Here is a 57,671-nt window from a genome sequence, read left to right as displayed (position 1 = left end):
AGGTGATAACCGGTTTATCCAGTAGTAGAAACTCGTAAACGGTGGAAGAGGTATCGCTGATCATCACGTCGGACATGATCTGGTATTTCGTGATATTGTGATCTTCTACCCAAAGCATATTGTCGTGTTGCGCGGCAAGCTCTTTGTACTCCTGCATCCACTCGGCTTTTGTCAAGGGGTGGAATTTCAAGATTAATAGCACGTCTTTCTCTTTTGCCAATTTTACTAACCCTTCTTTGATGAAAGGCAGCGAGGTCAGTGACGGTGAAAAAGTCGGGGCATACAGCACGAGTTTGTTTTTACCGTGTTTTTCCAGCAACGCTTTTTTCTCGGCATCGAAAGTATGAAGATTTTCGTAAATCCAATCTTGACGAGGCCAGCCTGTTTCCACGACTTCGAAATCCTTGTATTTCTTGGCAAGAGCGGTGAAGCCTTTCGTGAATAAGGGACCTTGGGTAAAATACGTGTCGAAATAGCGGCGTATGACCCAATGGTCTTTCTTTTCAGTCGCGTAACCGTGGAATATTTGTATTTTCACTCCCGGCAGGTAATAAGGCACGATATTGCAGGGGACAAAGATAGCTTCGGGGGAGAAATCATAAATCTCTTGGATGCTGTTTGTCCATTTTACTTCGTCCTTTAACGGAAATTCGGGGATGTTTTTTTCTTGAACAAACCACAAAATGGAGTGTCCCCCTTCTCTGTTTGCCTCTGCCTCGATTGGTTGCAGAATATTGATGGCGTATTTTTGCTCACAGAATAATACGATGCGCATTACTGTAGATATTTAGGTATTCGATTGATAGCGTCTTGAAAATCTTCCACGGTGTCGAGTTCCATGGAGAAATAGTTACTCGTGTCCACGGGATAAAAATAGTGTCCTCGTGTAATCAGACGTTCGAAAGCAAGTTCGTAGAATACATTATCCAGTCCCTCGTTCACGATCATTTGTTCCAATTCCGTGTAGAGAGCTGAAAGATAAGCGTTCGATATTTTTTCGATACCGATAGATTCGCCGATAGCTTTCTCGATGGAACAGGTTTTGCTGATTTCCGTGATTTGATTTTCCTCATTCACGATGACTTTGATTTCTTCCTCGCCCAGCTTGTGGCTGTCTAATGCCAGACAGTCATTATACGGTGCGTCCTGTAAAACTTTGATCATACGCGGGTCGTACAGAATATCACTGTCCAGCAGGATGATTTCTTCTTCTTGCAGAACTTCCGGTTTTGCCAACCATAACGAGTATATATTGTTGGTTGACGCGTAGACTTCATTGTAAATGAATCTCACGGGGAGATTCGGATAGGTCGTTTGCACGAAATTTTCGATCATTTCTTTTAAATAGCCCGTGACAATCACAATTTCATCGATACCGTTGACTAACAGACCGTCGATAGCTCTTTGCAGTAGGGGGCGATTGCCGATTTTTAGCAAACATTTCGGGCGGTCGTTCGTGAGAGGGCGTAATCGGGAAGCAATTCCCGCGGCGAGGATAACAGCTTTCATACGTTTCTTTAAAAAGCAGAACCACATAACCGGTCTGGTATGTGGTTCTGTATATGGAATTATTTAGAATTTAGCATAACTTCTTTGATCGTATCTATGACCAAGCGATTCTGCTTTTGAGTTCCCAAGGTGATACGCATATGGGTATTGATGTCTTCCTCGTTCATGAATTTGACAATCAATCCTTTGGCTTTTAAGGCTTCTTGAAGTTTAGCTTTCATGGCAATAGGATATTTCACAAGAATAAAGTTGGCTTCTGATTTATACACTTTGAAGCCGTCGAGCACGCTTAATTCTTTCATGTATAATTCTCGGTCTTCTGCCATCAAGTCTGCTATATGTTGATAGTAGTCGCTTGCCTTGAACACGGCAACTCCAATTTCTTCCGTGATTCGGTTGTAGCCGAGGTATTTCGTACTATAGTTCAAGAACACGGATAAGTCTGCGCCCATGAAAGCGAATCCAAGACGTAAACCCGGCAGTCCGTAAAATTTGGATAGCGTGCGGATTATCAAAAGATTCGGGAATTCTTCAATCAACGGTTTGATATAGCTGGTATCCTTGTTCGCGAAAGAAGCGTAAGCTTCGTCAATCACGATCATCGTTTCACGGGGGATGAAAGAAAGTATCTCATGTAATTCTTCCTTTGTCAAAGAGTTGCCCGTCGGGTTATTGGGGGATGCCATAAGTACCATTTCCGGCTTTTCTTTTTCTACCGATTTGCGAATACTTTGAATATCGTACTTGAAAGTGTTGCCTTCCTCGAACAACGGGTAAAAAATGGTTCTTCCGTTTACTTCGTCGGCGATGGATTTGTAGTACCACCACGAGAACTTAGGAATAAGCAACGTTTTTTGTTTCGTACCGCCAGCCAAGAAACAGTGTACCACTTGTTTCAGAATGTCTTCACCCCCGTATCCTAGGATTACTTGTTTTTCCGGAATCCCGTACAATTCAGAGATGTAATCGGATAGAATGCTTTTTTTACCCTCGTCGTAAATGCGGGTGTAGAAGCATAATTTATTCGGATCAAAGTTTTTCAGCACTTCGCCGATTTCGGGTGCAGGTCCGTAATTGTATTCATTACGGTCGAGGTAAGTTATTTCTTTCTTCATCAATACAATAAATATATCTTAGACTTTTTTATTCGTCCGGTTTGTTTATAAATAGATATCAATAAACGATCCTTTAATGATAGCCAAAAGTAACTAATTTTTGGAGTATCTCCTACAAACCATTTTTATTTTTTTGTGCTAGTAATCAGTTACTATCATAATATCATGGAATTGTGGCTGTATGCCTTGGTGGAAAATTAAATAACGATCATTTTTTTAAACTAAAATATGGTGTTGAAAATGCAGGTTTCTATTATTGTTTCTACTTCTAATCAGCCGGAATGGTTCGAAAAAGTATTATGGGGATATAATATACAAAGTTTTAAAGAATTTGAGTTGATTGTCGCGGATGATGGATCCGGTAAAGCTACGCGGGAAGTACTGGAACGGCTGACACCCCGACTATCTTACCCGCTAAAGCACGTGTGGCATGAGGATAGAGGTTTCCGGAAATGTGAAATATTGAATAAAGCTATTTTGGCGGCGAGTACGGATTATTTGGTTTTTACTGATGGAGATTGTATCCCGAGGAATGATTTTATTGAGAAGCACATGAAATTCAGGAAGAAAGGATACTTCCTTTCAGGTGGGTGTCGCAGGTTGTCAATGGATACTTCCCGTGAGATTCATTTGCGGGATATCGAGTCACAGGCTTGTTTTAATATCTGTTGGCTAAAACAGCATGGGATGAGAAATTCTTTCCGTAATAATAAATTGACTCGTTCTTCTTTTAAAGCCTTTCTCTTGAATTTCTTGACAACAACGAAGGCAACATGGAACGGGGGCAACGCTTCCGGCTGGCGAGAGGATATTATCCGGGTGAATGGTTTTGACGAAAGAATGGAGTACGGGGGAGAGGATCGGGAGTTCGGGGAAAGATTGGTAAATGCCGGAATCCGGGGATTACAAATACGTTATTCGGCTATTTGCTTGCATCTGGATCATGCACGGGGCTATGTGAACGAGAGTGCCTTGCGAAAAAATAAAAAGATTCGGAAGGATACCGTGTGTTTAAAACATATCCGGACAAATTTTGGAATCGTAAAATCCGAAGATTCGAATTGTTAAATATCTAATCGTGTGTTTTATTGTTCAAAATTGGAATACTTTTTGCTATATTTGTAAATGTAATGAACCATAAAGAGAGGGACATGGTATTTGCAGAATTATGTTATCAAATTTTTGAGAGGGCAACCTTGTGTTATCATGTGGCTGATAGCACGGATGCCGACATCAAGAATCCATACAAGTTAGAATCTATAGAGTATTATCTGTTCCAAAAGAATTGGGTTGATGCTATTCAATGGCACTTGGAGGATATCATACGCGATCCGGATATTGAGCCTGAATTTGCATTGCAAATCAAGCGTCGAATTGACGAGTCGAATCAAAAACGTACGGATTTGGTGGAGTTGCTGGATGAATACTTTTGGAAGAAGTATGAAAATGTGATCTTGTTGCCTCATGCCACGATAAACACGGAAAGTCCGGCTTGGGCTTTAGACCGTTTATCTATTTTGTGTTTGAAGATATATCACATGGAACAGGAAACGCAACGGGTAGACGTGAGTCAAGGGCACGTGCGTAGATGTGAGGATAAAATGCATATATTATTGGAACAGAAACGTGATTTGATTGTTGCAATCGATCTGTTACTGGAGGATATTGAAGCCGGGAGAAAATACATGAAAGTTTACAAGCAGATGAAAATGTATAACGATCCGGAATTGAATCCTGTATTATATGGAAAAGAGATTTCACGATGCGTGTAAGAAAAGTTTTGGTGATTCGCTTCCGGCGGATAGGCGATGCCGTGTTATCTGTTGTGATATGCAGCACGATAAGGAAGAGTTTTCCTGAGGCGGAGATCCATTATGTCGTGAATGATTATCTGGAACCTTTATTTCAAGATCACCCGGATGTTGACCGGGTAATCACGTTTTCCAGTCGTGAAAACGATCATTTTTTCACGTACGTGAAGAAAGTCTTCCGGTTGATGCGCGAAGAACATTATGACGTGATCGTAGATACTCGCTCCACGTTGAAAACATTATGGTTTAGTATTCTCTCTCCGGGAACAAAATATCGTATCGGTACGCGGAAATATTATAATCTTTTCTTTCATAATTACCGGATAAGGAATCATCAAGATGAAAGTTTGGACGAAGTATCCCGTAATTTGTTGTTGGTTAGGCCGCTGGAGAAAGAAGCACCTTTGGTGTATGATGCGGATTTTCGTTTGCAAGTAACGGAAGGAGAAAAGGAAGAATTTAAAAGATACATGATCGAGCAAGGGATTGATTTTTCCCGTTTGGTTATATTATGTACCCCTTTTACCCGCGTGGTGGATAAAAAGTGGGATATCCGGAAGATGAAGGAAGTGTTGTCCCGTTTGGTCTGGAAATACGATGCTCAATTGATTTTTAATTACTCGAAAGAAGAGAAAGCGGATGCTTTAAGTTTATTTGATGAAATGGGACAGGACAAGCATATCTTCGTGAACGTGGAAGCTGATACATTGCGGAAGTTGGTAGCCATGATCTCGTTATCTGATTTCTTTTTCGGGAATGAAGGCGGTCCTCGTCATATGGCGCAGGCTTGCGGAGTTTCCGGTCTGGCTATATACCCGCCTTGGGTGAACATGCAAAAGTGGCTGCCTTCCCGTGACGAACGCTATCAAGGGGTGAGTCCTTTGGATTTTATGCCTGAATCGGAAAGGGGTATGCTTTCGGATAAAGAGATATTCGATCGTCTTACCGAAGATCAGGTGTGGGGGCGGTTGGATTCCATGTTAAGAAAAATGATGAAGGATATTTAGATACCGTATTATTCATTATCTTTGGTGCCGTAATTGTGGTAAGTAAAATGAATAATATGAAGAATGTATACGTGATAGGGGTTTTCGACCTGTTTCATTTCGGTCATGTCGAGTTGCTAAGACGCGCGAGGGCGTTAGGTGATCGTTTGATCGTGGCTATTAATGGAGATGATATGGTTGCTTCTTACAAACGCAGGCCTTTTTTGTCCGAGCATGATCGACTGGAAGTCGTGAAAGCGTGTCGTTACGTGGACGAGGCTTTTATCATTCGGGAATACGATAATAAAGAATATATCAAGAAATACGGGATTAATGTTATCGTGCATGGTGATGATTGGGATGGAGAGGGGTATCTGAAACAGATTCGGGTGACACCGGAATTTCTGGAAGAGCATCATGTGGAGATGGTGTATTTACCTTACACGAAAGGAATAAGCACGTCGGAATTGGTTGAAAAGATAAGAAGCACGAAATAATGTATTCTAAAATTATAAATGTACCCATAGTTCTTGAGATCGGGGAGAATATTTTCATTCATATGGATGAGATATTGCAGCGTAATCATATTTTTTTCAAGGAGAAAATTTTAGTGACCTCCCCGGAGTTGAAAGAACTTTACAAACAGCAGATAGAGCAATTATCGTTTGATGAGATCATGCTTATTCAAGGCGGTTCTTATGAAGAAGCCCGCGAGGTGATGGGAAATATCACGAATAAGGATGCACTTTTGGTTGCTTTCGGGGGCGGAAGTGTTATTGATGCCGTGAAAATGATTTCGAACGACTTGAATCTAAGTTATATTACAGCACCTTCCACGTTGTCAAACGATGCCATTTATTCACCAATCGCTCGGCTTGTTCAAAACGGGAAAAAGCAAAGTTTCGGGGTAAAGGCTCCGTTAGGTATTATAGCGGATATTGAGATTATAAGGAGATCGCCTAGAAAATTGTTATTGGCAGGGGTGGGGGATTTGGTGTCTAATGCTAGTGCCGTGAAGGATTGGAGATTGGCGAACGCGGAAAAAGGCGAATATATTAATAATTTCGCTTTGACTTTGGCAACTCTCAGTGGTAATTCCGTGATGTCTTACACGATAGACGATATCGGAACGAATCGGTTTATCGGGGATCTGGCGAATGGACTGGTGATTTCGGGATTGGCGATGGTATTGGCGAATAGTTCACGTCCGGCGAGTGGTGGGGAGCATCTGGTCAGTCATGCGATTGATGATCTTTACCCGATGCGAACGACTTTACACGGGTTGCAAGTGGCTTGGGGGCATTTGTTGTTAGAACGGGATTATCGCCAAGATGATGATGATTTCGAGAAATTGCGGTTGTTCTTTGATAGGATGAAGATCACTGATGAATTGGAGCATGACCTTCACTTTTCGAGTGATGAGATCGCTCGGATTATTGCCCGGGCAAAAACTATCCGGGACAGATACACGATTTTATCTAAATTTTAGCCAGTTCTAAAAGTTTGTCCGCTATTCTTTCGGAAACTTTTCCGTCAACTTCTCCGACGACATAACGGGATAATTCTTCTCGCTTGGTTTTATTTTTGTCCGGATTTGCTAAGTTTTCACGGACATATTGTACCATTTCCTTGTAGTTTTTCGGGGTATCCCCGACTTCCCACAAGTAGAATTTCGAGATATCCAGTCGTTTGCGCACCTTGTGTGGGAATAATCTGTCTATCGGGCGATAGTGTAGAAACATATTGATGATAGCAGGTTTACCTACCCCCGAAAATTCAAATACCGCACTTGACATATCGGAAATCAATAAGTCTGCGGCATGAAGAAACGGAAGAATATTGGTTTCGTTGAAATTTGCCAGATACACGTTGGGTGAGGTTGCCCATGTTTGTAACAGGTGTAAATCTTTCCGGTATTTTTTACGTAGGAAAAGATGTGAATGCGGTTTTAAAATAATGTTGTATTCGGCAAAGTCCTCGGGGAATTTCTTTCCCATTTTCAACACGGAAGAGGGATAGAATGTCGGGGCGTAAAGTATTGTTTTTTTGTTGATATCCAAGTGGCGTTCTTGAAAAAATTTTTTCCGGTCATCGTCTGTCAACTTGAAATAGTTGTCCAGTTTGGAATAACCGGAAACATAAAAGATTGATTTTTTCTCGGGATAGAGTTCGAGCAAGTATTCTTCCAAGAATTTGCCATCAAGGAAACGTACATCGACTTCATTAAGTCCCGGTTCGATATTCATAGTCTTACCGCCCCATACTCCATGATTAATAAAAGCGGATTTATTGAATTGTGTATGTATATGGTGAGGAGTATTCCCAAACACGAGCGTGTTACAGAAACAATCTTCTTCTTCAAGTATATAAGTGAAGTTATTTTGCTTGCAATAATTGATAGATTCTTCCCTTTGGTTTATCTCATCACGATCTCTTGTCTTTGGAATAATCACGACATAGGGAACTTCACGTTTGATAAGTTCTCTGATAACGGGTTCAAATTGCGGAGAGTAGTATAATTTTTCGAGATAGAAGCCAATCACGTAGGTTTTCATACACTTTTGCTGTTAATAAACGATCGTTTAATAGGATACAAATATACAGCATTTTTGTATCCTATCCTCGTTTTGGTTGATATTTTTTATGCGCTAGTAATTAAGTGTTTACACTTTTACAAGAATAATAGCGAACGATATATCTGTTAATATCATTAAACGATCCTTTATTGATTGTTTAAAATTAGCTGTAAACTAATAGAAACATTAATTTTATTTATCAATGTTACGAACATCTCTTATTGTATCCACTTATAATAGACCATGTGCTCTTGCGTTGTGTTTGGAAAGTGTTAGAAGGCAGAAACAACTCCCTGATGAAGTTATTGTTGGTGATGATGGCTCGAGAGATGATACAAGAATTTTGATCGAGAGCTTCCAGAAAGATTTTCCTGTACCGTTGTTACATATATGGCAAGAGGATAAAGGATTTCGTTTAGCACAATGTCGTAATAAGTGTATCGCGAAAGCCAAATATGAATATATTATTCAGATCGATGGGGATATTATTTTGAACCCTTATTTTGTTGCAGATCATATTGCATGTGCTGAGGAAGGATGTTATATAAAAGGTGGACGGGTGAATATTATGGAATCTAGAACGGAGCAATTATGCAAGGACAGAACGTACACTTCTTTGGGATTCTTTTCTCGTGGATTGACGAGAAGAGAGAATTCGATTCGTTGCTTGTCACTAGCTAAATATCTTGCTCCTCGTCGAAAGACGCGTCCCGGGTTGGGGTGTAATATGTCCTTCTGGAAGAAGGATTTAATTCAGGTGAATGGGTATGATGAATATTATGTAGGTTGGGGTGGTGAAGATTATGATTTGAGTATACGTTTACAGAATATTGGTCGTCAAAAATTAGCGTTAAAATTTGCGGCTATTGGATTTCATTTGTGGCATGAAGATAAATACATGGATAATAAAGAAAAGAATTTTAATTACTATTTTGACAAAGTGGCAGAGAAGGCAACTTGGTGTGAATGTGGAGTAAGCCAATATTTGAAAGAAGATACACAAGAAGAAGCGTGATGAAAAGTTTTTTATATTATTTGGAACATCGTTTCCGACTTGTGAAGTATCAACTACGTTTTCGGAAGAAACAAAAGGCATTGGGTTTTATTCTTGATATAAAATCAACGGATGAAACCTTGGATAAAATATTGCGGGACCATTGTTCTGTCAGTCGGTATGGTGACGGGGAATTAAATCTTATACGTGAAAAAGGGAATGGATTTTGTCGTTATAATTCTTCTTTGGCGGAAAGATTGCAAGAAATATTAATTACCGAAATTCCCAATCATATTACTTGTTTGCCTTACGCTCTGGTGTCACGGGAGAATTTGAATCTACGCACGAAAGTTTTTTGGTTAGGCTATTTTATCAAGGCACATGATGTTTTTGCCCGTAATCTGAAACCTGAAAAAGTGTATTATGATGCTTCATTTACACGTTTTTATTTCGCGTATAAAGACAAAAGCGTGTGTAAAGGATATCTGGAAAAAATCAAACAGATTTGGTCGAATCAGGATGTGCTTCTGGTTGAGGGAGAATATAGTCGTTTAGGTGTAAATAATGATCTTTTTGAAGGTGTACGTTCGTTACAGCGTATTTTGTGTCCCGCAAAAGATGCGTATGAAAAATACGATGATATTTTGAATATGACGGTCAAGCATGGAGATAAAAAATTAATTCTTGTTGCATTGGGACAAACGGCAACAGTATTGAGCTATGATCTGGCGAAATTGGGGTATTGGGCGATTGATATCGGGCATGTGGACGTCGAGTATGAATGGTTTTTGCGTGGGGCGAAAGATAAAATTCATATTAATGGGAAATATGTCAATGAAGCTAAAAATAATACTTTTTACAGGGAGAGAATCTGTAATGATGGTTATGAAGCAACGATTATAGAACGAGTATCGGAATCACCACTTTGAAGTTATATAATATGAAGAAAGTGCAGGAGATATTTTTTCTGGCAATGGGAGGCTTATTAGGGAGCGTGGGTATATTGTATGGGATGACATTTCATTATTTTCTTCTTTTTATAGTTATCTTCTTCGCATTCTCGAACTGGAATTCTTGTATCGAAAAAGTGAGGAGCGGGAAGGATTATATTTTGGTATTTATTGTATACTTGTTGTATATCTCTTTGCAAACCATATTTTTGAATGCCGGGGTAAATGATAAGGCTTATTTCGGAATATTTGAAACTATATCACTCAATTTTATTTTAGTACCTGTTTATGTGGTAACATTGAGAGAGATAATGACTCCTCGATTATTGAAACAGTTCCTTTTTTTATTTTGTGCCGGGTGTGTGTTGTTGAATTTGTATATCGTGTTCTATCTTGTGGGAAAAGAAGCGTTTACGGATATGCAATCAACTATCGAGTTTTTGTATACAAGTCGTTTCGGTGATAATAAAATGTCGCTTTTAGGAGGAAGTTTATTATTGGAACCACAGGCGTTTACTATTGCTTTGACTGCATTAATTTCATATATAATGATTTTTATTGAACGTCGGTGGGAAATGAAAATTTTGTGCGGGATGATGTTGTTGTTATTATTTTTTTTTCTGTCATTTACTGTAACGAAAGCCGGGTTGTTAGCATTTGCGGCTGGTTTTGTACTCGTAAATATTTATATCCTAAAAAAAAGAACATGGCGAATGCGTTTGACGCTATTAGCTTGTGTTTTTTTGTTTGTTTCCGGCGTATTCGTGTTTGATGGCTTTAGGGAAAAGTATAAAGAAAGGACAGGTGAAATTATTGTAGAACTGGGGAATATCAAACATGGCATATACTCGGGCGGGACAATAGCGCCTCGGGTCGGTTTTATTCGAGAGGCGTATATACATGTTGATGAATTCGCTTTTGGGGGATTGGGTGTGTATGCTAAAAATAGAGTGAAAGAATGGTTTAAAAATTCCGATGCAGGGCTTGGTGAGTTTAGGAATGTGCATAATACATTTTTACATTATTGGATACAGGGAGGAGTGTTTGGTTTGGCAATCATGATATTTCTTTTTGGATCTCCATTTTACATGATGATAAGAAATAGAAGGTTCTCATATTTGATTGCTTCAATGATGGTTGTCATTATTATAACAAATGGTTCAACTATCCTGTTGGATCTGAATAATTCACGGTTTATAATTGTGTTATTACTTTCTATGTTTTATTACTATGGAGATACTTTTCGGCAAATAGAAAAGGCTATTACCCGGTAAATTCATTTAGGAAGCAATTTTTTATCGTCCCGATATTATAAAGAGAATATATCTTGTATATTTGTATGCCGAATGTATAATATGAGTTGGATGGTGAAGTTTCAGAAATATTTTTTTCTTTCTGTTGCTTTCCTGTTGGGAAGTATTATACCCTTGTATGGTAATGTTTTCAACTTCCTATTGTTGATATTGGTTATATTCATGTTATGGAAGCGGAAAAGCAAAGTGTGGGAGAGTTTACTGGCGGAACGATTGTATATCGGGGTGAATGTTGTATTTTTGCTTTATTTTATAGTACACACCGTGGCTGTATTATTGAAAGGAAATCTGATAGCGGAGCCTAGTTATGGGACGTTTGAGGCTTTAATACTTAATTTTGTGTTAATTCCGGTGTGGGTTGCGACGTGGCGAGAATGGATTACTCCCGGCTTGATTAAAAAATTCCTTTTGTATTTCTGTTCGGGGTGCTTGTTGCTAAATATATATATATTATTTCTTGTGGTTGGAAACAAACTATTTACATCTCCGGGTGAGGCCTTGGAATATTTGTATAACAATCGTTTCGGAGAAAATAGATATGTATTAGGAAGTAAATATTGGTTAGAAGTTCAAGCGATGCTTTTAGCTGTTTCTGCATTGGTTGTTTATTTCTTACTAATAATAGAAAAAGCGTGGAAAAAGAGAGGACTTTTGTTGTGTATGTTTGGGGTGCTTGTGGTGTTTTTGTCCTTTACCGTCACTAAATCTGCTATATTGGGTTTCTTGTTAGGTTTTATCGTGATGAATTTTTATTTGTTTCGAAAACTTTCTTTCAAGCGACAATTTTTGTTTGTTGGCGGTGCTTTGGTTTTCGTGTTGAGCTTAACTTTATTGATGGATTTAAATAAATATGAAGAACGGATACATGAAGTGGGAATTGAGGTGCAAAATGTACGTGAAGGGAAGTTTGTAGGTGGAACAGTTGCTCCGCGGCTTGCGTTTATAAAGGAGAGTTTCAGGCACTGGGATGAGTTTGCCTTGTGGGGGTTAGGTGTAACTACAAAACATCGAATAAAGGCATGGTATGAAGCTTCGGATTTGAATATTGCGGTTTTTAATAATGTGAATAATACTTTCCTTCAATATTGGATTACGGCAGGATTGGTAGGTTTAGCTGTCATGAGCTTTTTGTTTTTTGCACCACTTTATCGAATGATTAAAAGAAAGAGGTTTTCATTCTTAATCCTGTCTGTATTATTGGTCTTTCTTGTTGTCAGTAATTCGTGTGTCACTTTATCGTGGGCAAATTCACGGGCATTGATGTTGATATTTCTTGCCATGTTTTATTTCTACGGGGATATGTTCTCCCAATTGGAAAACGATATTCCCCAAGAAGAAAAGCCTTCTATTTGATTAGCTTTCCTTTGCGGCTGAGTTTAATCGTGAAGCCGAAATTGTCTTTGAAAAGTTTGCCCAAGTCGCTGTATAAGCCTGTTTCTATTGTAAACGGTAATTTGCGGAAAGGAAGAGTCACTTCCAATGCACCGGAGAACTGATCTTTATTGAATTTGTTTCCGTATGTTCCGTAGTTTTTTGAATACGAGAGTAATAATTTGTAAGGAGTTGTTTGCCATGCCATACCTTTTATCCCGATGTGGTGTCCAATGATACGGTTATTGATGATTCTAGTAAGGTTATCGCTTAAACCGGGTGTCATGAACGGGCTGCCGATAACTTGTCCGTATAGAGTCCATCCGTTGGCGTATTCACCGTTATTAAAATAGTTATCACATCCCCCGAGTACTTTCCTCCCGTAGAAATGACTGTTCGGGTCTTGTTTCGCTATTTCTTCCGGTGTTGCAGGTCTGTCATGGCGAGAGCCGGATTGATATTTGGTATAATAGAATTCATATATGACATCGGATATCCATTGTTGCGGATTTTTTGAACCGTAATAGAAACAATAAGTTCCGTCCGGGAAGGAGCGAAAATCTGTCCCCGAGCCATCTTCGAAAGGGATATCGTGGTAAAATGATAATATGTAATTATCTGCTAAGTGATTAATTCTTAGATATTCTCGTCCCAAATGATTCCCCAAGGCATTGATAGAATCGCTGGTTGTGGCTCCCGCACCGCCGCCATCGGCAAAAATGATGCGGCCGTAATCACTGAAAGAGCCGGGTTGTTTTCCTAGAGTGGGATGTTTGCCTGCCCATTGTGCCCAATGTTCCAATCCGGCAATGATTTCCCAACGGCGATGAGGGGTGATTTTCACGTAAAGAGATTTGTTGTGCAAGCGAATGTCTTTCACGTAACTATTGTCAGTCATCATATAATCAGCCCAATTAAATTGGAAAGCGATGATTCCTTTTGTGCCGGGAATATCTATAAAATCACTTCTAAGGTTATAACCCGGGAAAAATCGGGAATTTCCGGAACGGACAAAATCCCCGTTGGTAGAAGAAACACCGTTATATTCTTCTTCCGGGTGAATCATGCCCAGATCGAGCCGAAGTTTACGCCAGCGGGCACTTACAAAAAGTTGGTCTAAAATAATTTTATTTCCCGGACTGGAGAGATATCCCCCCGCGGATACGCCATAGGCGAATTGAATCTTGTGTTTGTTCGTGAAATCGGAATAGAGTCCCAGTTCCAATAAGGTTCCGTTCCCGTTAGGCATAAGTCCATGCCGATTGCTGACAGCCCAAAAGGGTAATGTCTTCTGTGTGGAAGCGAATCCCGATAAAGATGCGTTATAAACTACATCTCGTTTTTGTCCTTGGCCTGAAAAAGAAAACAGGACTACAAGGATACATACCCAAAAAATCCTCATGTCGCCGATTTATGCACGTCTATTATTAATCTTCAGCGACAAATGTATCTCTTTCTAGCCTAAAAGGCGTCGTTCGATCAAAGAAATATCTTCTTTATAGGTTAATTTAACATTAGAAGGCGAGCCTTGGATAATTTTGATAGGAATCTCCGGTAAATAGCGTTTTACGACACCACAATCGTCCGTGCTGAAAAAACAGGGATCTGTAAGTGCTTTATTATAAGCTCCTCGCAACGTGTTTGCTAGGAAGCCTTGTGGCGTTTGTACTTGAAATAGGGTAGAACGATCGGGGATGGCGTTCACGAATTGTTTCGTGGCATCACTTTGCAAAATGGTATCAGTGGCAGGAATGGCTGTCGTGCAGGCTTCACAATTGTCGAGAGCCTCAATCGTGTCACTGATCATTTGTTGGGTGACTAATAATCGCACGGCATCGTGAATGATGAATTTGCAATTCGTGTCTTGATAGGCGTTTAAGGCGGCTAAAGTGGAATGGTAACGTTCTTTGCCACCCGGGATAATCATTCTTACTTTGCCAAATCTTTCCTTGGTAACAATCTCTTGAGTTTCATTCAAGTAATCTTTATGGACAACAATAATGATTTCGTCAATAAGTTCGTTTTGCTCGAATACTCCGAGTGTATGAGCCAATACTGTTTTCCCTGCAATGGTGATAAATTGCTTCGGGAGTTCGCTGCCTAATCGTCGACCGGAACCACCGGCCAGAATTACTCCAATGCTCTTCATTATAATTGAAAATTGAAAATGTGAGTTTCTCAATCTTTAAGAGGTTTGACAAAGGTAGATTTAATCGGCAATTATAGAATCCGTTAATTCGAATTCCAGTTCGCCGCCGTTTATGATTTCATCATGCGTAATCCATGTGCGATCCAAAGGGTCTCCGTTCAATAAAACTCTTTTCACGTAAATGTATTGATCGTTTTCCCTATTGGCTTTTATCACGAAACGGCGATCTTGCCCGAGTTTGATAATTACTTTCTTGAATAAGGGCGTCCCTAACTGGTATTTGGTGTCACAAGGATTGACCGGATAGAATCCTAGGGCAGAGAATACATACCACGCGGACATTTGACCACAATCCTCGTTACCGCACAGACCGTCGGGACGATCCGTGTAAAGTTCCCGGCGAATTTTGTCTATATAGTATTGAGTCTTGTATGGTTTGTCCGTGTAATTGAACAAATAAGCCACGTGGTGAGAAGGTTCATTTCCTTGGGCGTATTGTCCGATTAATCCGCTGATGTCGGGAGAAGCGTTGCTGCCCTCGATGACGGAAGGCAGGGTGAACAAGCTGTCTAATTTTCGGGCGAAAGCTTCTTTGCCGCCGTGTAAAGAGATAAAGCCGTCGATATCATGGGGAACAAACCACGAGTATTGCCAAGCATTTCCTTCCGTGTAATCGTCGTTGCGATGCGTGGACGAGAAAGGGGAGAAAGGAGTTCTCCAACTGCCGTCTGCTAATTTGCCCCGCATCAATCCGGTTGAAGGATCGAAGAGGTTCTTGTAATTTTTAGATGATTCCATGAAAAAGAGATAATCGTTTTCTTTTCCCAAGGCTTTTGCCATTTGCGCGATACACCAGTCGTCATAAGCAAATTCAAGGGTTTTGGATACCGATTCTTTTTCCAGATCACACGGGATATAATTGTATTCCCGGAAAAGTCCCAATCCGTATCCTTTGGAAAGGGATGTTTCTTTCATTGCCTCGTATGCTTTTTCCACGTCATACCCCCGGATTCCTTTTAAATAGGCTTCCGTGATAACCGGAATGGCGTGATTGCCTATCATGCAGTGGCTCTCGTTACCCATTAGTTCCCAGTTCGGTAACAACCCGTGAATCTCGTAATGCCGGATGAAAGAGTTGATCATATCATTCACTCGATCTTTTTGAGTAATGGTAAAGAGAGGGTGTGATGCCCGGAATGTATCCCATAAGGAGAACACCGTGTATTGATTTTCTTTCCCCACGCTATGAATTTCTCCGTCCGGTCCTTTATAATTCCCGTGTGCATCAGAGAACAAATAAGGGGCAAGGTACGCGTGATAGAGAGCCGTGTAGAATGTGCGTGTTTCCTCTTTTGTGCCGCCCTCGACTTTGATACGCGATAAAGCCCGTTTCCATTGTTGTTTGGCTTCTCTGCGCACTTTATCAAAGCTCCAGTGCGGGAGTTCTTGATCAAGGTTTGCCGCGGCTCCCTCGCAGTTTGCAGATGAAATGCTGACTTTGACCAATATTTTGTTGGTTACCGTACCGAAATCAATCCATGCATATCCTTTATCGGAAACGATTTTTTGTCCGTTTCTCAATAATTGCAACGTGTCAACACCCGCCCAGACGTCAACATCCTGCGAGAATTCCATGAAAAAATAGACATTGTGTTCCCGTGCCCAACCGGTGGATTTTCGATAGCCTTGTATCGTGCGGTTATTGATTTTCTTGATAGAGGTCATTACCGTGCGATCCCAATTTCTTGCCGTGGTTAAATCCAGTGTCAGCCCGTGGACAGCATTAGACGGGTATTGATAGGCGTGCATTCCACAACGGTTGGTGACCGATAATTCGGTTTTTATACCGTTGTCGAAAGTTACGCTATAATATCCGGGTTCGGCTGTCTCGTTGGCATGAGAGTATTTGGCGTACCCGGAAGTGATGAAGTCGATGGCTTTTTCTCCCGGTTGCGGGCGTCTTGTGACGGGTAGAAGTCGGATATCCTGCAAATCGCCGATTCCGGTTCCGCTTAAATGTGAATGTGAGAACGAGGATATGATACTATCACTGTAATGATAGCCGGAACACCACTCCCAACCGCTGTGCGGATTATCCGGGCTCAGTTGAATCCCCCCGAAAGGTACTGCCGCACCGGGGAAGCAATGTCCTTGTTCGGCAGTTCCGATAAATGGATCAACGTAGTCCGTTACTCGTGTTTCTTTTTCTTTTCGACAGGATGTAAAGATCCCGGTAAAACAAAGCAGGAGTAGAAGGAGTCGTGTTTTCATGATATTCGTTTCTAGGCGTTTAATTCATTCCATACAAGTGCGGATGCCCCGTAAATGGCGGCATTCGTGGGTAGTGACGATCGAAGTATTTTTACTTTTTGCTTGAATACATACAACATATTGGCTTCCATTTGTTCCTGCGTGGTCTTGAACAACCATTCACCGGCGTTTGCCACGCCGCCTTGCAGGAATATGGCTTCCGGGCTGATTATGGCAACCAGATTTGCCAATGCTTTGCCCAATTGTTCTCCGGTGATTTTGAACGCTTCAAGAGCGATGGGATCTCCTTTTTGAGCGGCATCGTATACTTTCTTTGCCGTGATTTCCGTGTAAGGAATGTCCCGGAGTGTGCTGGGGGTATTTTCAAGAGCGAGCAACTCGCAAGCCGTGCGTTTGATTCCGGTAGCGGATGCGTAGGTTTCCAAACATCCCCGACGACCGCAATTACAGTACCTGTCACCGCCGCACACGAGCGTATGTCCTACTTCACCGGCCAGACCGTCGTGCCCGTAAACGAGTTTTCCGTTCACCACGATTCCACTACCCAGTCCGGTTCCCAGCGTGATAATCACGAAATCTTTCATGCCTTTCGCCCCGCCGTACACCATTTCCCCGATAGCTGCGGCTTTCGCGTCATTCGTGATAAAGGAGGGTACATTGAATTGTCTTACAAGCAATTCAACCATGGGAATCGTGCCTTTCCATGATAGATTGGCCGCGTTCTCGATCGTACCGTTGAAATAATTACCATTCGGGGCACCGACACCGATGCCGACCAGTTTAACGTCCAGTTTGGAGAGTTCTTTTTTTACCGCTTTATGTAAGTCCAGAACGAAATCTTGTGGAGTATTGTATGCCGTGGTGGATAAAGATCCGTCTGCCAGACAATTCCCATTTTTATCAATGATTCCGAAAGCGATGTTGGTACCGCCAATGTCAATACCTAAAGAGACAGTAGTTTGCATAAATAATATATAAATTTGACAACAACATGATTTGCATTTTTAACGCGGTTAAAGGTAATAAAAAAATAAGAGACCGATGGGGCGATCTCTTATTTAATTACTAACTACTAACCTAAACATACAAACTTATGAAAAAAAACTGTGTCTTCTATCTGTTTTCTACATTACAAAGATAGGGGGTATTCTATGATTTAATAGTTAATAGTTCGTTAATCTTTTGTGTATATAGATTTAAATCTGATAAACGAAATGCAATAAAAACACGATCAAATTTAGAGTTTCAAATAGAAATCTTTTGTTAATCGAGCGTAACTCTCGTGATAAACGTGACGTTCAGTTTCTAGTGTAATTGTTTCATTTACAATATCTTTTTGTCGCTTGGAAATTTCCATGAGCTTACGCTTCGGGGGCTTGTTCGGGGTTGGGCAAATTGTTGTAAATTTGTTAATAAACCATTTGTGCGATTGCGCTAGTGTTATAAAATGCTCCGCTTCGGGAATCGGTAAGATGATACAAATTTTTCCTTCCGGGGATAGTAGTTTTTCGGAAACATTTAATATGTCCTCGTGCGAGAGGGTCGAGCAATGGCGTGCCATTGTTTTACTTCGTTCCGGGCTTTGGGTGGAGTTGATAAAGAATGGCGGGTTGCACGTGATGATATCATACAGGTAATCCTGTTTGAAATCTTGTACCCGTCCTTGGAAAACTTGAATTTTCTCTTTCCACGGGCAATCTTGCACGTTTTCTTTTGCTTGCTTGCAGGCGGCAGGATTGATTTCTATGGCGTCTATTTGTAATTCCGGGTTTCGTTGAGCTGCCATGATAGCTATAAGTCCTGTCCCGGTCCCGATGTCCAGCAAACGGTGTGTGTCGGTTAAGTCTGCCCACGCTCCTAAAAGAACACCGTCTGTGCCGACTTTCATCGCGCATCTGTCTTGACGGATCGTGAACTGTTTAAATTGGAAGTAATCGTTTGCCATAATTAGTTGCCTTTGCAAGGCTTAAAGTTTATAAGGTTCATAAACTTTATGAACCTTATAAACTTTATAAACTATTTTTCTTCTTCTTTCTTCTCCTCTTCTTCTTCGAGGTTTAGCATGTTTTTATCCAATAGTAAGTTGTACCATTGAATCATTTTGCGCATGTCTGACACGTAAACCCGGTCTGCATCATATTCCGGAACGACGGATTCAATGTAATTCGTGATAACATTGGAGGCTTCCTTGTGATTGATTGTCGGCTTGCCTTCTTCTTTTTTGTAGATTCGTTTGAATACTTCTTTTAAAGGCATGTCTTCATCTTCCGTGTATATGGAAATATCTTCAAGAGAAATAATTTTCGCGTTAGAATAAGCAGGAAAGCGTTTTCCGTCAAGTAATGATTCTACGATTAAAGCATTCGATGTATTGCTAATTAATTTGTATAATCCCGGTTTTCCTGAGATGGATAAAATTTCTTTCAACATATTGCTTTCTTTTTGTGTTTAAATGAGGGACAAAAATACGAATCAATGTTTAAAACTAAAAACAATGAATTGTTTATTTTTTCGCACTCTCGTGCAACGTTTGGATAAAAAAGTGCATCTTGCTTGTGAAAAAGGATAATAAACGTGACTAATGGACGAAGCGTGGGTGATAGAGGAATGCCGGAAAGGTAATCCGAAAGCACAAAAGTCTCTGTATGAATATTTCGCTCCCAGAATGATGGGCGTGTGTATCCGTTATGCCGGGAATCGGGATGCGGCAGGAGATTTATTGCAGGATGGCTTCGTGAAGGTTTTCACGCGATTGAATGAATATATGGCGGTTGGTAGTTTCGAGGGGTGGATGCGGAAAATATTTATCAATTGCGCATTGGAGAGGATTCGTAAGGAGAGGATTTTTTCCAGAGTAGTAGAAGGGGAGATTGATGTGGAGGATACGATACCTTCGGTATTAGAGACGTTGACGGAAATGGAGATGTTGCAAATGATCCGGTTATTGCCCGAGGGCTATCGTACGGTGTTTAATTTATTTGCAATCGAAGGATTCTCGCATAAGGAAATCGGGGAGATGCTTCATATCACGGAAGGTACTTCCCGGTCACAATATGCCAGAGCCCGACAGTGTTTACAGGAAATGATCAGAAAGATGTATTGATTATGGATAAAAGAGAGCGATTTGACGATATTTTCCGGGAGCGGTTATACGATTTGAAGTATAACCCGACGGAAGCCGCTTGGGAAGGGATTGCCGCCCGTCTTCCACGTCGTCGTTTTGTCCATAAGCGGGTGTACCGGGTGGTTGCCGTGGCGGCGGTTTTATTGCTTGTGGTTAGCGGGAGCATTTTATATTTGTGGCACGAGGGTGAAGATAATTTTTCTCCCGTTACCGTGTTACAAAACGAGAAAATGAGTCCCGTACCATTAATCACGAGCGAGAAGAAGATTGTATTAGTCGCGGAGGCTGCTGGAATAGGGGAATTGAAGCCGGTGTCTTGCAAGGAAAGTGTATCGCGGGAATTTGTACAAGCATGTAGTCGGATAAATAGAAACTTGGTGGCTTTGCAACACGAGGGAGAATCCGCGATGATATTAGCCGATTGTGATGTTACTCCTTCGATAAAGAAGAAGGCACGTAAATGGCGAATTGGAGTGGGAAGCGGCAATTTAGGATTGGCAGGCGTTTCTTTGAATAATGTAGATAATATAGCTCCGTCGCAAGATTTGGGAAACAATACGGATCCAGAAGATAACGATAGACAGCCATTGTCTAGGGCAACATCAACACCCCGCTATGAACCGGAAAAGTCGACTCGGGTAAAACATTTAATGCCTGTATCCATAGGTCTTTCTGTGTCTTATCCGTTAAATGAACGTTGGAGTTTTCAAACTGGATTGACATACACGTATTTACGTTCAAAATGGAAACATGAATCAAGTAGTCGGGTTGTTCAAAAACAATCGCTGCATTTTATCGGGATACCTGTTTCGGTAAATTATAGACTCACGAATTGGTTACGTCCATATTGTTATTTCAATGCCGGAGTATTGGCAGAGGTAAATGTCGCAGGGCGACTTAAAAACTCGTATGGACATGAAGATATACGTGTGCCGGGAATATTGTGGACAACATATACACGCGTGGGAATTGCTTATCCGCTGATCCGTTTTGTTTCGATCTACGCAGAGGGTGGAATGTGTTATTATTTTAATTACAGGGGAACAATTGAAACCGTTCGTTCCGAGAATGCATTCAATTTTACGGGACAACTGGGGTTGCGGTTAAACTTTTAAACACGAGAATATGAAACGATTAAAAAGTTATATGACAGGTGCTTGGAAATGGTTGCTTTCCTCTTTGTGGGTTGTATTTGGATTTACGGCTTGTGAAGAAGAATATGAAGCATCTATGTATGGTTCTCCTCATGCCACTTTTGTTATTAAGGGAAAAGTTGAAAATAGTGCTAAACAGGGCTTGCCTAGAGTTCAAATTGTTATACCTTTGTATGAGGTTCGTGATACAGTGGAAGGTGTGCCCGTGAAAAAGGAGTATGGCGATACGTTATATACAGACCAAAGAGGACAATTTTTTTGGGAACGTGTAGATTACCCGGGAGGGAAGGATTTTGAATTACGATTTTACGATATATACCCGCGGGAAGGTTGTGATGCGTGTCAAGCAGATACTTTAAAGGTTAGTTTCTCTCGGGATGAACTGATAAAGGGTGAAGATGATGACAATTCATGGTATTTCGGACGTGCCGATAAAAATATAACCGTTGTGCTGGAAGAAAAACGGGATGAATGATAATATTAAAAGTAAGGAAAATGAAACGCTTAAAAAGTTATTTAGATAAAAGTTGGAGTGGGCTGCTCTCTTCTTTATTGGCAGTATTAGGATTTTCCGGTTGTGGAGGTTCTGCCGATTCACCGGAGGATATACCTCTTATGTATGGAACCCCGACAGCTTCCTTCTCTATTAAAGGTAAAGTACAGAATTCTGCCGGGCATGCATTGCCGGGTGTCCGGGTTGTTATTCCTAAGGTGGAATTCTATCAGGTTGCCACGGAGAGTTTTATCCCGGACTACCCGATAATCACGGAAGAAAGACGTGATACCTTGTATACCGACGAGGAAGGGCGTTTCGGGCGTAGGTTTTATGATTTCCCGACGGATACAGTGCGGTATGAATTACAATTTTACGATGTGAACCCGCTGGCGGGAGTGCCTGCCTGCGAGCCGGATACGTTAAAAGTAACTTTTACACGTGACGAGTTACAGCGGGATAAGAATGATAACGAGTGGAACCGGGGAAATGTAGTGAAAGAGATTACCGTAACCTTGAAAGAGAAGGCAGATGAGTAATAAACCGGGTTTACGGCAACGTTTAGGATTAGAGGCTTTTAGGGCTAAGCGGCAACAGCAGAAGGAATCGCACGAGCTGCGTACTTTATTTTGGGAATGTACGTTGCGTTGTAATGTTGCCTGTCGGCATTGCGGGAGTGATTGCCGTGCATGCGTCGAACAGGCGGATATGCCGAAAGAAGATTTTTTACGGGTGATAGATTCTATTACTCCACACGTGGATACGCACCGTGTGTTTATTATATTCACGGGCGGGGAACCTTTGATGCGAAAAGATCTGGAGATTTGCGGACGTGAATTGTATCGGCGGGAGTATCCTTGGGGAATTGTGACGAATGGTTTGCATCTTTCCCGTCAGCGTCTGGATTCTTTATTGCAAGCCGGAATGCATTCAATCACCGTCAGTCTTGATGGATTTGAAGATGCTCACAACTGGCTCCGTTGTCACCCGCTAAGTTTTCAACGGGCGACCGAGGCGATTCGGATGCTTACCGGGGAGGAGGAGATTATTTGGGATGTCGTGACTTGCGTGAATCAAAATAATATAGAGCAGTTGCCTGCTTTTCGTGATTTTCTTATCGGGATAGGGGTGAGGCGTTGGCGTATATTCACGATATTTCCGGTTGGACGAGCCGCAGAAGTTCCTGAATTACAATTATCCGACAAGCAATTTACCGGGTTGCTGGATTTTATTGTATCTACCCGTCAAGAAGGCAAAATACAACTGAATTTCGCTTGTGAAGGTTTTCTGGGAAGATATGAAATGAAAGCCCGCGACTATTTCTATCATTGCAACGCGGGTATCTCCGTTGCTTCTGTCCGAGTGGACGGTTCTATTTCCGGATGTCCCAGCATCCGGGCAAATTATAATCAAGGTAATATTTATCGAGATGATTTCATGCAAGTATGGAATGAACGCTTTGTTCCTTTCCGTGACAGGGAATGGGCTCGTCAAGGAGAATGTGCCGATTGTTCCATGTTCCGCTATTGCGAGGGAAACGGGATGCACCTGCACGACGAGGCAGGCAGGCTTCTCGTGTGCCATTACAGGAGAATTGAATAAAATTCATTTTCAACTTTCAATTCTCCATTTTCAATTGTTTTACATTCCCCGTTGTTTCTTGATTTTCTCGTATGCCTCGTTGATGGCCATAAATTTTTTCTCGGCTGCTTTGCGGATGTCTTCTCCCATGTACCCGACTTTATCCGGGTGGTTCTCTCTTGCCATTTGCCGATAGGCTTTTTTCACCTCTTCATCCGTGGCGGAAGGTGTTATGCCCAGCACTTGATAAGCCGAATCCGAATCATCGTAATACATGGCTTTGATAGACTGATACGTGGTCGTGTCTATGCCCAGAAGATCGGATATCCTATCCAGTAAGGCTATTTCGCGGTTGCATACATTACCGTCTGCTTTTGCCAGCCCGAACAGGAAATACAGTAATTGTGTACGCGAGTAGATATTCATGTTCGCGCGTATTTGCATGGCGACTTGATCTACAGCGATCTCCTTGTTTAATAAATCCTTGATGATTGACACGGCTTCCCGTTCGCCTTCCGCGCCGAAGTTATCACGGAAGAATCGTTTGACGTATTCCAGTTCGCCTTTTGTCACTTTCCCGTCCGCTTTCATGAGGCCTGTTGCCAGCACGACGAGGCTGAAAAGAAAATCACCTCTGCCCGTCGGACCGGACGCGGGGTTTTGTGATTGCTGTTGATTCGTGATCACGGTTGCGGTATCAAATGTCGATCCAATGAAGAAACCGAACAACGCTCCTATGGGGCCTCCCATTGCGAATCCTAATCCCGCTCCTATCCATTTTCCGTATTTTGCCATAATATATTATTGTTTTTTATTCGGGTTGTTTAGTTGTTGAATGATATCGTGTATTTGTTTTACGATCCGATCGTCGTCATTGTTGTAAATGACAAAATCCGATTTTGGCAATTTCTCGCTGTCGGGCATTTGGTTGTTGATACGTTCCATCACTTTCTCCCGGCTGGTAGAGTCCCTTGCGACAACTCGCCGGATGCGGGTTTCCATATCCGTTGAGATCAAAATAATGTAATCGAAAAGAGATTCAAGCTTGGATTCGAAGAGGATTGCCGATTCGAAAAATACCAGTTTGCTCTTTTGTACCGAGCACCAGTCGCGGAAATCTTGGGTTACAACCGGATGAACAACGCGGTTCACTTCCGTGATGGCACGCTTGTCGTTGAAGATGATAGAAGCAAGTTGTTGTTTATTCAATCCGCCCTCGGGCAAATAGATATTCTCCCCGAAACGTTGTATCAAGGCTTGCCGGATATCTTGATTCCGGTTCATGAGCGAAGAGGCTCTCCGGTCGCTGATGTACACGGGATATCCCAAGATTTCGATTATCTTTGCGATAGTGGATTTGCCGCTACCGATACCCCCTGTCAATCCGATTTTAAGCATGGTTTTATTTTTTCTTTTCGATTAAATATTCAACCGATTCGGGCATGAGCACGAGAGATTTGATATGCGCGGGTTGCTTGTCCACGCTGATTTTAAGGGCTGCCGGGTTGCTTGCAATCTGGTCGTAATCCACCGAGAACGAGAAACTGGTATCCGATACTGATTCGTAACGGCTGAGCCCGATATCAAACGTGAAATCTATATTCTGGGGAAACAGGCGAATCAATAGCGAATCCGGTAAATTTTTCACTTTTATCGTTGCCTTTTTCTTGGCTTCAGTGAAACGCTCCACTTCTACTTTCACTTTTGCGCCGCTCTCCGAGATTTGTGTTCCGGGAATTTCTTCGAAGGAAACACTTTTAGTCACCTCTTTGGATAAGTCCTTTAGTTTTAATGGCGTGGTGTACACTCCTTTCAAGGTATCAAGAATCGTGGCAGGTCCGCTGATATCCACGTGATCGGGTGTCACGGAAATGTCGTTTTTCAACATGTACTGTCTTTTGAGCGTGTAATCGACTCGCGGGATGACAGGGACTTTCTTGCTTCCGAATTGCGAGAACTGGAACGTGATGGTTTCCGGTTTTATATTAATTAATTTGATATCGGAATTGAGTTGTGCGCTGATTCGCTCTTTAATATCAACCGTGCTGATCGTGTATTCCAGCATATCTTTGCGCTCAAGGAGCGAACTCACGTTGATTGCGATGGGTAAAAAAGAGGTACCGATGCTGTAACGCAACAGCGTGAAACCGTGCGCCCTGATTTCTAATGTCATGTTCTTGGGAGGCTCCGAAACGAGTAGTTTACCCTTGGGGAGATCCGTGTATCTTATCGGGTAAGTGAGTTCCGTGGTGTACTCTTTATTCAGCGTGTTGAGAAACCATAGAACCGTGGCAATAATAAGGCAAACCCCATAAGTGATCACGTTGCGTTTTATATGCAGATCGTGATGGGATTTAAAGAAATTGACAATCTTGTCTATGATGCCGCTCATCTGGAATATCGTTTATAAAATTGACAAGTTCATAAAGTTCATAATCTCGTTACTTTAGAGACTTTATGAACCTTATGAACTTTATAAACTATTTAGCCGCGGGAACGTCTGTCATGTCTTTCACGACAGCTTCCTTGCTTACTTTTAATCTGGCTTGACTTTCAACCTCAATGATCACAGTGAAATCGTTGATCTCCACGATTTTCCCGAAGATGCCCCCGGTCGTCATGATTTTGTCGCCTTTCTTTAGTTCATCCCGGTATTTTTTCAATTCCTTTTGTCTTTTCATCTGGGGTCTGATCATGAAGAACCAGAAAACAACCACGATAAGAATAAGGAAAATGAATTGCATGCTTGCGCCACCGCCCTGAGTAGCTGTCTCTTGTAATGTCAGCATAAAAATTGTGTTCATAAATCTACTTTTTTATTGAGTTTTTATATTTGCAATTATTTTTAGTTCCACTACTTTTTCCGGAACGTTTGCAAAGATATTAATTACTTTGTATTGTTTACCATATCTGCCCGAAGAGTTGAATTCAACTTCAATTTTTCCTTCTCCGCCGGGGGGGATTGGTTTTTTGTCGTACTTCGGAATCGTGCAACCGCAACTGCTTTCCACGTTCAGGATCACGAGACTTTTTTTACCCGTGTTTTTGAAATGAAACGTGTGTGTCACGATCTCACCTTCCGCCATATCCCCGAAATTGAAAGATTTATCTTTTATTTCAAATTTTGCCGTGGCGGTAGAGTCGTTTACCGCGGTTCGTGTGCTTGCCGGACTCTCGTTTTGTTGTTTGTCTTTTACTTTCCCCTCGCAGGAGCAGAGCAAGAGCGCGATGCCCGAAAACACATAAAATATTCTTTTCAGCATATTTTTCATTTTGCCAACGAAAGTACGATATAATTTTAAAAAATGAGGTGCTTCATCGAATAATTTTTATCCCGGATATTTTTCATCGTTTCGATACCTATATCGAGATGCTCCCGGACAAAGTTTTGCGTGACCGCCTTGTCCGACTCCGTGGTTTTTATGCCGTCCGAAATCATGGGACTGTCCGAAATCAGCAGTAATGCTCCCGTCGGGATGCGATTGGCAAATCCCACTGTAAAGATCGTGGCTGTTTCCATGTCTATCCCTAGAGCTCTGGTTCCCACGAGATACTCTTTGAAGTGCTCGTCAAATTCCCATACCCGTCGGTTCGTGGTGTAAATAACTCCCGTGTAATATTGCTTGCCGTGCCTCGTGATCGCTTTCGAGCAGGCTTTCTGGATGCTGAAGGCGGGAAGTGACGGTATTTCCCGCGGCAGATAATCATCCGAGGTACCTTCGCCCTTGATCGCCGCGATGGGGAGAACGTAATCTCCCACGTGGTGTTTGGTTTTTAATCCCCCGCATTTCCCGAGGAATAGAACGGCTTCCGGTTCGATAGCCGTGAGCAGGTCTAACACGGTGGCGGCGTTAGGACTCCCCATGCCGAAATTGATCATGGTAATCCCGTCGCACGATACGTTGGGCATATTTTTGTCTTCACCCAAGATCGGGGCGTTGTATTTTTCCGCGAACAGTTCAAGGTAATAATCGAAATTCGTGAGCAGAATGTGCTTCGAGAAGTCCTTTAACGGACGTCCCGTGTAACGTGGTAACCAATCGTCTACAATATCTTTCTTTGTTTTCATCAAACTTTTAGTTTTTGCCTTTTAGTTTTTACCTTTTATCTTTACTTTTGTTGCCTTAAAAGTAAGATTTTATTACCGAATGACAAAGAAAATACCGGCTGAAAATTCTCGGGCAGGCATAGAGGATTTGAAAGAAATTCGAATTGAAGATTATACTTATGATCTTCCGGAGGGGCGTATCGCCAAGTTTCCCTTGGAGCGACGCGAGGCTTCGAAATTGTTGATATACGAGGACGGGGAGATTGGCGAAAGGCATTTTTATGATGTACCCGCGATGCTGGAACCGGACATGATGCTGGTATTCAATAACACGAAAGTGATTTATGCCCGTGTGCTTTTTCAAAAAACGACGGGTGCCGTCATCGAGGTTTTTTGCCTCGAACCCCATTCGCCTGCCGATTACGTGCAGAGTTTCGCTTCTTACGGGCGATGCGAGTGGAAATGCATGGTCGGGAATCTGAAAAAATGGAAAGAGGGGACGATATATTGCCATTATCAAGTGAACGGGGTTGATTGCCGGTTGGCTGCCACGCTAAAATCACGGGAAGAGAATGACGTGATTGTCGAGTTCACGTGGGATGCTTCGCTTAGTTTTAGCGAGGTGCTGGAGTGTTGCGGGCGTATACCTATTCCCCCTTATTTGAACCGGGACTCTGGGGAGGATGATAAAATCCGTTACCAGACGGTTTATTCCAAGAACGAGGGGTCGGTTGCTGCCCCGACAGCCGGGTTGCATTTTAGTGTCCCAGTATTGGATGCTTTGCGGGAGAAAGGAGTCGCGATAGAAGAGTTGACACTGCACGTGGGAGCCGGGACTTTCCGCCCGGTGAAAAGCGAAACTATCGGCGGGCATGATATGCACACGGAACATATATCCGTGCGCCGGGAAGTCATATTGCGTTTGTACCATCACCCGGAAAAGATTGTCGCGGTGGGAACAACTTCCGTGCGGACACTGGAAAGCCTTTACTGGATGGGGGTAAAGCGGTTGACGGGAGTCGATGATTTCAATTCTTTGGAACAATGGGAAGCCTATTCTTTGCCGGCATCTTATAGTGTACGGGAAGCCATGGGAGCGTTGTTGACGTGGTTTGACGAGCACGACACGGAATTATTGAAAGCGAAGACCACGATTATTATCGTGCCCGGTTATACTTATCGGGTGATCTCGGCGATGTTTACTAATTTCCACCAACCGCAAAGTACCCTGTTGTTGCTCGTTGCGGCGGCTATCGGTGAGGATTGGCGGAAAGTGTACGACTACGCGTTAGCGCGTGATTTCCGTTTCTTGAGTTACGGGGACAGCAGTTTTTTGAAAGTACGGACAACTAAAAGCGTGGAATAAAATGAAAAGTTTGAACCTTCCTTCTTTTGATTACAAGGTGAAGAAGCAGAACGGACAGATTTGGATATTCGATATTATCCGAAAGCGTTACGTTGTGCTGACCCCGGAGGAATGGGTAAGACAACATTTTATTCATTTTCTGGTAGCGTGTAAGCATTACCCCGCTCAATTGATCGCCGTGGAGAAGGAAATACAAGTATGCGGGATGAAGCGCCGCTTTGACGTGGTGTGTTACGATCGTCAAGCCAATCCCTATCTTATCGTGGAGTGCAAAGCTCCTTCCGTGGCATTATCACAGGTCGTTTTCGATCAAGTTTTTCAATATAATTTATCTATTGCAGCCCGTTTCGTCGCTATAACAAACGGTTGTGAGCATTTCTGCGGTGAGGTTGCCCGGGAAAACGGCTTTCGGATCGTTCCGGAGATTCCTGATTTCGGGGTGTAGACAATTATTGTTTTGACAGAACATGCCCACGGCATTATAAATGAAATGCCGTGAGTATGTAACATGTCCTTTTTTGTACGAAATTGCAACCAACTTGGAGGCGAACTCTACTGTTTTTCAATAGAAAGGCTGCATGCCATCCCCATGTCATTAAACCAACGATTAATGACAGTCAAATATAGATAATTTTTGCGAGAATCCTACAAAACAGCCTATTATTATTTTATATTGGTAATCAAATACTCGCGTACTTACAACATTATTATTATCTTTTAGCAACAAGCGACAAATTGATAATTATTAATCGTTCGTTTAAAGCGATTTTTGAACTATTCTTACACTGTTATTAGTGTGTTCCCCACGTGTTCAGTTATTTTGTAATAATTATTAATGATACTACAAGTGTTTGGGTTGATATCAAATCTTTTGTAATTCTCGTGGAAGTATCATGATTTTTCAGTTGCAATAGGAGTTTCATGGAAGTATGATAGGAGTATGATAGAAGTATCTCCCAGTGAACTATAAAAGAAACGATTCGAATATAGCTGCGATGCAACTGATTATCTTATATATATGGTAGGATTATAAACTCCCCTCCCCTCTTCGTGGGAGGGGAGGGGGAAAGGGAAAATGTTTTTTATATCCTACTTTAATTCTTTCGTGTCGTTTTTGAAATAATTGTCCAGTAATCGGAAGGCAGCGGCGAAAGAACTTTCTTCATTGCTTAATACTTTTTCTTCAGCCAGTTTGATTTGTTCTTTTTGGCTTTGGTAGAAACGGTTTCTTAATTGCTCGTCTATGGTTTCGTACATCCAATATTTGGCTTGTTCGCTGCGTCGCGTGTCGAAATACTTGTTTTGTTGGGTAGCGCTACAGTATTGAAGTATGTTTTCCCATATTTCCTTGATTCCGGTTTTCTCGTAAGCGGAACAGGTCATCACCTTGGGTTCCACTCCCGATTCGTGGGGAGGGAACAGGTGTAGGGCGTTTTGTAATTGCACTTTTGCCAACTCGGCACGGGTGATGTTGTTACCGTCTGCCTTATTGATAATGATGCTGTCCGCCATTTCCATGATACCTCTTTTGATGCCTTGCAATTCATCTCCGGCCCCGGCGATTTGTACCAGCAGAAAGAAATCGACCATGGAATGAACGGCTGTTTCGCTCTGACCGACTCCCACGGTTTCAATCAGTATAATATCGAATCCGGCAGCCTCGCACAGAAGCATGGCTTCTCGGGTTTTGCGGGCAACCCCGCCTAATGACCCTGCTGAGGGGGAAGGGCGGATATAAGCACGAGGGTCGCATGCCAATTCTTCCATGCGGGTTTTGTCACCTAGTATACTTCCTTTCGAACGTTCGCTGCTGGGGTCGATGGCAAGTACTGCGATTTTGTGTCCTTCGTTGGTGAGGAATTTACCGAAAGCCTCGATAAAGGTACTTTTCCCCGCACCGGGAACCCCCGTGATGCCGATACGCACGGATTTGCCCGTGTTCGGGAGGCAGCGGTTAATGACATCTTGTGCCATTGCCTGATGATCTACGCGGGCACTTTCCACGAGGGTGATCGCTTGGCTTAATATGTTGATATCCCCTTTTTGGATACCGGAAAGGTAATCATCCACGGATAAGACTTTTTTCTTTAGATGTTTCAATCTTTCCGCGATTGCTGGGTTCACCGGGTCCGGTTGTTCTATTCCCTTGTTGACGGCTAATCCTTCATAGCACGCTTCATTTTCAGGATGTTCTATATCTTGTTGCATATCGTTTTTGATTTTATCCTTGACAAAGATAGAGTTAATGTTGAGAAGTTACAAGCAAAAATGTGGATATGGTTTGATGTTTTCGTGAGAGATGATATTTTATTTTTGCACGGGGGAAAAACACGAGATGCTGAAGTATGAAAATGACATATTGTGACGGAGTAATAGTTTTTTCTTATATTTGTGATATTATTAATTGGTGTGTACTATGCACGAGAAGAATTATTTGCAGGAATTGAATCAGCGGGAAGATAAGGGCTGGAGGGCTTTTTATTCCGATTATTATGTGGCGTTATGTTCTTATGCCAATAGATTTTTGCGTATCCCTTCCGATGCCGAGGATGTAGTTCAAGAAACATGTGTCAAAATTTGGGAATCTGACAATAAATTCGCGACCATGAAAGAATTTACATGGTACGTGTATAAGTCCGTGTACACGAATGCAATGTGTCATTTGCGGACAAAGAACCTTCACCGGAAGTTGCTGCAAAATTTGGAGCAGGAAGAGGTTGTTATGCCTGAGGCGGATTTTATATTGACTATTCGGGAAGAGTTGATTCGGCAATTGCACGTGTATATAGAGGAGTTACCTAAAGAGGCGCAGAAGATTCTGAAGCTAAGTTTGGAAGGTATGTCCGGTAACGAGATTGCGGAAAAATTGAATATTAGCGTGCACACGGTGAAATCGCAGAAGAATAGAAGTTTTAAATATTTGCGGGAAAGATTGTCGCAATCTTATTATATATCATTGCTTTACGCTATTTTGTTCGAATCTTATTTTTAGAATAATCAAAAAATGTCACTTTTTTTTGCGTACCAAATTCGTTTCCATGCATTATATAGACAAAATGTGAAATACAGGTATGTATGGAAAATGAATTTAGTTATATTATTGAACTGTTTAGGAAATCGTATGGCGGGATTTTAACCCCGGGGGAACGGGAGGAGTTGGAACGGTTGTTGGAAAACGAGCAATTGCGACATGTTTGGGAAGAACTCGAACGGGGTGATTTGGCACGGGAAAGTGTGAGGAACGGGGATTTGTTTTCTTGTCAACGGGGATTTTCGGAGTTCAAACGTCTTCGAAAAGTACGCAAATACAGGAAATTACGACAATATGTAGCTATAGGAGTCTCGGCGGCAGCCATTCTTCTCGCGGTAAATATGGTGTTCACGTGGTTGCCTTCTTTGAAGAAGAATGTAAAACAGAATTTGTTCGCCACGGTTCCGGATATATTTCCCGAGAGGAATAAGGCTTATTTGCTTTTGGGTTCCGGGGATACGGTGCGTGTGACGGGTGATAAAAAAGTATTTCAAGATAAGAACGGGGCACAGATCAAGTATGATAACGGTGCTTTGGCTTATTCTGCCGGGGAGGAGCCGGAAGAGGCCGTGTACAATACGCTGATGGTTCCCGTGGGAGGGGAGAGTATGGTGACGCTTGCGGATGGTTCTAAAGTGTGGTTGAATGCAGATACAAGGTTGAGATACCCGACTCATTTCACGGGGGACGAGCGGAGAGTGGAGCTGGAGGGAGAGGCCTATTTTGAGGTGAAACCGGGGAGCAGTCCTTTTATCGTTCACACGAGCGAGGGGGATGTCCGGGTGTTGGGGACTTCTTTCGGTGTTCGTTTTTTTGAAAAAGAAGGTATGTTGACCACGCTGGTATCCGGTAAGGTGTTTTACCGGGGACGGGACAGTGTTGTACTGGAACCGGGAGAACAGGTTGTTGTCACGGTAACGGGGGAGGTTCGAAAACGGGAAGTGGATGTGGACGAGTACGTGGGGTGGAAGAACGGGACGTACGTGTTTGACCGTCGTTCTTTGGAGGAGATCATGCGTGATCTGGAGCGTTGGTACGGGGTTAAGGTCGTGTTCGTGCAACCGGAATTGGGTGCGTTACCTTTCACGGGGTATATAAAACGATATGATAAGATCAATACTTTCTTGAAATTGCTGGAAAGTACGGGAGAGTTGAGTTATAAAATAGAAGGTAAGAATATAATGTTGTATAAAAAATAAAACGGAAAGGGGAGATTTCGTTTTCCTAGGACTGATCTCCTTGCTTTCCGCAATTTTATTACTAATTAAATAATTCGCAATTTATGGAAAAAAAACGTATCGAACAAACAATTCGAAAACCATTGCTATGTCGGCATCGAAAAATTTTGAATGTTATGAAGTGGAAGATTTTGTTTATATTCTTTTTCAGTGTAAAATTGTCCGCGAGTAGTTTCTCGCAAGATGTGAAAGTTACGCTGGAACTGGAGCAGGTGAGCGTAAAGGAGTTCCTGAAAACTGTTCAGCAGCAGACGGGAATAAATTTTCTTTATAATGCCAATCTGATAGAGAGTATTGACCGGGTAAACGTGTACGCGAGGGATAAGGAGTTACGGCTTGTTTTGCAGGAAACTTTGAGTCCGATGGGATTAGTGTTTGTTTTCCAAGAGGGAACGGTTATTATCAAGAAAGCGGAGGAAAAGAAGCAACCCAAGCAGAAGTTTGTGGTCGGGGTGGTTCGGGATGAAGTAAAGAATCCTCTGCCGGGTGTGACCGTGCAACTGAAAGGGTTGAACGTGGGTACAGCCACGGATGCCCGTGGGTTTTACAGGATATATTTGCTCGACACGACGCGCAGTGCGGCATTGGTGTTTTCTTTCGTGGGTATGGAAACCAAGGTGGTGCAATATAACGGGAGGGATACGATTGATGTTGTCTTGAAGGAGGATGCCAAGAATATAGATGAGGTTGTTGTCACGGGGTACCAAACGTTGAAGAAGCGTTCACAAGCGGGCTCGATCAGTACGGTGAAAGCGGAAGATTTGTTGTTGAACGGTTCGCAGACGTTGGAACAGGCGTTGCAAGGGAAGGTGCCGGGTATGATGGTGATGAATAGAAGCGGTTTGACGGGAACCCGGCAACGGGTGAGAGTGAGGGGTACTTCCACTTTGCTGGGGAATGCCGAGCCGGTATGGGTGGTGGACGGTATTATTCAGGAAGATCCCCTGCCATTTAAGTCGAATGATTTTAATAATCTGAATCAAGATAACATGGATATGATCAGGAACTTCGTGGGAGGTGCGATTTCTTGGTTGAACCCGAATGATATTGAAACGGTCACGGTGCTGAAAGATGCCGTGTCAACGGCTATTTACGGCGTGAAGGCGGCGAACGGCGTGATCGTGATTTCCACGAAGAAGGGAAAAGCGGGGCGGATGTCTGTAAGTTATACCGGTAATATGTCGGTTACTCCCCGGATGACTTATAACAGGTTGGAGTTGATGAATTCCCAAGAGCGAGTGGCGGTGTCAAGAGAGGCTTACGAGAAAGGATTGGTTTTGGCGGATGGAGGAAATTATGATATTGGCTATACCGCTTTGGCTCTCGCTTACAAGAAACAACAGATTTCGTTGGATGAGTTTACAAAGGGAGCCAAGGAATTGGAAAAGAATAACACGGATTATTTTGATATTTTGTTCCGTAATGCTTTTAGCCATAATCATACGGTGAGTATATCCGGAGGTTCGGATAAGTCAACTTATCACGCTTCTATCGGGATTAGTGATGTGAATAACACGGCGAAAGGAAATGACCAGCTTCAGTATATGGCAAATATTTCGGCTGGAACAATTATGTGGGATTGTTTGTCTGTTAATTTTGCATTAGGCGCCAGTTATGCAGAAACAAATGCTTTCGTGGGGGAAGACCCGTATTCTTATGCTAGCAAGACGAATCGGGCGATTAAATGTTATAACGAGGATGGAAGTCTTTTTTATTATAAGCATGAAGGGGATAGATTTTTATATAATATTGTGAATGAATTGGAGCAGAGTGGAAATAAGAATGCTTTGTCTACGTTTAATTCTAGTTTAGCTTTGCGATGGGCTATTATCGATGGTTTGAGTTATAATTTTTCGTTAGGTTACAGTGTTTCTAACTCTACGGGGAATTCGTGGTACACGGAGCAATCACATTATATTTCCAAATTGAGGGGTTATAATTTCGAGGAGTATGCGGAAGGTACGGATAAGTACAAGCAATCGGGATTGCCTCATGGGGGTGAGTTGAATTCGACGCAAAATAAGAATGTGAATTGGACGATGAGAAACCAGATTGATTTCACGAAAGTGTTTAACAAGGTGCATTCGGTGAGTGTTGCTGCGGGACAAGAGATGAGAAGCGTGAAACAAGATGGATTCGAAAAGAAGGAGTACGGTTATTTGCATAGCCGGGGAAAGTTGTTCGTGAATATCCCGATAACGATAAATGGGACAGCTAATAGTTTGGTAAGAAATGCCCCAAAGGTTAAGGATACGGAGGAGAATTACATGTCGTTTTACGGGACGTTGAGTTACATGTACGACAATCGTTATGCGTTGAATGCTAGTGTGAGAATGGATGCGTCGAACCGGTTCGGGCAGGATAGGAGTACCCGTTATTTACCGATTTGGTCGGTTGGTGCCAGATGGAATTTAGGTAGCGAGTATTTCTTGGAACATCAGAATTTGTTGAGTGACATGGTATTTCGTTTTTCTTATGGCTGGCAAGGAAATGTTGTCACGAGCGTAAGTCCGGATTTGATTGCTAAGATTAACGTGTCAGATTCGGACGGATATGTTTTGACGGTAGAGAATTTACCAGCTCCTGATTTGAAATGGGAGAAGGTGCAGAATTTGACATTGGGTATCGATTACAGTTTGTTTAGCAATAAAATTCATGGGAGCTTCGATTATTATAGGAAAAAAACGAAAGATATGATTGTAAACCGGGAGGTTCCTTACGTGAATGGAGTGGAGGCACGTCCAATAAATGGAGGTGAGATGACAAATTCCGGATGGGATTTGGGTGTTAGTTTTATTCCTGTTAGGACGAAGGATTTGACGGTATCGGTTGGTTTAACTACCGGTAAAGTGTATAATGAGGTGAAGTCCAAGATTGATCCCACTGGAGCTTGGGATGAGGCGGTGAGTGGAAATTTGAATCAAAAGGGATATCCTGTTTCCAGTTTTTGGGCTTTCCGTTTTGTTGGTTTGGATCCGGTGCATGGGGGACCGTTGTTTGATATGGAAGGGGCAGAGTTGGAAGATGCTTCGAGGGATGCTACTCTTTACATGGATTATGCCGGTAAAATGGAACCGGATTTTACAGCCGGATTGTCGTTGAATGTTAGTTACAAGACATTTACGTTATCAACGAGTTTTTACTTGAGTTTGGGAAATCAACAATTTTTGGCACCGATTATGACTTCCACGTATGATGGTATACCCAGTGAATACGAGAATATGTCGAAAGAATGGATAAAACGGTGGCGTCAACCGGGAGATGAGAAGAAAACAAGTGTACCTTCGTTACCAGACAAGGTGACTAGTGCAAAACAGATGACGTTTGGAGATAAGGAGTTTTATCCTTACGAAATGTATGGTTACTCGACAGCTCGCGTGGTGGATGCGTGGTTTTTGAAGTGTAGTAATATCGCTCTGTCTTACACGGTGCCAAACAAGAGGTTGCCGAGTATATTACAAAATTTGAGTGTGAATTGTTCGATTACGAATCCTTTTGAGATTGTGAGTAAGGATTTTATGGGACGAGATCCAGAAGTGGCGTTGGGAAGTCAACCTTTGTCCACAACTGTATCTTTGGGTGTTAGTGTAAGTTTCTAAATTAATAATAACGAGTATGAAAATAAGTACACTGCTGATATTGGGATTTGTCTCACTGTTTTTAAGTGGGTGTGATGGTTTTTTGGAAGAGAAGAGTCAGGATGAAGTGCGTCCTTCTACCGTGACGGATATGGAGAAAATTTTACTGGGGGACGCTTATTTTTCAAAGGCTGATGGTTTGTTATTCAATTACGGTACGGATATTTTCTCGGATGATATGATGAATAATGCCGTTATTGATAGTAAGGATCAACGAAAGAAGGATTTGGCTCCTCGTTTCCGCTGGGAAAGAGATATGTTTGACGAATCTTGTGGTTATGAAGATTTGAGTTTCTGGAAGGTTCCTTACGAGCGTATAAAAGGGTGTAATTTGGTTATTGAATATATGCCTAATATGCAGGGGGATGAGAGGAAACGGGAGCATATTATTGGTGAAGCTCACGTGTTGAGGGGGTATTATTATATGTTTTTGGTGAATTGTTTCGGGTGGGCTTATAATTACGGTGATCCGGTGGAAAATTTAGGTGTGCCATTGAAGTTGATTTCCGGGGTGACGGAAGAGTTGTTCACGCGTAATACGGTAGCGGAGGTGTACGAGCAAATAGAGAAGGACTTGTTAAAGGGGATTCAGTTGATGGAGGAAAATACTATGGAGTTTTATTTTAATCGTTTGAATGCTGCGGCGGGATACGCTTTGCTGACTAGAATGTACGTATATATGGGAGATTGGGATAACGTGGTGAGGTATGCTAATAAGGTGTTGAAAATGAGACCGGAATTATTGAATTTGAGTAAGCAACAAGTAAACCCGTGGTCTTCTTTCTCGGTTTATGTGGATGTTTGTCCCACAGAGATTTTGTGGGGAATGTCTTGGGATGCGGAGAATAGTTATAATACATGGGGAGATGTAGCACCGTATACTCCATCGAATGATTTGATCGCTGTATTCCAGCAAGATGTGGATAGAGGAGTAGTAGATATACGCGGGGATTGGAAAAATAACCTAAATGCTTATTTAAAGGGAGGGAATATGAAGGTATGGCCCTCTGGTGGAATGCGTTCAATGTGTACGTGGGTGGATAAAGGTCGTATGTCATCGTTAGCGTATAATGGTGGTATTCGTACGGGAGAGATGTATATTAGCCGCGCTGAAGCGTATTGTCAGAAGTATTTGAAATCTGGTAACACGAGCGATGCAGAGAAAGCATTGGAAGATTTGAATACTTTACGGTATAATCGTTTTTACGAGGGATATGTTGAGAAGAAAATGTCTGATTTTGCGAGTGCGGAAGAGTTGTTGAGTTTTTGTTGGAGAGAGCGTCGGAGGGAATTGTGTGGCGAAGGTAATCACCGTTGGTTTGATTTGAAACGTCAGGGAATGCCGGAAATCAAGCATGTTTTCGTGGATAATACCACAGGTGAAGGGACTACTTACACCTTAATGAAGGAGGATAAGCGTTATTTGTTGCCGATACCCCGTAAGGAGATTGATAGATGTCCTACATTGAAACAGAATCAATATTAATGAATGAAGATATGTTATGAAAATGAAGTATATTTTTTTAGGATTAGTATGGTTGTCCGTTATAGGATGTTATGATGAAGACGATATTGTGGTAGATGATAAGCAGGAGTTGACGTACGCATTGGGAGTTGGGCATGATTATGATGAGATTTTGCACGAATGGCATAATAAGTACGGTTTTTACCCGTTGTATGTATTTACGGACAGAGATATTTATTGGAATAATACGATATGGGATAATCCTAATCTGGATGTTTGGAAAGGGAAATGTTTAGGACGTCCGGGAGATCCGGATTATGTCGGTAAACAGGTTGATTTGCTCGGAAAGGTCTTTATGGAGATTTATCCTGATGAATTGTTGAAGCATTTCCCGTTGAAGATGTTGTTGTGTCGAGATTTGTACGAAACGAAATATGCCGTAACCTATGATCCGGTTGCTGGGGCTTGGCTTCCTGGGTATGATTCGACAGCTATATGGACATATCGGGGCTATGATTTTATAGCGGTAAACGGAGCAAGCAAGCAGATGGAGGAGATGACGATGGATGATAAGTGTGATTTGCAAACTTCGTTGAATGCAACTTTCTTGGAATATTTGGGAGTGAAAGGAGTACTTACCGCTCCCGAGGAATTTTTTGAAGTATCGGATTATTGGTACGAATATCTTAGGGGAGATGATCTTTTTGAACAAGGGTATATCATGGATGTGTTGGTGGATGGGGATGAGGAGGAATCTCAAAAGGCAGATTTTGCCTCGTATATAAAGTTGGCCGCTTATAATATGGCAACTTTGAAAAATTCTCCGGATAAAAGTCTGGACGGAGATTCGCGGCCTTCGTGGGTAGGAGCTTTGAATCCAGAGGAGCGGGACGTGAACGGGCTGTGCGGGAGGAAATATGAAATCGTGATACGTTATTTGAAAAGTTTGGGGATCGATACGGGTAAATTGCAGTATCCGGTTCTGGATTAGACGAGTGTTTTTGTTTAAATGATCGTGTTATCCCGGAGGGCGGTTGTCCGTCGGGATAACATTTAGAGAGTGTTGTATGTAAATTTTTATGTATGTTGGAAGATGCTATAATAAAAGTGGAACATTTGTCGCTTCGTTATGATGTCCAGTGGGCGGTGCGGGATGTTAATTTTGAGATTACTCAAAAGGGGATATACGGTTTGTTGGGTTCCAACGGTGCCGGAAAGTCTACTATCATGAATATTATATGTGGTGTGATAAAACCCACGGAAGGCGTTGTGCTGGTCAAAGGAACGGATATAACGAGAGATCCCACGGGGGTAAAATGTCATATCGGTTTTTTACCCCAGAAACCGCCTTTGTATGATGAATTAACCGTGGAGGAGTATTTGACTCATGCCGCCGAGTTGCGATGTGTTCCCGATAGGGAAGTGAAAGAGGCCGTGTCCGATGTTATGGGGTTATGTGCTATATCTCATTTCCGGAAACGGTTGATCAAGAATCTTTCCGGAGGGTATCAGCAACGCGTGGGAATAGCGCAGGCGATTATTCATAAGCCGGATATCGTTATTTTTGATGAACCTACCAATGGATTGGACCCGAACCAGATACTGGATATCCGTCGATTGATTAAAGGAATCGCGGAGGAACATACGGTCATCCTTTCAACCCATATATTGTCGGAGGTGCAGGCTATTTGTGATTATATTTTTATGATTGACGCGGGACAGGTCGTGTTTACCGGTAGCGTGAATGATTTTGATAATTATATTCTTCCCAGCACGATATATGTAGATTTCACGGAGGAAATACCCGGGGATAAATTGAAGCATATACCGGGAGTGTTGCAGGTGGAACACGTGGAAAAGAATCGTTACCGGATACGTTTTTCCGATGCTAACGAGGTGATGGAGCATCTCGTGGAAGAGGCTGCCGCTAATTGTTGGCATATGTGTGAGATGAGGTTGGAGAAAATTTCTCTTGATCATGTTTTTGCCGAATTGTCTAAAAAGAAACGTTAGTCAAAATTAAAGAAGAAAATTATGGGTATTATATATAAAATAGCACGGGCTGAATTACGAATGCTTTTCTTTTCACCGATAGCGTGGCTTTTGTTGTTGTGTTTTGCCGTGCAGAGCGGGATGCAGTATATCTATATGTTTGATTATCTCATGTATTCCATGAAAGAGTACGGGGGCGTGTGGGATGCCACAAAATCTCTTTTCGTGAACCAGAACGGGATATGGTATTACGTGCAGGGTTTTCTGTATTTTTATATTCCTTTATTGACAATGGGGATTGTAAGTAAGGAGTTTAACAGTGGTTCTATCCGGTTGTTGTATTCCTCTCCGATCAGTAGCACACAGATCATACTCGGGAAATATTTCGCGTTGGTTTTTTACGGGATGATCATGATGGGGGTACTGGTGCTATATGCCTTAATAGGGTGGGGAACGATTGAAAATTTTGAAGGAGGTCTGGTGTGGAGCGGTTTGTTAGGATTGTTCCTGTTGACATGTACTTATTTGGCTGTCGGTTTGTTCGTATCGAGTTTGACTTCTTACCAGATTATCGCGGCTGTCGGTACGTTTATGGTATTGATGTTATTGAGTATGATCGGTAGATTCGGTCAGCAATATGATTTTGTTCGGGAGATTACTTACTGGTTGTCGATTAACGGGCGTGCCGATACATTTTTGAACGGCATGTTGTGTAGTGAGGATTTACTTTATTTTCCTGTTGTTAGTGCCACATTTCTGGCTCTGGCGGTAATTCGGTTAAACGCGATTCGGCAAAAGCAGCGTTTCGTGATTACCTTGGGTAAAAACGCGATAGTGCTGGGGATTGTCGCGCTCGTGGCGTATGGCTCGTCGCAGCCGGCGTTGACCGTGTATTACGATGCTACCAGTACGAAAGAAAATACGTTGACGCCCGCCAGTCAAGAGGTGGTGAAAGAAGTGAAAGGGGGGATGACGATTACCGCGTACGTGAATATTCTGGACCCAAGTTATTGGGAATATAAATATCCGGATTTTATTATGGAGAATATACGTTATTTCCGTAATTATACCCGGTTCAAGCCGGATATTAAATTGAAAACGGTTTATTATTATGCAGAGCCGGATGAGGATAAAAGGAAAGAAGATCGTGACGGTACGGTCACCCGGGCGAAAGCGATTCGGATTTGTGAACAGTATGACTTGGATAGCAATCGTTTAAAGACGAGGGAGGAGATTGATCAAATGGTTGACCTGTCAGAAGAGGGATACACGTTTATCCGTCAGATTGTCCGGGATAACGGGCAAAAAGACTGGTTGCGGACTTATAATGAAGGTATTTCCCGACAACCGACGGAAGCGGAAATCACGGTGGCTTTCAAACGAATGGTGATGCCTTTGCCTAAAATCGGATTTGTTACGGGGCATACGGAGCGAGGGATGTATGACAGGACTCCTTATGGCTATCAGTTTATTGCCAGTAACAGGAAAGTGCAGTTGTCCGTTTGGAATCAAGGGTTTGATGTCATGGAGATTACCTTGGAGCGGGAGGTGCCGGAAGATGTTGATATAATGATTATCGCGGATCCGAGAGATGTTTTTTCCGAAACGGAGGAAGCTGTTTTGCAGGCTTATCTGGATCGGGGTGGGAATTTGTTCTTTTTGGGAGAACCCCGGCGGAGGGAAATGCAGAACCCGATGTTGCGGAAATTGTTCGGCGTGGAATTAACCCCGATGTTAGCACAGAATGATATTCGGAATAAAGCATTACCGTCTAATGTACTTTTCTGTTTGCCGACCGGGGAGGCTAAAAGGAAAATGTATTATTTGAACCGTTCAAATCAGGTTATGCCCACGGCTGCGGGAGTGGAGCAAGTCGAGGATAAAGGGTATGATATGTTTCCGATCTTGCAGACCGATACGCTCACTCCTTGTTGGACGGAACTTGAAACGACCGACTTCGTGGATGATACTATTCGTTTTAATCCTTCAATAGGGGAGATTTCGAAAGAGTTTTCGACAGTTGTCGGGTTGACGAGAATGGTCGCCGGAAAAGAGCAAAGAATAATTATATCCGGTGATGCGGATGTGTTTGCCAACAACGAGTTTACAGCCAAGAGAGGCGTATCTAATAATAACACGTATTTGTTATTGGGAGGTTGTTACTGGATGTCTTACAATAAAGCCCCGATAGATGTTCGCCGTCCGAGAGCAAAGGATAACAGCGTATGTTTGTCGGTAAGAGGGTATTCAGTGATTCGTTGGGGTATCCGTTGGGGTATTCCCGTGCTCGTGGTGTTGGGAGGTATTTTCATGTGGGTGAGAAGAAAAAGCAGGTAAATTAGTTTAATATTAAGGTGTTATGGAAGATTGTATTGTAAAAGTAGAACATGTTTCTCATCGTTATACCGTGCAATGGGCTGTTAATGATATTAGTTTCGAGATACCCCGCAACGGGATATACGGGATGTTGGGTTCCAATGGGGCGGGCAAGTCTACTTTAATGAATATATTATGTGGAGTATTGCGCCAGACCAAGGGGGACGTGTTCATTAATGGCGTGAATACGCGTGAACATCCGATAGAGGCTAAAAAGCATATCGGTTTCATGCCTCAACAACCTCCTTTGTATAATGACATAACGGTGGAAGAGTATTTATCTTACGCTGCCGATTTGCGGCATATACCGCAAAGGAAGGTGAAGGAAGCCGTGAAACGGGTGTTGGCCTTGTGTGATATTACGCATTTCCGGAATCGGTTGATTAAAAATCTTTCCGGGGGATACCAGCAACGCGTGAGCATTGCTCAAGCTCTTGTTCATAAACCGGCTTTGGTGATATTTGATGAACCGACGAATGGACTGGATCCCAATCAAATACTTGAAATCAGAAATTTGATCAAGACGATCGCTAAAGATTGTACGGTGATTCTTTCCACTCATATCTTGAAAGAGATACAAGCTATTTGTGATCATATTTTGATGATTGGACAGGGGAAGTTAGTTTTTTCCGGTACCGTAGAGGAGTTTGATAATTATATCGAGCCTGATACACTTTTAGTTACCCTTAGAAATGCACCCTCGGTAAGCGAGTTGTTAGAGATTGAAGGGGTGAAAGAGGTGGAAGAAATAGGGAGTGCTTCTTTCAGAATTTATTTTACCCAAGCTCAGGAGGTGATGGACCGATTGATTGCACGGAGTGCAACCCAACATTGGGCGATGACTGAAATCCGGTTGGAGAAGAGTTCTTTAGAGAGAATTTTTGCTGAATTGTCCCAGAGTGTTCAATAAATTAAAATGTCAATTATGAAAATGATATGGAAAATAGCGAAAAAGGAATTGCAGTTGTTATTCTTTTCGCCTGTCGCATGGTTTTTGTTGGTTGTATTCACGATTCAAGCGGGGATGGTTTTCGTGGGGAATTACCACAATTACATGAAAAGTAACGAGTTCGGGAGCGGAGTCCAATTTATGGTTTCTTTTTCTTTGTTCGTGAGAGCCTTGTGGGGGCAGGTTTCCGCTTACCTATACTTTTACATCCCGTTGTTGACGATGGGGTTAGTCAGTAAGGAATTAAGTAGCGGATCAATCAAATTGCTGTACTCTTCTCCCGTGTCGAACACGCAGATTATCTTGGGAAAGTTTTTTTCGATGGTGGGATTTGCGTTTGTGATGTGCTTGATGTTAAGCGTTTACGTGATCGTGGCATGGTGTACCGTGCAGGACTTCGAGTGGGCGGTGGTTTTGACCGGTTTGCTCGGACTTTTTTTGTTGACGTGTACCTATGCCGCCGTGGGAATTTTTGTATCCAGTCTGACTTCTTATCAGTTTGTTGCGGCTGTCGGGACGTTTATCGTGTTGATGTTCTTGAGTTTGATCGGGGGATGGTGGCAAGAATATGATTTTGTTCGGGATGTCACCTACTGGTTGTGTATCAACGGACGGGTAAACACGTTTATAATGGGTATGATATGTAGTGAAGATGTATTGTATTTCCCTTTGGTAACAGCTTTGTTTCTGGCATTGACAATCATTCGTTTAAATGCCGTGCGGCAAAAGATAAAGTTTTCGGTAACTATGGGGAAAAATATTGTTGTCATACTGATAGCATGCTTGTTGGGATATTTCTCTTCCCGTCCGAAATTAATGGCTTATTATGATACTTCTTCAACCAAATGGAATACGTTGACGGAGGAGAGCCTGCGTATTGTCGAACAATTGGATGGGGATCTGTTTATCACGGCTTATGTCAACGTGCTGGACCCAAATTATTATAGTTACGCTTTTCCCCGTTTTATCCAACGGAACCGGAGGATTTTTGAACGTTATGAACGGTTTAAACCGGAGACAAAATTGAAAGTTATTTATTATTACGATACGATTACGGAGGCTGACGGGGGATGTCGTTTATTCAAGGAGAACAAGGGAAAGAGTATGTGGGAATTGGCTAAAAAAGTTTGTGAAGATACAGGTATGGATAGTACTCGTTTGAAGACTCCCGAGGAGATAAGAAAAATGCTGGATCTGACTGGTGAACGAACTTTTGTTTGGCAGATTGTTCGGGAGAACGGGCAAAAGACTTGGTTGCGTACGTTTGATGATCCGATGGATATATTCCCTCATGAATCGGAAATTAGTGCCGCTTTGAAACGGGTGGCTTCCCCGTTACCCAAGATCGGATTCGTGACAGGATACGGAATGCGTTCTATTTATGATTCTTCTCTGCGGGGGTATGATCGGTATTTTACGGTAAAATATGCCCGCTTGGGAATGATAAATCAAGGATTCGATGTGGAGGAAGTGGATTTGCATCAGGAGATCCCCGCGGATATCAATGTATTGACCATAGCTGACATGCGGGAACCTTTTTCGGAAAAGGAATTGGGGGCATTGAAAAATTACGTGGATCGAGGTGGAAATTTATTTATTTTGGCAGAGCCTAGACGTCGCGAGGTGATGAATTTGTTTTTGAAGGATTTGTTTGGTGTCGAATTGACCGAAGGTGTGTTGGTACAACATCGGAAACCGGAACAACGTCCGGAAGAGTTGTTTTGTTTAATGACCGGGGAAGCGGCAACGTTAAGTTATCATTACGGTTCTTTGTCTTACGCGCTGATGCCGACAACGACCGGTATTGAGATGGTTGAACCGAAAGGATTTGTAATGACACCGATATTGAAAACGGACACGCTGGCGAACGAATTGAAAAAGAGAGAAAACCGATCATATCGAGTGTGGAATGAATTGGAGTCATTAAATTATGAAGATGAACCGTTGAAATACAACCCGGCGGCGGGCGAGGTGGCTAAGGAATACTATACGGCAGTCGCTTTGTCCCGTAAACTGGGAGAACGGGAACAACGGGTGGTTATTATGGGAGATTCCGATTGTATCAGTAACGGAGACAGTCAACGTTGTGGTGGTGTGACTTTGTTACATGGGACGTATCATTATCTTTCTCATAATGAGATGCCGGTAGATACCAGAAGATCAATGACGACCGATACGGTTGTTCATATTAATAAAACGAGTTTTAAAGTATTGAGGACAGGTCTGATGATTCTTTATCCTTTATTTTTCTTGGGGATGGGGCTTTTCTTTTGGATCAGAAGGAGGGGAAGATAGTTTATGGATTCATCGTATAAAAAATGAGGGTTTATGAGAGTGATATTTTTATTTATAATATGTTTTGTATCATTGGTCTGTTGCGGACAGGAGGAATTTACCATTTCCGGTACGCTGAAAGGTTTTACCGATGGAAATATTTTTATTTTGAAACCCAACGGGAACGAGTGGGACACTCTGACGGTTGCGAGAATGGAAAAAGGAAGTTTTGAGTTACGAGGGAAAGAGAGTGGCATAGTCATGGTAGATTTGGTGATCGCCGGACAAGGGGAACAGAAGTTTATGCTTGAAAAGGGGCAGTTTATTGTTCGTGGAGAGAAAGGGAATATAAGTATCGAAGGTGGGGAGGCTCAGAAATTGTATAACTGTTTTCAAGCAATTTCTTCGGCAATGACTCGGAAGGAAGATTTGCTGACTAAAAAATATTATGCCGCGAAAGAAAGTAAAGATGAGAGGGTTATGAAACAGCTTCTGGATGATCTCGAGCAATTGCTCTTGGAGTGGCATATGAAGGAAAATGAATTGATTAAGGCAAATCCGGATGCTTACGTATCGGCTTTTGTGATCTATACAGCGATGAATACGATGCATTTTGAGAATTTTATGCTTGTGTCATTGAAAAAACATTTGAATTACGAGTTGTTGCGGGAGAAATTTATGCTGTTGGGAGAACAAGGGAAAAAAACGGAATATGGAAGAATTGTTGCGGATTATATCGCGGAACAGGAGCGGGTTGTGATAGGTGCGTTAGCCCCGGATTTTGAGATTACGACGCCGGACGGGGAGAGTATATCTCTTTATGCTTTGGACGGGAAAGTCAAGTTAATTGATTTTTGGGCTTCATGGTGTGGTCCTTGCAGGCAGGAGAATCCTAATGTCGTGAAAATTTATAATAAATTTCGAGGTAAGGGATTAGAAATTCTGGGAATATCCTTGGATTCCGATAAAAAAGAGTGGACGGATGCAATTCGAAAGGATGGGTTGAGATGGAAACATGGGGCTGAGCTGAAAGGTTGGAAATCGTCAGTCGTGCAATTATATAAAGTGAGAAGTGTACCTTGTACGATCTTGTTGGATGAAAATAATCGGATTGTAGCCAAGAATTTACGAGGCAAAGAATTGGAAAAGAAAATAGAAGAGTTATTGAAAAACGAGTGACAAGCATTCGTGCTTGTGTAAGATAAACTTCAAAGATTTATTTATGAGGATGTTAGATGATGTTTATTCACGTTTGAAAAGCGTGAAAAGAGGGGGTGTCGTGTTTTTAGCGTGCACGTGTATCCTTGTTTCGAGTACGTTGGACGGGATGTCACAACGAAAGACATGGTCTTTGCGTGCATGTATCGAGCACGCCAGAGAGCATAATCTCCAAGTAGAGTATGTCCGGGTATCATTGGAAAATACTTTGGTCGAATCTTCCCGGGCGAAAGCTCAACGTCTGCCGTCGCTTGATTTTTCTTCAACTCAAGGTTGGGGACACCAGAAAAAGGCGGGTACAAACGGGACGTTGAAATCGTCAAGTGCCTACACGGGCAGTTACTCGCTCAGCGGGAACATGACTCTCTACCAAGGGGGGAAACTCTCCCGTTCCATCCGGCAGCAAGAGCTGTTGGAAAAAGCCGTGACACAGGATGTGCTTGTCGCCCAAAACGATATCGAGATATCGGTGACGAAGGCGTACCTGCAAATCCTGTACGCGAACGAGACTTTAAAAACGGACAGGCAGACGCTGGAAAGTTCCGGTGAGCAACTGGCACGGTCAAAAGCCTTGCTTGATGCGGGTTCTATCAGCGCGAGCGATTTCGCGCAAATGGAATCGCAGTACAGCAGTGACCAATACCGGGTAGTACAAGCCGAGAACGATTTGGCTTTTTCCAAGTTGCAATTAAAGCAACTTTTAGAACTGGATCCGGAAGAGGAATTTGATGTGGTGTTCCCGGAACTGGACGAGGAAAGCGTGCTTGTCTTGATTCCCGGTCTTCAGGATGTTTATCGGGAAGCCTTACGGCTGATGCCGGAGGTGAAAAGCAGCCAGTTGAACGTAGAGTCGGCAATCGTGGGTGAAAAGATAGCCCGGGGGGATTACTTGCCGAGTGTCTCTCTCTCGGCTTCCGTTTCCACTGGGTACGATTCCAAGGGTAGCGGTTCCTATTTCTCTCAAATAGACGATCGTTTGGTTGAGAACATCGGGATTAATATCAGTATCCCGATCACGAACCGGAAGAAAGCTCGTTTGAATGTTTCAAAAGCAAGACTTCAAACCGAACAGTCACGTTTAGACGAGCAGAATACCCGTAAAAATTTGTTGCAAACGGTGGAATCATTACATCAAGATGTTGTTGCCGCCCAAAGCCGGTACATGGCAGCTAATCAACGGGTAAAATCGGCTTACACGAGTTACCGGCAGGTACAGGAGGAATTTGATGCGGGGATGAAGAACCCGGTTGATTTGCTGGTGGAGAAGAACAATTACCTGTCCGCGTTGCAGGAACAGATACAAGCGAAATACCAAGCGGTTCTCGCTTTCAAGTTGTTGAATTTTTACAGGAATGAACCGATTGATATATAATAAAATAATTGAAAATGAAAAAGATAGTTGTAACAATAGTGATTGCCGTGGGGATTATTTTGTTGTTTTTCTCCTTTCGGCCGAGAGAGAAAGAAACGGTGAATTACGAGGTGTTCGAGGTTAAAAAAGGGGATATTCGTAATACTGTTACTGCCACCGGTACGATAGAGCCGATCACGCAGGTAGAAGTCGGGACACAGGTTTCCGGCACGATAGCCCGTATTCTCGCGGATTATAATTCGGAAGTGAAAAAGGGACAGCTTATCGCTGAACTGGATAAAACCGTGCTGGAATCGGAATACGAGTCACAGTTGGCAACCCATTATTCCAACCAGAACGAGTATGACTACCAGAAGAAAAATCACGAGCGTCTGGCGGGATTGCACGCCAAGAATCTGGTTAGCGATTCGGATTTTGAAACCTCTGAATACCAGTACGAGAAAACCCGCCGGGCTTTGGAGAAATCTCGTTCTGATTTATTGAAAGCGAAGACGAACCTGAATTATTGCATGATATACTCGCCGATAGACGGGGTGGTTATTTCCCGAGCGGTGGACGAGGGGCAGACGGTGGCGGCGATGTTCAACACGCCGAAGTTATTCGTGATAGCGAATGATTTGCGAAAGATGCGGGTTATTGCCGACGTTGACGAGGCTGATATCGGTCAGGTGAAAGAGGGGCAGAAAGTGATCTTCACCGTGGACGCCTTCCCGGACGAACATTTCGAGGGTTCCGTGACGCAGGTGCGTTTGGAACCGATCGTGACGTCGAACGTGGTTACTTACGAGGTGGTGATTGACGCGCCGAATCCGGATTTGAAGTTGAAACCGGGTTTGACGGCGAGTATCACGGTGTTGACGCACGAGAAAGCGGATGTTTTGATGATTCCCTTGCGTGCCTTGCGCTTCCAGCCGGAAGAAGAAACGGTGGAAATAGTGGTACAAGCCGGAACGGCAGGGAGAAAATCTGTTTGGATACAGACGGTCGAGGGATTAAAAAGTAAAAACGTGCTTACCGGGATTTCGGATGGAATTTACACGGAAGTCACGGAGGGTTTGCAAACGGGTGAGAAGGTGATTACCGGGATAAATTTATCCGCTAAAGCAACTGAATCCATAAAGTCGAAGCCGGGTGGAAATCCCTTGATGCCTAACATGACCGGACAGCGGCCACATTAGTCGTATCTAATTGTATCATAGTTATATGAATCTACAAGTGAAAGATATAATCAAAATAGAAAATCTTTGTCGGGATTTCGAGGTGGGCTCGGAAACTGTACACGCCTTGAGAGAGGTATCTTTCTCGATTCGGGCGGGAGAATTCGTGACAATCATGGGAACAAGCGGCTCGGGCAAATCCACGTTGTTGAATATGTTGGGTTGTCTGGATGTTCCCACGTCCGGCGAGTATTACTTGGACGGGAAGCCCGTGCGGGAAATGGGGAAAAATGACAGGGCTTCTTACAGGAACTTGAAAATAGGATTTATTTTTCAATCCTACAACCTGTTACCCAAGACTACGGCACTGGAAAACGTGGAATTACCCTTGTTGTATAACCCGTCCATTTCCAAACGGGTAAGAAAGGAAAAAGCGTTGAACGCCTTGAAAGCGGTAGGCCTGGAGAACCGGGTGAATCATCGCTCCAACCAGATGTCCGGGGGACAGCAACAACGGGTGGCAATCGCCCGTGCCATGGTGAACGATCCTGTTATTTTGCTTGCCGACGAGGCGACGGGTAACTTGGATACCCGCACCTCGTACGAGATTCTGGCTTTATTCCAGCACCTGCACGCCGAGGGGAGAACGATTATCTTCGTGACGCATAACCCTGAAATAGCGGAGTTCAGTAGTCGCAACATATTACTCCGTGACGGTCGGGTTGTCGAGGACAAGAAAAACTCGAGAATCGGTTCCGCCCGGCAAGTGTTGGAGGCGTTACCCAAAGAAATTGATTAATTCACGATTTATGAATTACGATTTACGATTAATAAAAGCGTTGGTTAGGGAGGATGATAATCATAAATCTGAAATCATAAATCATAAATCTAAAATGAATAGATGAATTACGGGAATTTAATAATTATCGCCCTTCGGGCTTTGAGTAATAATAAATTACGCGGGTTCTTGACGATGTTGGGTATCATTATCGGGGTGAGCTCGGTAATTTCGATGCTTGCCATCGGTGAAGGCTCGAAGTATAGTATAGAGAAACAAATAGAAGAACTGGGGGCTAACATGGTGGTTATCAACCCGACGAATGCCATGGTGGGAGGAATCCGCCAGAACGGCGTGATCGTTCAGACTTTAAAGTTGGAAGATTACCGGGCAATCGTTTCGGAAGTTCCTTATTTGGAAAACTGTTCTCCTTACGTGACGAAATCCGGGCAAGCCATTTACGGGGCGAGTAACACGCCGACCTCTATTTACGGGATCAACGAGGATTACATGGATATTCGCCGCTTGACGGTCAACCGGGGGGAAATGTTCAGTGATCAGGACATGAAGAATGCCGCCAAAGTGTGCGTGGTGGGGCAGACGATCGTGGATAACCTGTTCAAGAACGGGGAAGAGCCTCTCGGGCAGATTATCCGCTTTGATAAAGTGCCTTTTCGTATTGTTGGTGTTTTGGCTCCTAAAGGTTATAATTCCATGGGGCGGGATCAGGATGATATCATCGTGGCTCCTTTCACGACAATACAGAAAAGATTGTTGGCAATCCCTTACATGCACGGTATTTACGTTTCCGTGATTGACGAGCGATACACGAACAAGATGATACAGGAAATCACGGGAGTATTGCGACAGACGCATCGTATTCCCGTGGGGCAGGAGGATGATTTCACCGTTCGTTCGCTGGAAGAGATGAGTAAGGTACTGACGATGGCGACCAAGGTTTTAACTATTCTTTTGGCTTGTATCGGGGGAATCTCCTTGCTTGTCGGTGGCATCGGAATCATGAATATCATGTATGTTTCGGTCACGGAACGTACTCGTGAAATCGGTTTACGAATGTCTATCGGTGCCAAGGGGCGGCATATCTTGTTCCAGTTCTTGATAGAGTCAATTATTATCAGTGTTTCGGGTGGAATTATCGGCGTGGGGTTGGGGATCGGTGTATCGTTGGTATTGCGTTCCCTGTTGGGATGGCCGGTATCCGTGTTATTGTACTCGGTGGTGATTTCGTTTATCGTTTGTACGTTCACGGGTGTTTTCTTCGGTTGGTATCCCGCCCGCAAGGCATCCCGGTTGAACCCGATAGATGCTATTCGTTACGAGTGATTCATGTTATAAATTTAAAGTGATGGAAAATATACCTTTTTTAGGAACCGCTATCGCGAGCATGACGCTGGCACTCGTGTTTTACTCGATTGGTACATGGGCGGAACGAGTGCAAAACGAGTTACGATTGTGGCATATTGTCTTTTTCCTGTTGGGATTGACTGCCGATACGTTCGGTACGACAATAATGTCCGATATCGCCGGAGAGGCGGGGAATGAAAATATCCTGCATAGTGTAACCGGATTATTTGCTTTAATTTTGATGGCAATCCATGCGGGATGGGCAATCTTGACTTACTGGAAAGGAAGCCAAAAAGCCAAACAGAATTTCAGTAGATTTAGTATTCTTGTTTGGGCGTTTTGGCTGATGCCTTACGTGTTAGGGATTGTGCTGGGTGTGAAGCATTAATAGGAAGAATGTTACTTGTCCCGGTTATAATCGCAGTATACTGGGAGCTTATATGCTAATATCCCGGTTGGTTTTAGGGATATTTTTGATGAAAATTCCAGTATAAGTTTACTTAGGTTTCCGGTAAACTTTTTTTTAGGCACGGTGGGTATGCGATAAGAGTCCGTTGAGATAAGGGAGTAATAAGGGAACAAAGACGTTTCACCTTCGATACAAAGACGTTTCAAAGACGTTCACGAGCGGCTTTGCACCGGCTTTGAAGCGGCTTTGTACCGGTTTTAATCCCTTTCTTTAACAGTATTACTTCGGATTCTCTCTAGAAAAAGTTTACTACTGTAAACCAAAGTAAACCGATGGTAGAAAATGATAATCGTATAACATTGAGAATACAACTAATTGACTGAATAGCTAAGTGTCAAAAGAGACTGCCCATTTTTGGACAGCCTCGTGGTTGGTTGCATTTATTTGTCGGGGAAGGTGGGTCTGAATTTGATCACCTTGCGTGATTCCAGTTGTTCCCGTTCTTTGGTATAAAGATTATATGTAACGCGAGGGGGGAGTTCATACGAGAAGAACGCCCCGAATCCCATTAACGTTATTCGTTGTCCTGTTTGCAGAGCTTCGGTGATGCAATCTATCGTGGCTTGCACCGCTTTCAGTGCCTCGCCTTTCGAGAGCCCGGTTCGGTCTGCTACTAATAATGAAAGTTCTCGTTTATTCATATCTTGTTTTTCTATGTCGAATTATTTTGAAGATTTATCTCTTACGCATCGTACTCCCCCTGTTTCGTCGGAGTTATTAATCAGGAATAGCTTTCCTGCCGCAGACGTAACAGAGAAACCATGCCGATAGCTCCCTGTCGGGTTCATGGAAAAGCGGGTTCTTGACATGTGATTATCTAGTTCCCAACCGCCATCATTTTTTACACGTGACAGCATAAGAGCTAGTTCTCGTTGATTTGGTACACGCCAACCGGGTGGACAAGGTGACTTGCCGGAGTTGACGGTATCACGGATTTTAATCCAATTGGCAATCCCGCTTGGTAACAAGTGCGAGCCCGGGTTTACTTCAAAATTCCACCATGGTAAGTTGTCTGCCTGCCGTTCGTGGTGTTCGGGCAGTTCTTCTTCCTGCGAGTAAGCACGGATGGATTTTTCGTCTAGGTACTCGAGGGAGAGTACATGGGTGGTGGCGTCGTATGTGGCAAAATCTTGGGGTATTGTTGTGGCATCATCCGGAGCAATACCGAGATTACGTACACAGCGGTAATTAAATGTTTTACTTGTGTTATAGGAAGTTACTGTATTCATCTCACCGATAGAGGAGCCTTCGGAAGACCATAGTACGGTGGGGTTGTCCCAGTATTCATAACGGGGGAACCAGTCTGAACCTATATTTACACTGTAACGTCCCGGTACGGTGCTGCTGACATACCAGTCTTCAATCCACGTGGAGCCTTTGAAAAGGCGGGCGGCGGCGTCAAATGAATTTTCTCCGATCCAAAGGTCTGTCAATTGATCGATGGCAGCCAAGTACCAGCGTACTTCATCGGCATCAATTTTCCCGTTTCCGTCTAGATCCCGATTTCGTTGCATGCAATTGTAGCGGGCGTAATTGTATACTGTTTTCATTTCATTGGTTGTCGGTTCAATATAAGTGTCCCAACGGGGATTTGTACTTGTATTCCATAATTTTATAGTATTGGAACGACCGTTTCGAGAATCATTATAGGTGGGTACTCCTGAATTATTGGCGGTTTTTTCCTTCCAGAACGGGCGTTTATCTGTTTCTTGTACACATTCCGTTCCCCATGCCGTTTGCAACCCTTCGCCTGCCGAGATGTTATACATCGTTTGAATGGATTTTTGCCGGAACGAAGTAACGGCGACGTGCCTCACGCTTTCCCCGTCCGGGCTGTATCTCGTGTTGGAGAGGATATTCATGATTCGTTCCGGTTGATTGACAAATTTTTTCCATAAAGTTGTGCTGTTGTCTCCTGTTTCCGGGTTTTGTGTGTAATAATTTTCCTCGATAAAAGCCGTGAATGTAATTTTAAACCCTCCGTCGAAAAGAGTTCCCTTGTTACTGTTATTGTTTGCAATATATATTTCTTTGTTTCTTTTTAGAATCCGTACAAGTTGAGCCACGTTTATAAGTTTGGCGTTTGTTATTTGACAATCCAAAGTCTTGATTTCCTCGTCTGTATAGCTTTTCGCATCTCCGGGGTATTTTTGGAATTTGGTATCATAACCGGAACCATTTTTGGTGTTAAGTAAAAACTTGATCCATTTGTAGTCTTGAGGATTTTGCTCCGGCATCCCTTCGCTGAAAGCGGTTTTTACATACCACGTTAAACTCGGGTCTATTTGTGCTTGAGTGAAAGTAATGCATCTCGTTTCATAATGGGCATCTAAGTTAATGATATTGTCGGCAATAGTAATCTCGCCTTCTGCACCGGGTTGGTTCTCTTTTCCATCGTTAACTTCAACAATGATACTTTCGGCACTGTTGATGGTAACCGTGTACGTGTAATGTACATTGCGGTTGGTGTTAAAATCCTCGGCGCCATTCACGAACCCCAAGTGTATCGTGTACATGACATTCGCGGAAACTTCTTGTATTTCACCATATTTGTACGTGATGTTTCCTTTTAGTATCACATACGTGGAGTTGGGGTCAGCGTATTCGTATGCCCCGTTGGTTACGGTTTGTCCGGGTTTGCCGTCCGTCACGGGGTTCTTGAGTTGTTTTTCCCGGTAATTATATTGTTCCTCCGGGGTCAGAGGGGTGCCGTCCTCTGTCATTGTTGGAATGGATTTGATGGGCGATTTGCGATTTTCTGCCACGTAAAAAGAAAAGGTCTTCCCAAAATTGTCACCTTCACCCTCGTAGTTTGCCCACGACGTTTCGAAATAGTCCGTGTCAGCGCCTTCTGGATCGGATGCATTGGGTAGTAAATAGACCTTTTGGGAGGCTTTGACAACTTTCCATTCCGTGGGAGTGAAGGTGATTCCTTTTTTGGTTTGGATGTTGAACGTGATTTTGGCATCGACGCGTTTTAGAATGATATTGTCGCTTATTTCGCCCCCGACGGGGATGTCTACTTTTTTAGGATTCCCGGATGCATCTTCGAGGGTGCCACTCATGAGAAAGGCTGTTCCCCGGGCAATCGTTTCTTGTTGCAAAGAGGCTGTTAGTGCTTGTAATTCCTCCAGATTACTTATCTCGTCCAACACGGCGGGGGTGATATCTCTCATGGCGTTAGTTGAAACGTTAGCGATATTCGCGATTGCCCAAATCGTTTTCCCGCTTCCGGATACGGTTTCGATAGTAACTTTGCCGCTCGTGAGTGTGTTGTTGATGTCATCCTTTTCCATTTTATCCTGTAAGTTCCCGTATTCGAAAAATTGGCTTTTAGACAGAGAACCGTCGGCATTAAAAATGAAAACGTACAGGTTGTTCACCTTGTGTTCATCTTTGACGGGCGAGGTTGCTCTGGATAGTTGTGACGAGTTAGCTACCCCGAAGTTTAAATTTACTTTGGTAGGTTGCCCCTCGATGACTTGTGCGTTTTTTTCCAATATATCGTCTGAACAACCGGTTAGGAAAAGGATACCGGCATACGCTAGATATATTAAATGGTAGATGGTTTTCATGGTTATATATTTTATTTAATCAAACGGGGGAATCGTTACAGGGGTGTTTGTCCAATCGGCAACAATGTATGAAAGTCCTACATTGCTAGGGGTAATCGTCATTTTTATATTTATCTGCGTGTTGCGGGTTATTGATGTCAGGTTTAATGAAAGCGGTTCGTAGGTGTATCCGTCGACAACGATGGCTACCGTGTATGCATCGGTATCCGTGACGGTATTCTCGTAAATATATACCGTTTTCATGAATGAGGTTCCGGCTTGAACGGCTTGATTTATATTATTCATGTTTAATGGATGATAATTCAGATCTACCGGTCGTGATTTTTGGGGGAATAAAAATGTTTTATCCGGTACGAACGTCCCCAGTTTGATTTGTTCGAGCGTGATGTCTTTGTCGCTCTTGTTCGTGAACATGAAATTTAACTTGACAACGGAACGGATGATGGAGAAATTTAATTCTTGCCCGTTAGTCCGTATCGATTGATTCAAGAATTGTTGTGCGATGGGGAATGGTGGCTCAACGATTCCGTTTGCGGTTGTCATGACGTGTCGAGTCAGTAGGTCGAACGATGGTGTTTGCCCGACATTGTAGGGTGTCCAATCCGTAATCCCTGATTTATCGGCATTGGCGATGATATAGAAATCCGCATTTCCCACGGGTACATCGAATATTGTGAACGTGCGGGAGGAGAGTGAGGCATTGTAGCTTAGTTCGGGATAATATTCATTTTTTACGACCGTGCCGTTTTGAGCGATGATTACACGGATGGATTGAATACCTTCACCCGAATCGGTGTCGTAAGTTTCGCTAACGGAACGCGTGTTGAATGTCAACACCACGGAAACCTTTTCTTCTTCTTGTGCCTTGTCTTTGATGCAGGATGTCAGCAAAAGAATAAACGCGAATATGATGAAGTTGAATCTGTTTTTCATAACAAGTTCTTCTATATGATTAATGGAAATCTGGTGTCACGTCATTGATATACCACTCGGGCAAGCGGATTTCCACTTGCAATGGAGTGAATTCAATAAGGAGCGGGAGCAGGGCTTCCTGTTTGTAAATATCCACTTTAGGATTTTCACGCAGGAATTCCGCGATGCTTTTGGAGGCAATGACGTTGCCCTCTCGGTTCAGAACTTCTATTACCATTGCACATCCACCTTTGTACCTGAATATGTTTAAGTCTGTCGATTGCATGACGTGAGTGTTTTCATCGAACACGAATTCCGGGTAATGGGCGCATAATTCTCCGCACGATTCGTTGGTGAAGTTCGTGTGTGGATAGACGTTTTTTAGCACGACGGAAACGGACGGATTAGCTGCACGTCCCGTTCCGGCGTATCCCACCCCCCGGACTTCCACGGATACTTTCAGGTGGGAACTTTTGAATTCTACCGTGTGGTCTGACCAACGGTCTTTAAGTACCTCGATGACATGGCAGCCCATGTACAGGGGGTCTTGACCGGGCACTTTATCTTTGTCTTGGTTGGGGTGCATTGCCATGATATTTTGCAATGAACCGCATTGAATATCTTTTATTGTTGTGCGTTCACCCGCGTTGCCTACCGCGACGAGGTGGTATTGACCGGACGGTAAGTTTAGTTTGGTTCCTTGATGTTTTTTTAGGGTACTTTGATTTAATACTTTGGTGGTTACCAAGTGGTGGTCGGCATCGAAAACATACAGGTCAACCTTGTTGATTTTAGTATGAAATATATCTTCTTGACCATCCCCTTTATATATAAAGGTAAGGCGTGTTTTCTCGCAATCATCAAGATCTTCTTTTATGCAGCTTGTATTCACACTGATAATTAATAGAAGCAGTAATATTTTCTCAAAACGTTTCATCTTGTTGTACTGTATGTATGTAAAATTTGAAAAAGGAACGCCCCTTCGCCTCGTGGGGCGTTCCTGGGAGTATCTTTGGCGTGTGGTGCCGAAGATATTAGTGTCTTATTTCCA

Annotated in this window: 53 protein-coding genes (2 of these 53 cut by a window edge); 31 read left to right on the top strand and 22 right to left on the bottom strand. The window is 42.9% G+C overall.

Annotated elements, in window-relative coordinates:
* The 3 genes in view from CS948_RS20685 to CS948_RS20675 are tightly spaced (at most 59 nt apart) and all read right to left on the bottom strand, a layout consistent with a single transcriptional unit that may run on beyond the window.
* On the bottom strand, positions 1-775 hold the 5' portion of the coding sequence (locus CS948_RS20685; protein WP_099294191.1) for a CDP-glycerol glycerophosphotransferase family protein. 278 nt of this gene lie to the left of the window's left edge; 775 of the gene's 1,053 nt are visible here — the first part of the coding sequence; its start codon is at positions 773-775; its stop codon lies off the left edge, out of view.
* Complete coding sequence (locus tag CS948_RS20680) at positions 775-1,509, bottom strand: sugar phosphate nucleotidyltransferase (RefSeq protein WP_099294770.1); 735 nt, start codon at positions 1,507-1,509, stop codon at positions 775-777. The genes CS948_RS20685 and CS948_RS20680 overlap by 1 nt, the downstream gene beginning before the upstream one ends.
* A 59-nt stretch (positions 1,510-1,568) precedes the next feature.
* A complete protein-coding gene (locus CS948_RS20675) occupies positions 1,569-2,624 on the bottom strand; it encodes a histidinol-phosphate transaminase (RefSeq protein ID WP_099294189.1) in 1,056 nt (351 codons plus the stop codon).
* A 228-nt stretch (positions 2,625-2,852) separates the two neighbouring features.
* Between CS948_RS20675 and CS948_RS20670 the strand changes: the two genes are divergently transcribed.
* From CS948_RS20670 to CS948_RS20650, 5 genes are all read left to right on the top strand, one after another.
* Complete coding sequence (locus tag CS948_RS20670; protein ID WP_218014310.1) at positions 2,853-3,692, top strand: glycosyltransferase family 2 protein; 840 nt, start codon at positions 2,853-2,855, stop codon at positions 3,690-3,692.
* Between the two features lie 83 nt (positions 3,693-3,775).
* Positions 3,776-4,396, top strand: coding sequence for a DUF4254 domain-containing protein (locus CS948_RS20665; protein ID WP_099294765.1), 621 nt, complete (start codon positions 3,776-3,778; stop codon positions 4,394-4,396).
* Positions 4,387-5,442, top strand: a complete 1,056-nt coding sequence (locus tag CS948_RS20660; protein ID WP_099294187.1) for a glycosyltransferase family 9 protein — start codon at positions 4,387-4,389, stop codon at positions 5,440-5,442. Before CS948_RS20665 ends, CS948_RS20660 begins: the two co-directional genes overlap by 10 nt.
* 56 nt (positions 5,443-5,498) lie before the next feature.
* On the top strand, positions 5,499-5,918 hold the full coding sequence (locus CS948_RS20655) for an adenylyltransferase/cytidyltransferase family protein (protein WP_099294185.1): 420 nt from the start codon (positions 5,499-5,501) through the stop codon (positions 5,916-5,918).
* The gene (locus CS948_RS20650) at positions 5,918-6,910 is read left to right on the top strand and encodes an iron-containing alcohol dehydrogenase (RefSeq protein ID WP_099294183.1); all 993 of its coding nucleotides are present in this window, start codon (positions 5,918-5,920) and stop codon (positions 6,908-6,910) included. Before CS948_RS20655 ends, CS948_RS20650 begins: the two co-directional genes overlap by 1 nt.
* Here CS948_RS20650 and CS948_RS20645 read toward each other — a convergent pair.
* Positions 6,900-7,976 (bottom strand): CDP-glycerol glycerophosphotransferase family protein, encoded by a 1,077-nt coding sequence (locus CS948_RS20645; RefSeq protein ID WP_099294181.1) that lies wholly within the window; start codon positions 7,974-7,976, stop codon positions 6,900-6,902. The genes CS948_RS20650 and CS948_RS20645 overlap by 11 nt on opposite strands.
* A gap of 223 nt (positions 7,977-8,199) precedes the next feature.
* Here CS948_RS20645 and CS948_RS20640 point away from each other — a divergent pair, with 223 nt between their 5' ends.
* From CS948_RS20640 to CS948_RS20625, 4 genes are all read left to right on the top strand, one after another.
* Positions 8,200-9,012: a glycosyltransferase family 2 protein gene (locus tag CS948_RS20640; protein WP_099294179.1), complete on the top strand. Its 813-nt coding sequence runs from the start codon at positions 8,200-8,202 to the stop codon at positions 9,010-9,012.
* The gene (locus tag CS948_RS20635; protein WP_176555156.1) at positions 9,012-9,920 is read left to right on the top strand and encodes an SP_1767 family glycosyltransferase; all 909 of its coding nucleotides are present in this window, start codon (positions 9,012-9,014) and stop codon (positions 9,918-9,920) included. The genes CS948_RS20640 and CS948_RS20635 overlap by 1 nt, the downstream gene beginning before the upstream one ends.
* Positions 9,921-10,336: 416 nt before the next feature.
* A complete protein-coding gene (locus CS948_RS20630) occupies positions 10,337-11,215 on the top strand; it encodes an O-antigen ligase (protein WP_176555155.1) in 879 nt (292 codons plus the stop codon).
* Between the two features lie 498 nt (positions 11,216-11,713).
* Positions 11,714-12,607, top strand: coding sequence for an O-antigen ligase (locus tag CS948_RS20625; protein ID WP_255302098.1), 894 nt, complete (start codon positions 11,714-11,716; stop codon positions 12,605-12,607).
* Here CS948_RS20625 and CS948_RS20620 read toward each other — a convergent pair.
* From CS948_RS20620 to CS948_RS20595, 6 genes are all read right to left on the bottom strand, one after another.
* Entirely contained in the window at positions 12,600-14,027 is a 1,428-nt protein-coding gene (locus CS948_RS20620; protein WP_255302097.1) for a capsule assembly Wzi family protein, read from the bottom strand. The genes CS948_RS20625 and CS948_RS20620 overlap by 8 nt on opposite strands.
* Before the next feature lie 54 nt (positions 14,028-14,081).
* Positions 14,082-14,774 (bottom strand): 2-C-methyl-D-erythritol 4-phosphate cytidylyltransferase, encoded by a 693-nt coding sequence (ispD, locus tag CS948_RS20615; protein ID WP_099294169.1) that lies wholly within the window; start codon positions 14,772-14,774, stop codon positions 14,082-14,084.
* 60 nt (positions 14,775-14,834) lie between these two features.
* Entirely contained in the window at positions 14,835-17,045 is a 2,211-nt protein-coding gene (locus tag CS948_RS20610) for a GH92 family glycosyl hydrolase (RefSeq protein WP_099294166.1), read from the bottom strand.
* A gap of 11 nt (positions 17,046-17,056) precedes the next feature.
* On the bottom strand, positions 17,057-18,010 hold the full coding sequence (locus tag CS948_RS20605) for an ROK family protein (protein WP_099294164.1): 954 nt from the start codon (positions 18,008-18,010) through the stop codon (positions 17,057-17,059).
* 272 nt (positions 18,011-18,282) lie between these two features.
* On the bottom strand, positions 18,283-18,990 hold the full coding sequence (locus tag CS948_RS20600) for a tRNA1(Val) (adenine(37)-N6)-methyltransferase (protein WP_099294162.1): 708 nt from the start codon (positions 18,988-18,990) through the stop codon (positions 18,283-18,285).
* A 71-nt stretch (positions 18,991-19,061) separates the two neighbouring features.
* Positions 19,062-19,475: a DUF5606 domain-containing protein gene (locus CS948_RS20595; protein ID WP_099294160.1), complete on the bottom strand. Its 414-nt coding sequence runs from the start codon at positions 19,473-19,475 to the stop codon at positions 19,062-19,064.
* Positions 19,476-19,626: 151 nt separating this feature from the next.
* Between CS948_RS20595 and CS948_RS20590 the strand changes: the two genes are divergently transcribed.
* Genes CS948_RS20590 through CS948_RS20570 form a run of 5 tightly spaced genes read left to right on the top strand, consistent with a single transcriptional unit; the run spans position 19,627 to position 23,418 of the window.
* A complete protein-coding gene (locus CS948_RS20590; RefSeq protein WP_099294158.1) occupies positions 19,627-20,148 on the top strand; it encodes an RNA polymerase sigma factor in 522 nt (173 codons plus the stop codon).
* A gap of 2 nt (positions 20,149-20,150) precedes the next feature.
* Positions 20,151-21,284: a porin family protein gene (locus CS948_RS20585; protein ID WP_099294156.1), complete on the top strand. Its 1,134-nt coding sequence runs from the start codon at positions 20,151-20,153 to the stop codon at positions 21,282-21,284.
* A 10-nt stretch (positions 21,285-21,294) separates the two neighbouring features.
* Positions 21,295-21,798: a radical SAM-associated putative lipoprotein gene (locus tag CS948_RS20580; protein ID WP_099294154.1), complete on the top strand. Its 504-nt coding sequence runs from the start codon at positions 21,295-21,297 to the stop codon at positions 21,796-21,798.
* Positions 21,799-21,818: 20 nt separating this feature from the next.
* On the top strand, positions 21,819-22,355 hold the full coding sequence (locus CS948_RS20575; protein WP_176555154.1) for a radical SAM-associated putative lipoprotein: 537 nt from the start codon (positions 21,819-21,821) through the stop codon (positions 22,353-22,355).
* Positions 22,348-23,418 carry a TIGR04133 family radical SAM/SPASM protein gene (locus CS948_RS20570; RefSeq protein ID WP_099294150.1) on the top strand — a complete coding sequence of 357 codons (1,071 nt, stop codon included), beginning with the start codon at positions 22,348-22,350 and terminating at the stop codon, positions 23,416-23,418. Before CS948_RS20575 ends, CS948_RS20570 begins: the two co-directional genes overlap by 8 nt.
* Positions 23,419-23,457: 39 nt before the next feature.
* Here the strand turns inward: CS948_RS20570 and CS948_RS20565 are convergent, their stop codons facing one another.
* The 6 genes from CS948_RS20565 to CS948_RS20540 all read right to left on the bottom strand — a co-directional run bounded on the left by CS948_RS20565 (position 23,458) and on the right by CS948_RS20540 (position 27,466).
* Positions 23,458-24,192: a TerB family tellurite resistance protein gene (locus CS948_RS20565; RefSeq protein ID WP_099294148.1), complete on the bottom strand. Its 735-nt coding sequence runs from the start codon at positions 24,190-24,192 to the stop codon at positions 23,458-23,460.
* Between the two features lie 6 nt (positions 24,193-24,198).
* Positions 24,199-24,795, bottom strand: coding sequence for a dephospho-CoA kinase (gene coaE / locus CS948_RS20560; RefSeq protein ID WP_099294146.1), 597 nt, complete (start codon positions 24,793-24,795; stop codon positions 24,199-24,201).
* Positions 24,796-24,799: 4 nt separating this feature from the next.
* Complete coding sequence (locus tag CS948_RS20555; RefSeq protein ID WP_099294144.1) at positions 24,800-25,789, bottom strand: CdaR family protein; 990 nt, start codon at positions 25,787-25,789, stop codon at positions 24,800-24,802.
* Positions 25,790-25,877: 88 nt separating this feature from the next.
* Entirely contained in the window at positions 25,878-26,201 is a 324-nt protein-coding gene (gene yajC / locus CS948_RS20550) for a preprotein translocase subunit YajC (RefSeq protein ID WP_099294143.1), read from the bottom strand.
* A 12-nt stretch (positions 26,202-26,213) separates the two neighbouring features.
* Positions 26,214-26,660: a DUF1573 domain-containing protein gene (locus CS948_RS20545; protein WP_099294761.1), complete on the bottom strand. Its 447-nt coding sequence runs from the start codon at positions 26,658-26,660 to the stop codon at positions 26,214-26,216.
* Positions 26,661-26,695: 35 nt separating this feature from the next.
* Entirely contained in the window at positions 26,696-27,466 is a 771-nt protein-coding gene (locus tag CS948_RS20540; RefSeq protein ID WP_099294142.1) for an AMP nucleosidase, read from the bottom strand.
* A 79-nt stretch (positions 27,467-27,545) separates the two neighbouring features.
* Here CS948_RS20540 and CS948_RS20535 point away from each other — a divergent pair, with 79 nt between their 5' ends.
* Both CS948_RS20535 and CS948_RS20530 read left to right on the top strand, forming a co-directional pair.
* Positions 27,546-28,811: an S-adenosylmethionine:tRNA ribosyltransferase-isomerase gene (locus CS948_RS20535; protein WP_176555153.1), complete on the top strand. Its 1,266-nt coding sequence runs from the start codon at positions 27,546-27,548 to the stop codon at positions 28,809-28,811.
* Position 28,812: 1 nt separating this feature from the next.
* Positions 28,813-29,256, top strand: coding sequence for a type I restriction enzyme HsdR N-terminal domain-containing protein (locus CS948_RS20530; RefSeq protein ID WP_099294141.1), 444 nt, complete (start codon positions 28,813-28,815; stop codon positions 29,254-29,256).
* Between the two features lie 644 nt (positions 29,257-29,900).
* Here the strand turns inward: CS948_RS20530 and meaB are convergent.
* The gene (gene meaB, locus CS948_RS20525; protein WP_099294757.1) at positions 29,901-31,007 is read right to left on the bottom strand and encodes a methylmalonyl Co-A mutase-associated GTPase MeaB; all 1,107 of its coding nucleotides are present in this window, start codon (positions 31,005-31,007) and stop codon (positions 29,901-29,903) included.
* Positions 31,008-31,227: 220 nt separating this feature from the next.
* Between meaB and CS948_RS20520 the strand changes: the two genes are divergently transcribed.
* The 15 genes from CS948_RS20520 (at position 31,228) to CS948_RS20450 (ending at position 52,052) form a co-directional block, all read left to right on the top strand.
* Positions 31,228-31,803 carry an RNA polymerase sigma factor gene (locus CS948_RS20520; RefSeq protein ID WP_099294140.1) on the top strand — a complete coding sequence of 192 codons (576 nt, stop codon included), beginning with the start codon at positions 31,228-31,230 and terminating at the stop codon, positions 31,801-31,803.
* Between the two features lie 83 nt (positions 31,804-31,886).
* Positions 31,887-33,041, top strand: a complete 1,155-nt coding sequence (locus CS948_RS20515; protein WP_099294139.1) for a FecR family protein — start codon at positions 31,887-31,889, stop codon at positions 33,039-33,041.
* A gap of 155 nt (positions 33,042-33,196) precedes the next feature.
* Positions 33,197-36,679: a SusC/RagA family TonB-linked outer membrane protein gene (locus CS948_RS20510; RefSeq protein ID WP_176555152.1), complete on the top strand. Its 3,483-nt coding sequence runs from the start codon at positions 33,197-33,199 to the stop codon at positions 36,677-36,679.
* Between the two features lie 16 nt (positions 36,680-36,695).
* A complete protein-coding gene (locus tag CS948_RS20505) occupies positions 36,696-38,204 on the top strand; it encodes a RagB/SusD family nutrient uptake outer membrane protein (RefSeq protein ID WP_099294137.1) in 1,509 nt (502 codons plus the stop codon).
* 16 nt (positions 38,205-38,220) lie between these two features.
* Positions 38,221-39,174, top strand: coding sequence for a hypothetical protein (locus CS948_RS20500; protein WP_099294136.1), 954 nt, complete (start codon positions 38,221-38,223; stop codon positions 39,172-39,174).
* Positions 39,175-39,269: 95 nt separating this feature from the next.
* Entirely contained in the window at positions 39,270-40,196 is a 927-nt protein-coding gene (locus CS948_RS20495; protein WP_099294755.1) for an ABC transporter ATP-binding protein, read from the top strand.
* 21 nt (positions 40,197-40,217) lie between these two features.
* Positions 40,218-42,512 (top strand): Gldg family protein, encoded by a 2,295-nt coding sequence (locus CS948_RS20490; RefSeq protein WP_255302096.1) that lies wholly within the window; start codon positions 40,218-40,220, stop codon positions 42,510-42,512.
* 22 nt (positions 42,513-42,534) lie between these two features.
* Positions 42,535-43,461 (top strand): ABC transporter ATP-binding protein, encoded by a 927-nt coding sequence (locus CS948_RS20485; protein ID WP_099294134.1) that lies wholly within the window; start codon positions 42,535-42,537, stop codon positions 43,459-43,461.
* Positions 43,462-43,476: 15 nt separating this feature from the next.
* Positions 43,477-45,795, top strand: coding sequence for a Gldg family protein (locus CS948_RS20480; protein ID WP_227216707.1), 2,319 nt, complete (start codon positions 43,477-43,479; stop codon positions 45,793-45,795).
* 33 nt (positions 45,796-45,828) lie between these two features.
* Complete coding sequence (locus CS948_RS20475; protein WP_099294133.1) at positions 45,829-46,953, top strand: TlpA disulfide reductase family protein; 1,125 nt, start codon at positions 45,829-45,831, stop codon at positions 46,951-46,953.
* 43 nt (positions 46,954-46,996) lie between these two features.
* Positions 46,997-48,364, top strand: a complete 1,368-nt coding sequence (locus tag CS948_RS20470) for a TolC family protein (protein ID WP_099294132.1) — start codon at positions 46,997-46,999, stop codon at positions 48,362-48,364.
* Between the two features lie 14 nt (positions 48,365-48,378).
* Complete coding sequence (locus CS948_RS20465; RefSeq protein ID WP_099294130.1) at positions 48,379-49,542, top strand: efflux RND transporter periplasmic adaptor subunit; 1,164 nt, start codon at positions 48,379-48,381, stop codon at positions 49,540-49,542.
* A gap of 37 nt (positions 49,543-49,579) precedes the next feature.
* Positions 49,580-50,320 carry an ABC transporter ATP-binding protein gene (locus CS948_RS20460; RefSeq protein WP_099294128.1) on the top strand — a complete coding sequence of 247 codons (741 nt, stop codon included), beginning with the start codon at positions 49,580-49,582 and terminating at the stop codon, positions 50,318-50,320.
* A gap of 102 nt (positions 50,321-50,422) precedes the next feature.
* Positions 50,423-51,643, top strand: a complete 1,221-nt coding sequence (locus CS948_RS20455) for an ABC transporter permease (protein WP_099294126.1) — start codon at positions 50,423-50,425, stop codon at positions 51,641-51,643.
* Positions 51,644-51,665: 22 nt separating this feature from the next.
* A complete protein-coding gene (locus CS948_RS20450; RefSeq protein ID WP_099294124.1) occupies positions 51,666-52,052 on the top strand; it encodes an HsmA family protein in 387 nt (128 codons plus the stop codon).
* A 461-nt stretch (positions 52,053-52,513) separates the two neighbouring features.
* Here CS948_RS20450 and CS948_RS20445 read toward each other — a convergent pair whose 3' ends face one another.
* From CS948_RS20445 to CS948_RS20425, 5 genes are all read right to left on the bottom strand, one after another.
* Complete coding sequence (locus tag CS948_RS20445) at positions 52,514-52,774, bottom strand: HU family DNA-binding protein (protein WP_099294122.1); 261 nt, start codon at positions 52,772-52,774, stop codon at positions 52,514-52,516.
* Between the two features lie 21 nt (positions 52,775-52,795).
* The gene (locus tag CS948_RS20440; protein WP_099294120.1) at positions 52,796-55,708 is read right to left on the bottom strand and encodes a fimbrial protein; all 2,913 of its coding nucleotides are present in this window, start codon (positions 55,706-55,708) and stop codon (positions 52,796-52,798) included.
* Positions 55,709-55,723: 15 nt separating this feature from the next.
* On the bottom strand, positions 55,724-56,641 hold the full coding sequence (locus CS948_RS20435; RefSeq protein ID WP_099294118.1) for a hypothetical protein: 918 nt from the start codon (positions 56,639-56,641) through the stop codon (positions 55,724-55,726).
* Between the two features lie 19 nt (positions 56,642-56,660).
* Positions 56,661-57,512: a FimB/Mfa2 family fimbrial subunit gene (locus CS948_RS20430; protein ID WP_176555151.1), complete on the bottom strand. Its 852-nt coding sequence runs from the start codon at positions 57,510-57,512 to the stop codon at positions 56,661-56,663.
* Between the two features lie 150 nt (positions 57,513-57,662).
* Positions 57,663-57,671, bottom strand: partial view of a hypothetical protein gene (locus tag CS948_RS20425; RefSeq protein ID WP_099294114.1) — the 3' end only. It continues 1,068 nt past the right edge of the window; the window shows 9 of its 1,077 coding nt (coding positions 1,069-1,077); the start codon falls outside the window, past its right edge — the gene reads right to left on this strand; it ends in the stop codon at positions 57,663-57,665.

The organism is Butyricimonas sp. Marseille-P3923 (assembly GCF_900184685.1).
Taxonomy (GTDB): Bacteria; Bacteroidota; Bacteroidia; order Bacteroidales; family Marinifilaceae; genus Butyricimonas; species Butyricimonas muris.
The sequence above is the reverse complement of the archived record's forward strand: the minus strand, read 5'-3'. Positions and strand labels throughout refer to the sequence as shown.

Excerpts from the sequence above, each read along its gene's own strand:
- CS948_RS20680 (WP_099294770.1), bottom strand. The coding sequence starts at position 1,509 with ATGAAAGCTGTTATCCTCGCCGCGGGAATTGCTTCCCGATTACGCCCT.
- CS948_RS20675 (WP_099294189.1), bottom strand. The coding sequence starts at position 2,624 with ATGAAGAAAGAAATAACTTACCTCGACCGTAATGAATACAATTACGGA.
- CS948_RS20670 (WP_218014310.1), top strand. The coding sequence starts at position 2,853 with ATGGTGTTGAAAATGCAGGTTTCTATTATTGTTTCTACTTCTAATCAG.
- CS948_RS20665 (WP_099294765.1), top strand. The coding sequence starts at position 3,776 with ATGGTATTTGCAGAATTATGTTATCAAATTTTTGAGAGGGCAACCTTG.
- CS948_RS20660 (WP_099294187.1), top strand. The coding sequence starts at position 4,387 with ATGCGTGTAAGAAAAGTTTTGGTGATTCGCTTCCGGCGGATAGGCGAT.
- CS948_RS20655 (WP_099294185.1), top strand. The coding sequence starts at position 5,499 with ATGAAGAATGTATACGTGATAGGGGTTTTCGACCTGTTTCATTTCGGT.
- CS948_RS20650 (WP_099294183.1), top strand. The coding sequence starts at position 5,918 with ATGTATTCTAAAATTATAAATGTACCCATAGTTCTTGAGATCGGGGAG.
- CS948_RS20645 (WP_099294181.1), bottom strand. The coding sequence starts at position 7,976 with ATGAAAACCTACGTGATTGGCTTCTATCTCGAAAAATTATACTACTCT.
- CS948_RS20640 (WP_099294179.1), top strand. The coding sequence starts at position 8,200 with ATGTTACGAACATCTCTTATTGTATCCACTTATAATAGACCATGTGCT.
- CS948_RS20635 (WP_176555156.1), top strand. The coding sequence starts at position 9,012 with ATGAAAAGTTTTTTATATTATTTGGAACATCGTTTCCGACTTGTGAAG.
- CS948_RS20620 (WP_255302097.1), bottom strand. The coding sequence starts at position 14,027 with ATGAGGATTTTTTGGGTATGTATCCTTGTAGTCCTGTTTTCTTTTTCA.
- ispD (WP_099294169.1), bottom strand. The coding sequence starts at position 14,774 with ATGAAGAGCATTGGAGTAATTCTGGCCGGTGGTTCCGGTCGACGATTA.
- CS948_RS20610 (WP_099294166.1), bottom strand. The coding sequence starts at position 17,045 with ATGAAAACACGACTCCTTCTACTCCTGCTTTGTTTTACCGGGATCTTT.
- CS948_RS20605 (WP_099294164.1), bottom strand. The coding sequence starts at position 18,010 with ATGCAAACTACTGTCTCTTTAGGTATTGACATTGGCGGTACCAACATC.
- CS948_RS20600 (WP_099294162.1), bottom strand. The coding sequence starts at position 18,990 with ATGGCAAACGATTACTTCCAATTTAAACAGTTCACGATCCGTCAAGAC.
- CS948_RS20595 (WP_099294160.1), bottom strand. The coding sequence starts at position 19,475 with ATGTTGAAAGAAATTTTATCCATCTCAGGAAAACCGGGATTATACAAA.
- CS948_RS20590 (WP_099294158.1), top strand. The coding sequence starts at position 19,627 with ATGGACGAAGCGTGGGTGATAGAGGAATGCCGGAAAGGTAATCCGAAA.
- CS948_RS20585 (WP_099294156.1), top strand. The coding sequence starts at position 20,151 with ATGGATAAAAGAGAGCGATTTGACGATATTTTCCGGGAGCGGTTATAC.
- CS948_RS20580 (WP_099294154.1), top strand. The coding sequence starts at position 21,295 with ATGAAACGATTAAAAAGTTATATGACAGGTGCTTGGAAATGGTTGCTT.
- CS948_RS20575 (WP_176555154.1), top strand. The coding sequence starts at position 21,819 with ATGAAACGCTTAAAAAGTTATTTAGATAAAAGTTGGAGTGGGCTGCTC.
- CS948_RS20570 (WP_099294150.1), top strand. The coding sequence starts at position 22,348 with ATGAGTAATAAACCGGGTTTACGGCAACGTTTAGGATTAGAGGCTTTT.
- CS948_RS20565 (WP_099294148.1), bottom strand. The coding sequence starts at position 24,192 with ATGGCAAAATACGGAAAATGGATAGGAGCGGGATTAGGATTCGCAATG.
- coaE (WP_099294146.1), bottom strand. The coding sequence starts at position 24,795 with ATGCTTAAAATCGGATTGACAGGGGGTATCGGTAGCGGCAAATCCACT.
- CS948_RS20555 (WP_099294144.1), bottom strand. The coding sequence starts at position 25,789 with ATGAGCGGCATCATAGACAAGATTGTCAATTTCTTTAAATCCCATCAC.
- yajC (WP_099294143.1), bottom strand. The coding sequence starts at position 26,201 with ATGAACACAATTTTTATGCTGACATTACAAGAGACAGCTACTCAGGGC.
- CS948_RS20545 (WP_099294761.1), bottom strand. The coding sequence starts at position 26,660 with ATGCTGAAAAGAATATTTTATGTGTTTTCGGGCATCGCGCTCTTGCTC.
- CS948_RS20540 (WP_099294142.1), bottom strand. The coding sequence starts at position 27,466 with ATGAAAACAAAGAAAGATATTGTAGACGATTGGTTACCACGTTACACG.
- CS948_RS20535 (WP_176555153.1), top strand. The coding sequence starts at position 27,546 with ATGACAAAGAAAATACCGGCTGAAAATTCTCGGGCAGGCATAGAGGAT.
- CS948_RS20530 (WP_099294141.1), top strand. The coding sequence starts at position 28,813 with ATGAAAAGTTTGAACCTTCCTTCTTTTGATTACAAGGTGAAGAAGCAG.
- CS948_RS20520 (WP_099294140.1), top strand. The coding sequence starts at position 31,228 with ATGCACGAGAAGAATTATTTGCAGGAATTGAATCAGCGGGAAGATAAG.
- CS948_RS20515 (WP_099294139.1), top strand. The coding sequence starts at position 31,887 with ATGGAAAATGAATTTAGTTATATTATTGAACTGTTTAGGAAATCGTAT.
- CS948_RS20510 (WP_176555152.1), top strand. The coding sequence starts at position 33,197 with ATGAAGTGGAAGATTTTGTTTATATTCTTTTTCAGTGTAAAATTGTCC.
- CS948_RS20505 (WP_099294137.1), top strand. The coding sequence starts at position 36,696 with ATGAAAATAAGTACACTGCTGATATTGGGATTTGTCTCACTGTTTTTA.
- CS948_RS20500 (WP_099294136.1), top strand. The coding sequence starts at position 38,221 with ATGAAAATGAAGTATATTTTTTTAGGATTAGTATGGTTGTCCGTTATA.
- CS948_RS20490 (WP_255302096.1), top strand. The coding sequence starts at position 40,218 with ATGGGTATTATATATAAAATAGCACGGGCTGAATTACGAATGCTTTTC.
- CS948_RS20485 (WP_099294134.1), top strand. The coding sequence starts at position 42,535 with ATGGAAGATTGTATTGTAAAAGTAGAACATGTTTCTCATCGTTATACC.
- CS948_RS20480 (WP_227216707.1), top strand. The coding sequence starts at position 43,477 with ATGAAAATGATATGGAAAATAGCGAAAAAGGAATTGCAGTTGTTATTC.
- CS948_RS20475 (WP_099294133.1), top strand. The coding sequence starts at position 45,829 with ATGAGAGTGATATTTTTATTTATAATATGTTTTGTATCATTGGTCTGT.
- CS948_RS20470 (WP_099294132.1), top strand. The coding sequence starts at position 46,997 with ATGAGGATGTTAGATGATGTTTATTCACGTTTGAAAAGCGTGAAAAGA.
- CS948_RS20465 (WP_099294130.1), top strand. The coding sequence starts at position 48,379 with ATGAAAAAGATAGTTGTAACAATAGTGATTGCCGTGGGGATTATTTTG.
- CS948_RS20455 (WP_099294126.1), top strand. The coding sequence starts at position 50,423 with ATGAATTACGGGAATTTAATAATTATCGCCCTTCGGGCTTTGAGTAAT.
- CS948_RS20450 (WP_099294124.1), top strand. The coding sequence starts at position 51,666 with ATGGAAAATATACCTTTTTTAGGAACCGCTATCGCGAGCATGACGCTG.
- CS948_RS20445 (WP_099294122.1), bottom strand. The coding sequence starts at position 52,774 with ATGAATAAACGAGAACTTTCATTATTAGTAGCAGACCGAACCGGGCTC.
- CS948_RS20440 (WP_099294120.1), bottom strand. The coding sequence starts at position 55,708 with ATGAAAACCATCTACCATTTAATATATCTAGCGTATGCCGGTATCCTT.
- CS948_RS20435 (WP_099294118.1), bottom strand. The coding sequence starts at position 56,641 with ATGAAAAACAGATTCAACTTCATCATATTCGCGTTTATTCTTTTGCTG.